The sequence below is a fragment of the Spirillospora sp. NPDC000708 genome (genome assembly GCF_040299565.1).
In the GTDB taxonomy this organism is placed as follows: domain Bacteria; phylum Actinomycetota; class Actinomycetes; order Streptosporangiales; family Streptosporangiaceae; genus Spirillospora.
On the sequence record NZ_JBEPCJ010000070.1, the window covers coordinates 1 to 56958 of the forward strand.

Here is a 56958-nt window from a genome sequence, read left to right on the forward strand (position 1 = left end):
AGGACCCACCCACCCCCCGGCCCGCGGGGCCCCGCCCCCGCGCCGATCCTGGCGGCGGGCCGGGGCGGCCGCCCTGTACTCCTCAGTCAGCCCTTCTTCGGCTGGCGGACGAACTTGGCGGTGCGGGTGCCGCCGGAGCGCTCGCCGAGCACGAACACCTGCGCGCCGCCGGTGAGCGCGGACAGCGTCGACTTGCCGCCGTCCTTGCGGACGCGGGTGTCGCCGTTGGTGGTCCAGGTCCAGGTGGCGCCGTCGGCGCTGCGGACGGTGAGGGTCGTCCCGGAGACGCCGGTGATCGTGCCGCGCTGCCAGTCGGCGAGGCGGAAGCCGTCCTTGGTGCGGACGGTGGCCTCGCCGTGCACGCCGCGGACGCGGCGGAGGGCGGCCATGCGCTTGCCGTGGCCGGGGTGCTCCTTCGGCGCGGCGGTCGTCGCGGAGGGGGAGGGGGACGGGGCGGAGTTCGCGGCGGCGGGGACGGCGAGGTACAGGCCGAGCCCGAGCAGTCCGGCGGCGCCGGCCCCGGCGGCGATGGTCTTCCTGTTGGTTCGCATGGTGGCCATTGAAGCGGGGCCGGCTGGTAGGAGTCCGTGGCGGATCCTGGGAGAACCCTGGGAATCGGCCGTACGCCTCCTGTGCGCGTCCTCCCGACGCCGTTCAGTGGAGGGCTCAGTGGAAGGTGCGCAGGCCCTTCAGCATCGCGGCGACGAGCTGGACGGCCTGGTCGCGGGCCTGTGCGGGGTCGGCGGCGTCGGCGATGGTGAGGGCGAGTTCGGTGAGCGCGCCGTAGAGGGCGGCGGCCGAGAGCGGGAGGGGGTGGGCGGGGGCGGCGCCGAGGATCGCGGTGAGGCCGTCCTCCAGGAGGGCGCCGAGGTAGCGCTGGTCCAGCTCGCGCCAGCGCTGCCAGCCGAGCGCGATGGGGCCCTGGAGCAGGACGATCTGGCGGTAGCCGGGCTCGGCGCAGATGTCGAGGAAGGCCCGGATCCCGGCGATGCCGCGGTGCCACGCGTCGCCGCCCGCGCCCTCCACCGCGGCGGCGATGCGCTGGGCGGCCTCGTCCTCGAACTCCTCGAAGACGGCCTCGAACAGGCCCTGCTTGCCGTTGAAGTGGTGGTAGAGGGCGCCGCGGGTGAGGCCGGCGGCGCGGACCAGCTCCTCGGCGGAGACGTCGGCGAAGCCGCGCTCGGTGAAGTGGCGGCGTCCGGTGTCGAGGAGGGCCGTGCGGGTGCTCTCGACGTACTGCTCGCGCCGGCTCTTGACATGCTCCACGCGGCATGTATAACACATACAAGACGTATGTGAGATTCGGTACGTATGGGAGGCGCCATGGAGGCCGAGGTCGCGATCGTCGGAGCGGGCGCCGCGGGGCTGGTCGCGGCCCGCGACCTGGTCCGGGACGGGCACGACGCCGTCGTCCTGGAGGCCCGCGACCGCGTCGGCGGGCGCCTGCTGAACGGCGAGCTCCCCGGCGGGGGGCCGATCGAGGTCGGTGGCCAGTGGGTCGGCCCCGGGCAGGACGAGGTGCTCGCGCTGATCCGCGACCTCGGCCTCACCACCTACCCGACGTACGACGAGGGACGGCACATCGCCGAGTTCGGCGGGCGCCGCAGCGAGTACGCGGGGCGCGTCCCGCGCCTCTCCCCGGCCGCGATCCTCGACATCGGCCAGGGCTCGGCGCGCCTCGACCGGCTCGCCCGCCGCATCCCGGTGGACGAGCCGTGGGCAGCCGCGCACGCCGCGCGGCTCGACGGCCGGACGTTCGGCACCTGGATCCGGCGGAACCTGCACACGCGCGCGGGCCGCTCGTTCATGCGGCTGATCACGCAGGCGGTGTTCGCGGCGGAGCCGGACGACATGTCCGCGCTGTGGGCGGGCTTCTACGTCGCGTCCGCCGGCGGCCTCGACCCGCTGATCGAGACGACCGGCGGCGCGCAGCAGGACCGCGTCTCCGGCGGCTCCCAGCGGATCGCGCTCGCCCTGGCCGACGAGCTCGGCGACCGGGTCGTGCCGAACGCGCCCGTCACCGAGATCGAGTGGACGGACGGTTCCGTCCGGCTCCGCACGCCCCGCGCGGAGGTGCGGGCGCGGCGCGCGGTCATCGCCGTCCCGCCGCCGCTCGCCGCCCGCGTCCGGTACGCGCCCGGCCTGCCCGGCGACCGCGACCAGCTCGTCCAGCGCCTGCCGATGGGCCGCGTGATCAAGGTGAACGTCGTGTACGACGAGCCGTTCTGGCGCGCGGACGGCTTCAGCGGCCAGGCCAACAGCGACCGCCGCGGGTTCGCCGTCGTCTTCGACAACACCCCGGAGGGCGGGGCGCCCGGGGTGCTCGTCGGGTTCCTGGAGGGCCGGCACGCCGACGCCGCCGCGCGGCTCGACCCGGCGTCCCGCCGCGAGCGGGTCCTCGCCGACCTCGCCGGGTACTTCGGCCCGCGCGCCCGCGACCCGATCGCGTTCATCGAGCGGGACTGGGCGGAGGAGGAGTACTCGCGGGGCTGCTATGGCGCGTTCGCCACGCCCGGCACGCTGACGCGGTTCGGCCCCGCCCTGCGCAGGCCCGTCGGGCCGCTGCACTGGGCCGGCACCGAGACCGCCACGCGCTGGGCCGGGTACATGGACGGCGCCGTCGAGTCCGGCCACCGGGCCGCCCGCGAGGTCGCCGCCGCCCTCACCTGATGAGGATTCTCGGCGGGACCCCTGGTCAGGCCGTTTCGGCGAGGGTCTCCAGGACCTGCTCGCCGTACTTGGCGAGCTTGTTCTCGCCGACGCCGCTCACCTTGCCCAGCTCGGCGAGCGACGACGGCCGCGCCGTCGCGATCTCGCGGAGCGTCGCGTCGTGGAAGATCACGTAGGCGGGGACGCCCTGCTCCTTGGCGGTGGCGGCGCGCCAGGCGCGGAGCCGCTCGAACAGCGGCGCCGCCTCGGCGGGCAGCTCGACGGGCGCCTTGCGCTCCTTCGCGGCCTTCGCCGCCTTCGCCGGGGCCCGTTCGGGCTCGCGGCGCATCGGCACCGTGCGCTCCCCGCGCAGCACGTCCGCGCTCGCCTCGGTCAGCACCAGCGTGCCGTGGTTGCTCTCGACCGCGACGAGGCCCTGCGCCAGCAGCTGCCGGACGACGCCGCGCCACTCCGCCTCGCGCAGCTCCGCGCCGATGCCGAACGACTTCAGCGCGTCGTGGTCGAACTGGATGACCTTGGCGTTCTTCTTGCCGAGCAGGATGTCGATGATGTGGCCGGCGCCGAACTTCTGCCGCCGCTCCCGCTCCAGCCGGACGATCACCGAGAGCACCTTCTGCGCCGCGACGGTCGCGTCCCACGTCTCGGGCGGGGACAGGCACGTGTCGCAGTTGCCGCACGGCTCGCCGGACTGCCCGAAGTAGTTCAGCAGCTGGACGCGGCGGCACTCGACGGTCTCGCAGAGCGCCAGCATCGCGTCCAGGTGCAGGGACTGGCGGCGGCGGAACGCGGCGTCGCCCTCCCCGGAGTCGATCATCTTGCGGAGGTTGACGACGTCCTGCAGCCCGTAGGCGAGCCAGGCCGTGGACGGCAGGCCGTCGCGCCCGGCGCGGCCCGTCTCCTGGTAGTAGCCCTCGACGGACTTGGGCAGGTCGAGGTGCGCGACGAAGCGGACGTCCGGCTTGTCGATGCCCATGCCGAACGCGATCGTCGCGACGATGACGAGGCCGTCCTCGCGCAGGAACCGCGCCTGGTTCGCGGCGCGCGTCTCCGCGTCGAGGCCCGCGTGGTACGGGAGGGCCTCGATGCCGTTCTCGGTGAGGAACGCGGCGTGCTTCTCGACCGAGTTGCGGGACAGGCAGTACACGATGCCCGCGTCGCCCTGGTGCTCGGTCTGCAGCAGCCGGAGGAGCTGCCGCTTCGCGTCGGTCTTCGGCTCGATCCGGTACTGGATGTTCGGGCGGTCGAAGCTCGCGACGAAGTGCCGGGCGTCCTCCAGCCGGAGCCGGGACGCGATCTCGGCGCGGGTCGCCTCCGTCGCGGTCGCGGTCAGCGCGATGCGCGGCACGTCCGGCCAGCGCTCGTGCAGGCCGGACAGCATCAGGTAGTCGGGCCGGAAGTCGTGCCCCCACTGCGACACGCAGTGCGCCTCGTCGATCGCGAACAGCGCGACGTCGCCCCGGTCGAGCAGCTCGACCGCCGCCGGGACGCGCAGCCGCTCCGGCGCGAGGTAGAGCAGGTCGAGCTCGCCCGCGAGGAACTGGGCCTCCACGACGCGGCGCTCGTCGAGGTCCTGCGTGGAGTTGAGGAAGCCGGCGTTGACGCCGAGCGCGCGCAGCGCGTCCACCTGGTCCTGCATGAGCGCGATCAGCGGCGAGATCACGACGCCGGTGCCCTTCCGGACCAGCGACGGGATCTGGTAGCACAGCGACTTGCCGCCGCCGGTCGGCATCAGGACCAGCGCGTCCCCGCCCCCGACGACATGCTCGATGATCTCCCGCTGCCCGTCCCGGAACGCGTCGTACCCGAACACGCGCCGCAGCGTGTCCAGTGTCTCCGGGGTCTCGAGGAAGTCGGGGGAGGCCATCGGCCCATACTATGAGCGCCCGCCGACAGCCGTCCCCGGGATGGGGTCAGAGGGCGGTGAGCAGGGCGGGGGTCAGCTCGTCGAGGTCCTTCGCGACGTGCGCGGCGAGCGCGAGCGCGTCGTCCGAGGGCGGGTGCGCCTCGCGCGGGATCGCGATCACCGTCATCCCGGCCGCGTGCGCGGAGCGCAGGCCGTTGCTGGAGTCCTCGACCGCGACGCACTCCTCGGGCGGGACCTCCAGCTGACCGGCCACGGCGAGGTAGCCGTCCGGTGCGGGCTTTCCGGCGTCGACCTCCTCGGTGGAGAGGGTCGCGCGGAACAGCGACTCGATGCCGAGCTGCCCGAGCACCAGGTCGATCAGCGCGCGTGGCGACGAGCTGGCCAGGCCGAGCGGGCGGAACGCGGCGAGCCGGTGGACGGCGTCCTCGGCGCCCGGAAGCAGCGGCGGCCCCGCCGCGTACCGCTGGGACATCTCGTCGATCACCGCGTAGGCGACCTCCTCCGCGGTGACGCCGTCGACGAGGTCGGCCGCGATGTAGCGGGCCCACTCCACGGTGCTCATGCCCATGAGGCGCCGCTGCGTGTCGGGCAGCCACCGCCCGCCGTGGGACGCGACGTAGCCGCGCCGCACCTCCTCCCACACCGGTTCGGAGTCGATCAGCACGCCGTCCAGGTCGAAAACGATGGCCTCCAAGGGCATGGCCCCTCCCGGGAATCGGCGCCGCCTACGGCAACGATCATTACCCACCGCGCTCGGCGGGCAACCTCGGGTCATCAATCGGACTAATAGCCCCTGACCTGGATTTATCCGACGAATTCGACATGATCGGCTTCGCGTCTGGCATGGTGGTGGGCCTCCGTACCCCCTCCGGAGTCACCGCAGAGGAGATCTGCACATGGCGTTCATCGGACTGCTCCTGCTCGCCGCGGCCGTCGCGGTCGCCGCCGGGATCATCATGGACAACACCGACCCCTCCCACCTCACCGCCTTCGGCCAGGCCGTCCCCGGCATCCACAACGAGTGGCAGGTCTTCCTCGCCGGCGCGGCCGTCGCCGTCGTCCTCGTCGTCGGCGTGATGCTCACCTTCGCCGGCGCCGGCCGCATCCTGCGCGCCCGCCGCGACCTGCGCTACCTGCGCGAGGAGCACGAGGAGTCGCTGACCACGCTCGAGATGGAGAAGCGCCGGCTCCAGCGCGAGCTCGCCCGCGTCCGGCAGACCGGCGGCCCCGCGCCGTCCGCGCCGCCGGCGCGTTCCGGCGCGGGTGCGCCGCCGCTGTCGCGCCAGGGCGCCGCCGCGCCGTCCGGCCCCGCCCCCGCCCCTGCCCCGGCGCCCGCCGCGTCCGGCCCGCAGGCCCCCCGTGGCGGACCCCGCTCCCAGGTCTCCGCCCGCTCCCCGTTCTTCGACCGCGCCGACTGACGCCCGCCCGCCGGGCCGTCCCCAGTCGTTCCGGATGATGAGCCGCACCCATGGCGAATCGCCACGCAGAGGGATGAATTTCGCGTCCTGCCCTACGATCCTCGTGGTGTGCGCATCCTCATCAAGGTCGTCATCACCGCGATCGCCCTCTGGGCCGCCACCGCGCTGATCGACGGCATCACCCTCACCGGCCGGGACACCGCCCACCGCGCGCTGACACTGCTCTGCGTCGCGGTCATCTTCGGCCTGGTCAACGCCGTCATCAAGCCGATCGTGAAGACGCTCGGCTGTGCCTTCTACATCCTCACCCTCGGCCTCATCGGCCTCGTCGTGAACGGCCTGCTGCTCTGGCTGACCAGCGCCCTCGCCGGCCGCCTCGACCTGCCGTTCCACGTCAGCGGGTTCTGGCCGGCCTTCTGGGGCGCGATCGTCGTCGGCGTCGTCGGCTGGCTCCTGCACGTCCTCGTCCCCGGCGACGACGACGATGACGACGACCGGGACTGACTAGCTCCCGTCCCCCACCAGCCGGGGTGCGGCGACCGCGCAACGCGCGAACACGCCGTGCCCCGGCTGTTCGTCATCGGGCGAGCCCACGAGGACCCAGCGGGCCGCCCTGACGGCGCCGACCAGGAAGTCCGCGTCGTCGAGAGCGCCCACCGCGACCAGGGTGCCGAACCGCTCGCCCGGCACCGCCGCCCCCACGCCCACCGGCGTCCCGACCACCAGGTCCGCGGCGGGCAGCAGCGCGGCGCCGTCCGCCTCGCCGCCTCCCAGGAGCCCGCCCAGCTCCTCGATCCGGGCCATCGCCGCCCGCCGGCGCTCCCCGAACACCTCGGGATCGTCCGCCGGGTCCGCTCCGAACACCTCCCGGACCTTCTCCCGCGACCGCGCCTCCGTCTCCGCCGCCGCCCGCAGGTCCGCCTCGGCGGCGGCCGTCTCCGCCTCGCCCTCCGCGCCGCGCCGGTCGAGCTCCGTCCGTCCCTCGGCGGCGCGTGCCACCGCCGCCTCCGCGTCCGCCCGCGCTCGCTCGACCGCCGCGAGAGCCTCCTCGCGGCCCGTCCGCGCGGCCTCCACCCGCTCCTCGATCACCCGGGCGGCCTGCTGCGCCGCCCGCGCCTCCAGGCCCGCCTGCGTCGCCCGGTCCACCGACTCCGCCGCGCGCCGCGCCTGCTCCTGGTGCTCCGCGCCCGCCGTCTCCCGCTCCGTCGCCAGCCACGCCAGCTCCGTCGTCAACCGCTCCTGCGCCTCCCGCGCCGTCGCCAGCCGCGGCCCGCTCTCCGCCACGAACGTCGCGAGGCCCTGCCGGTGCGCCTCCGCGCGCTCCGCCGCGTCCTTCGCCTCCTGCGCGCGCTTCGCCGCCTCGTCCGCCTCCCGCGCCCGCGCCCGTACCTCCGCCCGGACGCTCCGCAGGTTCGACGGCGGCGCCGCCACATGCAGCCGCTGCGTCAGCGTCATCTTCCGCCGCACCGCCGCCAGCGCCGACTCCGCCGACACCAGCCGGTAGTAGGCGGCGTGCCCCTCCGCCGACGCGTCGGCGTCCACGGCGGCCAGCCTGTCCGCCTCCTCCATCGCCGCCGGCAACGCCGCCTGCGCGCGCGCCAGCTCGTCCTTCAGCGACGCCTCCACCTGCTGCGCGTCCCGCAACTCGTTCTGCGCCTCATGGGCCCGCTGTTCCAGCTGCGTGCACCGCGCGAACGCCTCGTCCGCCACCCGCGTCAGCTCGCTCGCCTCGGCGCCCGCCGCGTCCGCGATCGCCTGCAACCGCTCCGCCTCCGCGCGCGGACCGGCCAGCTCCTCCTCCGCCTCCCGCTGCACCGCGACCAGGCGCTCGGCCTCGGCCTCCGCCTCGGCGGCCCGCTCCTCCGCGCTCTGCGCCGCGTCCCGCGCCTCCTCGATCCCGCTCGCGATGCGCGCCAGCTCCGCTTCCAGCGCCTCCTTCCGCGCGGCCGTCTCCGCCCGCACCGCCGCCAGCGCCTCCGCGTCCCGAGGCCACTGCTCCAGCAGCATCAACCCGCGCCGCAGCGCCCCCGCCTCGGCCCGCCATGTCCGAGGCCATCCCTCGCCGACGGCCCGCAACGCGGCTCCCAGCGCGCGCGCCTCCGCGGCCTCGGACACGCCCTCCATGCGCTCGTAGACCTCATCGGCCGGCCCGGGCAGCGTCGAGCCGGGATCGGCGCCGTCTCCCGCAGGACGCTCGGCCGCGCCGGGCAGGGCCGCGCCGATGCCGCCATGGGCGTCTGAGCCGCCCGCCGCCGGTGCCGCATCCTCCGCGTGCGCGCCGGTCTCCCTTGCCGGATCTCCGGACGCATCGCTCAGCGTCGCCTCTGCGGCGCTCTCCTCGGGCGGGACGTCAGGACGCGCCCCGGCCTCGCCTTGCTCGTGTTCCGCCGACGCGGTGCCAGGGCTCTGCTCGTCGGGCACCGGGACGGGGAGCGCCATGGTCTCCGTGGAGTCCGGAGCGCTCGGGCCGGACGGGGCTCCGGCGCCGTCGCCTGGCCGTCCGGGCAGCGCATGGGCCGCCGTCGCCTCCGCCGAGGCGGGGACGTCCGGGCTTGCCCCGGGTTGGGGATGTTCCGGCGCGGCGGGCTGCTCGTCGTCCGCCATGGGGCCGGGCAGGGCCTCCGCGCGCGTCGCGTCCGCGCCGGGAAGGAGGTCGTCTCCCACGGGGGCGGGCAGCGGTTCGGCTCGCGTCGCGTCCGCGGCGTCCGCCTCGGGCGTGCCTTCAGCGCGCGCGCCGGGGAGGGGCTCGGCTCGCGTCGCTCCAGCGCCGGGCTCGGGGAGGCCGGTCACCGGCTTGAACTCGACGGTCCCGTGGGATCCGAAGTCGTTCCGGGCCGGCGCCGCGGCGGCGTCGTCCTCCTGCGGCTGGACGGCCTCGGGGGCGGCGGGCTCCGCCGGGGCGGCGTCAGCGGGCGGCTCGTCGGGGAGCGTCGGAAGCTTGAGGGTCTCGTCTGACTGGGCGGGCTGCACGGGCGGAGCGGGCTGCACGGACGGGGTGGGCTGGACGGGCGGGGCGGGCTGGACGGGCGGAGCGGGCGGCACGGACGGAGTCGGCGGCGCGGGCGGCGGCGCGGCGGGCCGGGGCGGCCCGGTCTCGATGAGGAGGGTGCGGATCTCCGGGTCGTCCTGGACGGCTTCGAGGAGCTCGGCGGCCTTCTCGGGGGTGGGCGCGAGGAGCAGGGTGCGCTCGCCGGCGGCCTTGAGATCCCCGAGGAGGGACCGGACGGTCTCCGCCTCGTCCGCCGTCCGCACGAGGCGGACCGCGCCCGTCTCCTCAAGGGTGCCGGTCTCTTCGAGGGTGCCCGGGGCGACGAGGAGGCGGGCAAGGGTCTCCCAGTCGCCGGCGACACGTGCGCTCCGGAGCGCCCGGAGCGCGTCGATCTGGGCCGTCCAGCCGAGCGCGTCGTCCTCAAGGCCCGACTGGAGATGCTCGTACTGTTCCGTCAGCGGCGCGTAGACGTTCTCGACGAGTTCGGGACCGCCCCAGGAGACCTCCTCCACGCCCAGGGCCGGCGTCTCCTCCACCGGAGCCTCGGCCAGCGGGATCGTCTCCAGGTCGGGACGGGCGTCGAGCTCGGGCTCCGGCACGCCGTCCGGCTCGTTGGGTTCCGTTGAGTGGTTCACCTACGCCATCCCGTCCCAGATCGACCCGGGGCCGTATGTGTCCCCTTTTGCCCGCGTCTAACGTCTCACATGGAAACGATCACTCGTGGCCCCCGCGGTCGCGCGTGATGATCTTCACCGGTCAGTGCGGATTCGTGGCCAGGAGCTCGGCCAGGAGGTCGTCCAGCGTGACGATCCCGGCGAACGCGCCGCGGTCGCCGTTGACGACGGCGAGCTGCGCGCGGGCGCGGCGCATCCGGCTGACGGCGTCCAGGACGGTGGTCTCCGCGGTGAGGGCCGGCGCCGGGTAGGCGAGCTCGCCCGCGGGCCGGTCGCCGTCCGGCTCGGTGATGGCGGCGCGGACGTGCACGATGCCGGTGGCGGTGCCGTCCGGGCCGCGGACGAGGAGCCGGCTGTGGCCGCTCGCGGTCGCGGTGCGGCGGATGTCGGCGGCGGACGCGCCCGCGTCGATCGTGGTCACCGACGAGGCGGGGATGACCAGGTGCCGGACGGTCGCCTCGCGCGCGGAGATCGCGCGGCGGAGCAGCTCGTGGTCGTGGCGCCCGATGAGGCCGAGGCGGCGGGACTCGCCGACCAGGTGGCTGAGCCGGGCCGGGTCGGTGTGGCTGTCCAGCTCGTCGCGGGGGGTGACCCGGACGAGCCGCAGCAGCCCGTTGGTCGTGGCGTTCAGCGCGGCGAGGATCGGGCGCGACACCTTCGCGAACCCGCGGAACGGCAGCGCGAGCAGGACCGCGGAGCGCTCCGGGTTCACGATCGCCCAGGACTTCGGCGCCATCTCGCCGACGACCATGTGCAGGAACGTGATGACGCCGAGGGCGCAGGCGAGGGCGGCGGCCTTGGCGCCGGCATCGGGGACGCCGACGGCGTGCAGGGGCGGTTCGAGGAGGTGCTCGAACGCGGGCTCGGTGACGATCGCGAGGCCCAGCGAGCACATCGTGATGCCGAACTGCGCGCCGGCGAGCATCAGCGACAGCTCGCGGACGCCCGCGAGGGCCGCCGCGGCGGGGCGGCTGCCCTTGCCGGCGGCGCGTTCCAGCTGGGACCGGTTGGCGGCGACGAGCGCGAACTCCGACGCGACGAAGAAGCCGTTCCCGATCAGCAGCAGGACGGTGACGAGCAGGGAGGTCAGCGGGTCCATGACACCTCCTCGGCGTCCGGGGACGGCGCGGCGGCGCACGGCGGGTCGGAGACCTCCGGCCGGCCGGACGGCGCCGGGGCGGCGGCGGTGCGGATCCGGATCTTCTCGGCGACGCGGCGGGCGACGCTGACGACCTCCAGCTCGGCGTGCCCGGCCGCGCCGTCCAGGGCGACGGTGAGGCGGTCGCCGGGGCAGGGGAGGCGGCGCAGCTCGGCCATGACGAGGCCGCCGAGGGTGTCGTAGGCGTCGCCCTCGGGCAGGTCGAGGCCGGTGAGGCGGCCGACCTCGTCGATGCGCATGCCGGCGTCGACGAGCCAGGACCCGTCGGGGCCGCTGGTCGGGGCGTCCTCGCGGGCGTCGGTCTCGTCGGCGATCTCGCCGACGAGCTCCTCGGCGACGTCCTCGAAGGTGAGGATGCCGGCGAGGCCGCCGTACTCGTCGACGACGCAGGCGAACTCCTCGCCGGACTCGCGCATCCGCTCGATGACGCCGTACAGCGGCTGGCTGCCGGGGACGAGCAGCGCGGGGCGGGCGATCCGCCCGACCGGGGTGGCCGGGTCGAGCGCGTCGTCGGCGACCTCGCGGACCCCGGCGACGCCGATGACGTCGTCGACCTCGCCGTCGTACACGGGGTAGGCGCTGTGCCCGGTCTCGCGGATCAGCGCGACGAGGTCGGCGGCGGGCGCGGTGGACGGCAGCGTGCTGACCTGCGGGCGCGGGACCATGACCTCGTCGGCGGTGAGGTCGCCGAACGACAGGGCGCGGTCGAGGAGGCCGGACAGGTCGGCGGGCAGGTGGCCGGAGCTCTGCGACTTGCCGATGATGTCGCCGAGCTCCTCCAGGGTGGCGCCGCTGTGCAGCTCCTCGACGGGCTCGACGCCGACGAGGCGCAGCAGCCGTTCGGCGGCGCGGTCGAACAGCCGGATCAGCGGGCCCGCCACGGCCAGGTAGACGAGCGTGGACGCGGCCAGCGCGCGCGCCAGCGACTCAGCGCGGGCCAGGGCGAGGTTCTTGGGGAACAGCTCGCCCAGCAGCATCTGGATCAGCGTGGCCAGCACGAACCCGGCGGCCAGCGCGATCGCGCCGGTGGCGCCCGCGGGCACGCCCGCGGCGTCCAGCAGCGGCCTGATCAGCTCGGCCAGGGCGGGCTTGGCGATGAACCCGACGACCAGCGTGGTCATCGTGATGCCGAGCTGCGCGCCGGACAGCATGAACGACAGCCGGCCGATGACCTTCACGGCCCGGCGGGCGGACGCGTCGCCGCGCGCGGCGGCCTGCTCGAGGGACGCGCGGTCGGCGGCGACGTAGGCGAATTCCTGGGCGACGAAATATCCGGTCGCGGCGGTGAGAACGATCACCGCGAGCACTCCCAGCGCCGCCGTCAGCATGGGGCACCGGGTCTATGACTGGGGTCCGACACCGCGGACTCACCACTCCTCTCATCTGGGCCTACCTGCGTAACGCCGCCTCGGGCGGCGAGGTTCCCGGCGCACCAGGGTAAAGCCCCTCGCCGATCGTCCCACCGGCGCGGCGGCCTGTCCCGCGAGGACAGGCGCTTGTGTCGCCAAGTGTCACGGATCACACTTGTTGGGGAGAGCGTGCCCGATACTTGGACGGTCCTTTGCTCCCAGGCCGCCGGAACGAGGGTGCGCACGGGGACCGAGAGAACCGAACGCGGGGCTGAGGTGGACGAGAGCGGGGCCGGGGCCGCCGCGCCCATGAGCCGGGAGGGGGTCGACCATGCCCTCAGGACGCTCGGCGCGGAGCGGGAGCGGATCGCGGCGTCCCTGCTGGAGCTCGACGGCCACACCGGCGTCCGGCTGCTGAAGGGCGCCCGGCTCACCGGCGAGACGTGGCGGCGCTGGGAGCGGGTGCGGGACCGGCTGACGCTGCTGTGGCGGGTCTTCGACGCCTACCAGCGGGTGCTGGACGCGGCGTGCGCGCTGCGCGGCCGGTCGCCGCGCCCGGACGTGCCGACGCTGGTGGAGCTGACCGGGATGCTGTCGGGGCGGTCGGTGGAGCTGCCGGACGGCGAGATCCCCCTCGAGGACCGGACGCTGCTCGGCCCGCAGGAGAAGCGCGCGACGCTGGACGAGGCGGTCGGGATGATGTCCGACGCGTTCGCGTTCGTGGCGAAGGAGGTCGCGGCGGCGGACGCGGCGTGGTCGGCGCTGCTGAAGCCGCTGGAGGAGGCGGAGGAGAGCTGGCAGCGGACGGCGCGGCTGGCGCACTCCCTCGACGGCACCCGGCACCCGGAGCTGGACCGGCTGGGCCGCGAGCTGACGTCGCTCGGCCGGCTGGTCCGCACCGATCCGCTGTCGCTGTGCCCGGACGGCCGTCCCGACACCGCGCGGCTGGACCGGGTCCGCGCGTCGCTGCGGTCGATCGGCGACGAACTGGCCGGGGTGGCGCGGCTCCGCGACGAGTACGCCGAGCTGGTCGCGGGCCTCGGCGAGGCGATCGGGCGGGTCGAGGAGACCGAGCGGCGGGCCTGGGAGGCGCACGCGACGGTGCTGCTGAAGATCCACGCGCCGAACGTGCCGGCGCCGTCGCGGGGGCTCGGGGAAGGGCTGCGGGACCGGCTCGCCGCGCTGGAGCGGCTGCGCGAGGCGGGCCGCTGGGTGGAGATGGCGGGCCGGGTCGCGGCGCTGGAGAGCGCGGCGGCGGAGGCGCTGGAACGGGCGCGCGACGATCTGCGTCTCAGCGAGGGGCTCCTCGACCGGCGGGGCGAGCTGCGCGGCCGCCTGGAGGCGTACCGGGCGAAGGCGGCGCGGCTCGGTCTCGCCGAGGACGAGGCGCTCACGGCGCTGCACGGGCTGGCCCGGGACGTGCTGTGGTCGGCGCCGTGCGACCTGCGCCGTGCGACCGCGCTGCTCGCCGAGTACCAGCGCGCGATCAGGGCGCGCGAGAACGACGGGACGGGGACCACATGACCCGATGCACCCAGCCCGGCTGCACCGGAGAGGTCGGCGAGGACGGCTTCTGCGACGTGTGCGGGATGGCACCGCTGGCGGAGCCCCCGCCCGCGGACCCGGGAGGCTCCGGCCCGGTGGCCGGGCCGCCGCCCGGGCCGCCGCCCGGGCCGCCCGCCGCGCTCTCGTCCGGGCCGCCGCCCGGGCCGCCGTCCGGCGGGTCCGGGCCGGTGGCGCCCGTCTCGCCGGCTCCGGTGACGGTGGTGAACGCGCCGGCGACGTCGGTCGAGCGGCCCGCGCCCCGGCCGGGCGGCGGTCCCGCGCCCGGGACGGGCCCGTCCGTCCCCTCGGGGACCGCCGGGCCGGGCGGTTCGAGCGGGCCGGGCGGTTCGAGCGGGCCGGGCGGTTCGAGCGGATCGGGCGGGTCGCGCAGCGAGCCCACGAGCGGGTCCGGGAGCTCGGGCCGCACCGCGTCCCGCGGCGGGACGCGCGGGACGGGCTCCAGCGGGTCCGCGCGGCGCGGGATGCTCGGCGCCGGGCTGGTCGAGGTGCCGCCGGTCCCGTTCCGCGACCCCGCGTCCGCGATCATGGAGAACCCGGAGGTCCCGGAGAACCGGCGGTACTGCAGCCGGTGCGGCGAGAAGGTCGGCCGCGGCCGGGACGGGCGGCCGGGCCGCACCGAGGGGTTCTGCGCGACCTGCGGGCACCGGTTCTCCTTCACCCCGAAGCTGAAGCCCGGCGAGCTGCTCGGCGGGCAGTACGAGGTGCTGGGCTGCCTCGCGCACGGCGGGCTCGGCTGGGTGTACCTGGCGCGCGACCACAACGTCAGCGAGCGGTGGGTGGTGCTGAAGGGCCTGCTGGACACCGGCGACGCCGACTCCCTCGCCGCCGCCGCGGCCGAGCGGGCGTTCCTCGCCGAGGTCGAGCACCCCAACATCGTCAAGATCTACAACTTCGTGCGGCACGGCGACTCCGGCTACATCGTGATGGAGTACGTCGGCGGGCGCTCGCTCAAGGAGATCCTGCTCGCGCGCCGCGAGGAGGAGGGCGACCAGGCGGCGCTGCCGCTCGGGCAGGTGCTGGCCTACGGCCTGGAGGTGCTGAGCGCGCTCGGCTACCTGCACGGCGTCGGGCTGCTGTACTGCGACTTCAAGCCGGACAACGCGATCCAGTCCGAGGAGCAGCTGAAGCTGATCGACCTCGGCGGGGTCCGGCGCGCGTTCGACGTGGACAGCCCGATCTTCGGCACCCCCGGCTACCAGGCGCCGGAGATCGGCTCGTCGGGCCCGTCGGTCGTGTCGGACCTGTACACGGTCGGCCGGACCCTCGCCGTGCTGAGCTTCCCGTTCCGCGGCTACACGCGGCGGCACCTGCGCAGCCTGCCGCCGCGCGAGGAGGTGCCGCTGTTCCAGCGGCACGAGTCGTACCACCGGCTGCTGCGCCGGGCGACGCATCCCGATCCGGCGCGCCGGTTCCAGAGCGCGGCGGAGATGGCCGAGCAGCTGACCGGGGTGCTGCGCGAGGTGCTGTCGGCGGAGGACGGGAAGGCCCGTCCGGCGCCGTCGCCGCTGTTCGGCCCGGAGCAGCACACCGCCGGGACCGACATCATCGACCCCGATCCGGCGCGCGACGGCGCGACACCGGTGCTGGCGCCGCTGGAGCCGGGCGCGGCGGCGATCGCGCTGCCCGTCCCGCTCGTGCACGGCTCGGACCCGGCCGCCGCGTTCCTCGCCGGGCTGACCGCCCGCGACCCGGGGGACCTCGCGGCGGCGCTGGCCGCCGCGCCGGTGGCGTCGCGGGAGGTGCGGTTCGCGCTGGTCCGGGTCCGGATCGAGCTGGGCGACCTGGACGTCGCCGCGCGGCTGCTGGGGGAGCTGGAGGCCGAGCAGCCCGACGACTGGCGGGTCGACTGGTACCGGGGCGCCCGCGCGCTGGCGGACGGCCGCGCCGCCGACGCCGCCGCCGTGTTCTCCGACCTGTACGACCTGATGCCGGGCGAGCAGGCGCCGAAGCTGGCGCTCGGCTTCTGCAAGGAGCTGCTGGGCGAGCACGTGGCCGCCGGGCGCTTCTACGCGACGGTCTGGCGCACCGACCCGACGCACGTCAGCGCCGCGTTCGGGCTGGCCCGCGCGTACCTGGCGGGCGGCGACCGGGGCAGCGCGGGACGCGTGCTGGACTCGGTGCCGCGCATCTCCAGCCACTACCTGGCCGCGCAGCTCGGCGCGGTCGGGGCGGCGGTGCGGGGCCGTCCGGCCGGGGAGCTGAACGCGGCGGCGCTGGTGGAGGCGGGGCGGCGGCTGCGGTCGCTGCGGCTGGACACCGAGCGGTACTCGGCGTTCGTCGCGGAGGTGCTGGAGGCCGCGCTCGGCTGGCTGCGCGCCGACCGGACCCCGGCGCAGCTGCGACCGGAAAAGGACATCCTCGGCATCCCGCTGGAAGAGCCTCGACTGCGGGCGAAGCTGGAGGAGACTTACCGGGTGCTCGCCAAGCTCGCGGACGGACCGGGACACCGCCACGCGATGGTGAAGCGCGCCAACGCCGTCCGCCCGAGGACGCTGTTCTGACGATGAGGGGCCACCGGAACGCGGCGCGCGGGGACGCCGCCTGCCTCGACTGCGGGAGCTGGGCCGTCACGGCGGACGGCTTCTGCGAGCGGTGCGGGCTGCGGCAGCCGGGCGCCGACGAGCACGCCGAGGCCCACCTGGTGGTGGACGGGCGGCCCGCGCTGGGCGCCGGCATCAGCGACCCGGGGCTGCGCCGCGTCCGCAACGAGGACGCGTTCGCGCTGGCGGCGCTGCCGCACGGGGCGTGCGGGGTCGTCTGCGACGGGGTCGCGACGGCGCCGGGGTCGCGGGAGGCGGCGCGCGCCGCGGCGCAGACGGCGTCGGCGGTGCTGCTCGACCGGATCGCGGCGGGCGCGGCCCCCGACGAGGCGACCCGGGAGGCCGCCGGGCGGGCGGGCGAGGCCGTCGCGGCCCTCGCCGACGCCGGCGGCCCCGGCCCGGCCTGCACGTTCGTCTCGGCGGTCGTGGCGGCGGACCGGGTCACGATCGCCTGGCTCGGCGACAGCCGCGCCTACTGGCTGTCGGCGGCGGAGTCGTTCCCGCTGACCACGGACGACTCGTGGGCGGTGCGGGCGGTCGCGCGGGGCGAGCTGACCGCCGACGCGGCCTGGACGGACCGCCGCGCGCACATGCTGACGGCGTGGATGGGGGCGGACGCGGGCGCGTTCGAGGCGCACGTGGCCGCGTTCGAGCCGGACGGCCCGGGACTCGTGCTGATGTGCAGCGACGGGCTGTGGAACGATCTCCCGGACGCGGCGGCGCTGGCGTCGGTCGCGCTCGGCGGGGCGGGCGGGGAGGCGGGGCCGCTGGGGGCGGCGCGGCGGCTGGTGCGGGCGGCGCTGGACGCGGGGGGACACGACAACGTGACGGTGGTGGTCATCGAGTTCCCGCCGCCCGACCCGACGAGGGAGCCCGGCAGATGAGCGAACGTCCCGAGTTCACGATCCGCGTGGACCAGAACCCCTACCTCCCGGCGGGCGGCCGCGAGATGCACGCCATCGTGACCGTTGAGTCCCGCGCGGACGGCGACACCGGACCGCCCGCCGAGGGCGGCGCCGCGGAGGTCATCATCATCGACACGTCCGGGTCGATGTCGTACGGCGGCAAGATGGCCGCGGCGCGGCGCGCGGCGAAGGCGGCCGTCGAGGTGCTGCGGGACGGGGTGCGGTTCGCGGTCGTCGCGGGCGCGAACCGGCCGCGGATGATCTACCCGCAGGGGGAGCGGCTGGTCGAGGCGAGCGCGTCGACGCGGCGCAGCGCGGCGAACGCGGTCGCGCGGCTGGACGCGGCGGGCGGCACCGCGATCGGGTCGTGGCTGCGGCTGGCGGACCGGCTGTTCGAGGGGCAGGACGGCCTCGTCAAGCACGCGATCCTGCTGACCGACGGCAAGAACCAGCACGAGAGCGCCGAGGAGCTGGACGCGGCGCTGCGGCAGTGCACCGGGCACTTCCTGTGCGACGCGCGCGGCGTCGGCACGGACTGGGAGGTCGCCGAGCTGCGCAAGATCACCTCGGCGCTGCTGGGCGGGTTCCTGGACGTCCCCGACCCGAAGGACCTGGAGGCCGACTTCCTCGCGATGACGCGGGCGGCGATGGGCAAGCAGCTCGCGGACGTGGCGCTGCGCGTGTGGACGCCGCAGCACGCGGAGCTGCGGTTCCTCAAGCAGATGGTGCCGACCGTGGACGACCTGACGGCCCGGCGGGCGGAGTCGGGGACGCAGACCGTCGACTACCCGCTCGGCGCGTGGGGCAGCGAGAACCGCGAGTACCACCTGTGCGTGGAGGTCCCGCCGGGCGACATCGGGCGGCAGATGCGCGCGGCGTGGGTGAAGCTGATCGCGCCGGGGGCGGGCGGCGAGGCCGAGCGGGTGCTCGCGTCCGGGAACGTCCTCGCCGAGTGGACCGACGACGAGGCCCGGTCGACGCGGATCAACGGGCGGGTCGCGCACCACACCGGGCAGTCGGAGCTGGCCGACGCGATCCAGGAGGGGCTGGAGGCCCGGCGCGAGGGCGACGAGGACACCGCGACGGCCCGGCTCGGCCGCGCCGTGGTGCTCGCCCGCGAGGTCGGCAACGAGCAGATCGCGGGGCTGCTGGACAAGGTGGTGGACGTCATCGACCCGGCGACGGGGACCGTCCGGCTGAAGTCGGACGTGGCGAAGGCGGACGAGATGTCGCTCGACACCCGCTCGGTGCGGACCGTCCGGACGGCCCGGACGCGCAAGGACGACGTGCCGCCCAGGGCCTCCGGCGAGCCCCCGAGCGCGCCGCCGAGCGCGTCCCCGGGCGAGCCGCCGAGCGCACCCCCGAGCACGCCGCCGGGCACGCCGCCGGACGAGGCCGGGAGCTGAGGCCATGCCGGTCTGCGCGAACGGGCACGTGTCCGCCGCCGACGACTACTGCGACGTGTGCGGCGACCTCATGGAGGGGGCGCAGCGCGCGGAGTTCACCATGGTCGAGCACGGCGCCGTCTCGATCGCCGACCCCGCCGGGGCGGGAGCGGCCTCCCGCCCGGCGCCGGAGGAGGCACCGGAGTCCGAGGCGTGCCCCGACTGCGGCACCCCCCGCAGCGGCCGGTTCTGCGAGAACTGCGGCTACGACTTCGCGACCGGCACCGCCCAGGCCGGTGAGGCCCCTGGCCCGGCGCCGCAGGCCCCGGCACGCTGGCACGCGGTGATCACGGCCGACCGCGACTACTACGCCTCGGTGATCGCGCAGGAGGGCCCCGACTCGGCGTCGCTGGAGTTCCCGCCGTACTGCCCGGAGCGCCGCGTCCCGCTGCTCGGCGAGCAGATCCGGATCGGCCGGCGCAGCGCGTCCCGCGCGACCGTCCCGGAGATCGACCTCGGCGGCCCGCCCGAGGACCCCGGCGTCTCGCACCTGCACGCCGTGCTGCTCGCCCGGCCCGAGGGCGGCTGGCTGCTCGTCGACCCCGGCTCCACCAACGGGACGACGGTGAACGGCGGCGCCGACCCGATCGCGGTGAACACGCCGGTCCCCCTCGGCGACGGCGACCGCGTCCACGTCGGCGCCTGGACGACCATCACCCTGTCCCTTCAGGAGGGCCCGCCATGACGATGACGCCCGCACAGCCGGCGGCGCCGCCCGGCGCCCGCCCTCCCGCGACGCCGGCGCCCGCGCCCGGCACGGACGCCGTGCCCGCCGCTCCCCCGGCGCGGCGGGGGCGGCTCGCCACGTTCGCGCGCGGCCGCTGGCTGCGCACGATCCCCGGCCGGATCCGCGCGCACGTCGCGCTCGTCCTCGCCGCGCTCGTCGCGCTGCTGGCCGTGCTGACGGTCGCGGTGGGGAACGCGCGCGACTCCGTCCAGACGATCGGGCACGACGCGGGCCCGCAGGTCGTCGCGACCAGCACGCTGTACTTCGCGCTCAGCGACATGGACGCGCAGGTCTCCAACATCCTGCTGATCGGCCGCCAGCACGACCTCGGCAGCGGCTACGACCAGATGATCGGCGCCTACGAGCGGCGCCGCGCGGACGCCGACGCGGCGGCGGTGCAGGCCGCGCAGCTCGCCGGGCGCGACCCGGCGCTGCGGCAGACCGTCCAGGACGTCCTCGACGGCCTCGGCCGGTACGAGCGGCTCGTCGGGTCGGCGATGCAGCTCAACCAGCAGGCCGACCATCCGGCGGGGGAGCCGCCGAAGGAGGTCGTCGACGCCTACCGGCAGGCGACCGACCTGATGAAGCTGGAGCTGCTGCCGAAGGCGTACAACATCACGCTCGACACCGGCGCGCACGTCCGGCAGGCGTACGAGTCGAAGCGGACGTCGGTACTGGCGGGCCGTGACTGGGTGGTCGTCGCGGGCGTGGTCGCGCTGCTGCTGCTGGTCGCGACGCAGCTGTACCTGGCGCGGACGTTCCGGCGGCTGCTGAACCCGGCGCTCGTCCTGGCGACGCTCGGGACCGTGGCGCTCACCGCCGTCGGCGCGGGCCTGCTGTCGGCGCAGGCGGGGCACATCCGGAAGGCGAAGGAGGACGGCTTCGACTCCGTGCTGTCGCTGTCCCGGGCGCGGTCGATCAGCCACAGCGCGTTCGCGGACGAGAGCCGCTACCTCCTCGACCCCGGCCGCGCCGACACCTATGAGCAGACCTACCTCGACAAGTCCCTCTCGGTGGTCTATCCGGACATCGGCGACAAGCCGCTGAACCTGGAGAACTACTACGCGGGGCTGGAGCAGAAGGTGGGGCCGTACCGCCCGCGCGAGGGCGCGGCGCCGTTCCTCGGCTTCCTCGCGGACGAGGCCGCCTCGGCGCGGAACGCCCGCGAGGCCGACGCGGTGCGGCGGACGCTGCGCGCGTACATCGTCGTCCAGCGCGACGACCAGCGGATGCGGTCGCTCGCGGCGTCCGGGAACCGCACCGGCGCCATCGCGCTGCGGATGGGCCGCCAGTCCGGCGCGATCCCCGACTTCGACGCCTACGACGCCGCGCTCGGCTCGCTGATCGCCGTGCACCAGGACGCGTTCACCAGGCAGATCAAGGACGCGGACGGCGGGCTGCGCGGCTGGAAGGCCGTCCCGCCCGCCGCCGCCGTCATCGCGCTGCTGATCGTCGCGGGGGTCCGTCCCCGGCTGGCCGAGTTCCGCTGACCGGAGGAGACCCCCCATGCGCGCCACCCGTGCCCGTTCCGTCCGCCTCCCTTCCCGGCGCACCACTTTTCTGCGCACCGCCGCCCTGGCCTGCGCCGTCCTGTCCGCCGCCGGGCCGCTGTCGGCGTGCGGGCTCGGCGGCGCGGACCGGCCGACGATCGCCCACAAGCACTCGCTGACCATCGGCGTGAAGGCGGACCAGCCGAGCCTCGGCGTGAAGGGCAAGGACGGGACGTACCAGGGCTTCGACATCGACGTGGCCACCTACATCGCCGGACGGCTGGGCGTGCCGAAGGACCGGATCAGGTGGCGCACGACGAACTCCTCGGTCCGGGAGAAGGCCCTCGCGGACGGCACCGTCGACATGATCGTCGCGACGTACTCGATCACCGCCACCCGCAAGCGGGTCGTCACGTTCGCGGGCCCGTACTACGTCGCGCACCAGGACACGCTGGTCGCGCCGGGCAACACGGCGATCCACGCGATCCGGGACCTGAAGGGCCGCAAGATCTGCGCGGTGACCGGGTCGAACTCGTGGCGGCGGGTGATCGAGGAGCGCAAGATCGCCGCGGTGCCGGTGCAGGCGCCGACCTACGGCGCCTGCATGGGCGACCTCGCGGCCGGGAGGCTGGACGCGGTGTCGACCGACGACCTGATCCTCGCCGGCTTCGCCGCCGGCCGCCCCGGCAAGATCATCAATGCGCCGTTCACGGACGAGAAGTACGGCGTCGGGCTGAAGAAGGGCGACCTGGAGGGCTGCGAGCGGATCAACCGGGCCATCACCGACATGTACCAGGACGGGACGGCGGCGCGGCTGCTGACCAAGTGGTTCGGCAAGTCGGGGCTCAAGCTCACCACGAGCGTGCCGCAGTTCGAGGGCTGCAGCTGACGCCCGCCGCCTCCGGCGCGCCCGGCCGCGGTCAGGCAGCGGGTGGCCGCGGTCAGGCCGTGGTGGACGGCAGCGCGCCGATCGCCTCCCGCAGCGTGTCGTAGATCGGGACGAACTTGTCGATCCCGGTGATGCGGAAGACGCGCTGAACGCGCGGCGGCAGCGCGACGAGCGCCACCGTGCCGCCGCGCTCCCCGGCGCGCCGGTTCGCCGCGACGATCGCGTTGAGGCCGGTCGAGTCGCAGAACGTGACCTGCCGCATGTCGACGACCATGGGCTCGCCCGCGTCCACCACCTCGAACAGGGCCTCCTCGAAGCGGGCCCGGGAGACCACGTCGATGTCGCCCTGCACCCGGACGAGGGTGCAGCGTTCGTCCTTCATCAGGCTGATGTCGAAGTCCATGGCCACCTCTCGCCCCGGCTCCGGGGGCGCCTCGGTCCCGCGCACCTGGTACCCCACCTCAGGTGACTCCTCAGGATTGCGCACCCGTGCCCGCAATCCAAGCACTTCCAGGGATAAGGACCGGGTCGCCCTCCCCCGTCCCGGACCGTAACACCCCTGGCCGCCGGGGCCGCGCGGCGCCCCGTCCGTGCGCGGTCCCGTGCGTCCCGGCGTGCCGCGACCGTCGCCCGAATAACTTACTCCAGAGGAACTTACTGGATGGTAGGAAATGGTTTCACGATTGCCGCACCTCCCCAATGTGACCGAAGTCCCACCCCGGGATCAAGGCCCCCAATAGTTCACCGGCGCCCCCCGTGACCAGCGGTTGAACCATTTCTTACGTCCGGTGCGGCGGGAAAAGCAGGTGCTGACCCGGGGACGGATCGGCGCAGAGGTTACAGTGGCGGTGCGAATGACAGGAGGCTGGGTGTTCTACACGTTCATGACGCGAGTGGTGCGTCCGATCCTCTGGCTGCTTTTCCGCCCGAGGGTGATCGGCGGGGAGAACGTGCCCGCCTACGGGCCCCTCATCGTGGCCAGCAACCACCTGTCGTTCATCGACAGCTTCATCATCCCCCTGGCCGTCCCGCGGCCGGTGACCTACATCGCCAAGGCCGACTACTTCGTGGGCGGCGGCCTCAAGCGCGGCTTCGTCCGCTGGTTCCTCACGAACCTCGGCCACGTCCCGGTCAAGCGCGGCGCGCGGCGCGCAGCCATGGGCGCCCTGGAGCAGGCCGGCGACGTCCTCGCCAACAGCGGCGCCTTCGCGATCTACCCCGAGGGCACCCGCTCCCCCGACGGCCGCCTCTACCGCGGCCGCACCGGCGTCGGCTGGCTCGTCCTCGCCTCCGGCGCCCGCGTCCTGCCCGTCGCGCTGGAGGGCACGGAGAAGATCCAGCCGATCGGGGCGTCCAAGCCGCGGATCTTCGGGCCCCGCCCCACCGTCCGCATCGGCCCGCCGATGGACTTCTCCCACTACCGCGACCTCCCGCCCGCCAAGGCCCGCCGCGCCATCACGGACGAGATCGTCGAGACCATCCAGAAGATGTCCGGCCAGGAGTACGCGCCCGTCTACAACGAGCGTGCCGACGAGGGGCAGCAGTAGGGGCGCCCCGCCCGGCCCGCCCTGGTCAGCCGCCGAGGTTGGGGGCCTTCTCCTGGATGTTCGCGCCCGCCCGGCTCTGGGCGTCGGACTTCAGGCCGTCGACCGCCGAGTTCACCGACCCGATCTGCGACTGGTCGAGTTGCCCGGACTTGAACCTGCCGGCCAGCGCCGAGAACATCGCCGCCACCTTCTCCGCCGGGACCTTCAGAGCGTTGCAGAGCTTCGGGTCCGCGCCGATCAGCTTGCGCGCGGCGTTGAGCCGGTTGGCCGCGAACAGCCCCGCCGCCCCGGCCTTCGCGAACGCCTTCGTCCGGCCGTCGGCGCCCTGCTTGAAGCTCCCCGCCTGGTACGGCTTCCAGATGTAGCGGTGGAAGGCGCCGATCGCCAGGCCGGCGTCCGCGGCGAACCGCGTCTTCGCGAAGTGCTTGGTCGCCTCGGTCGGGCAGGACGACGGCGACGCGGCCGGCGAGCCCGCCGCGGCGCCCCGTCCCGCGGCGGCATGGGCGCCGTCCTCGTGCGCCTTCCCGCCGCCTCCGCCGCACCCGGACGCGGCGACCAGCGCCAGCAGCAGGACGGGCAGCACCAGAACTCTGCGGAACATTCTCTTCCCCCGATGTGAGCACGCGCCCGGTCCCGGGCGCCCTCCGTGGCCTACCCAGCGATCAACAGCCGTCACGGAGGGTCCGCATGACGCGGCGATCCGGTGGCGCGGACGTGCCGCGCCACCGGATCACCGGGCCGTCCGCGCCGGTCAGCGGCGGCGGGCGGTGCGCAGGAGCAGCAGGCCCGACGCGAGGACCGCCGCGGCGGTCGCGCCGTGGACGCCGAACGCGGTCGCCTTGGAGCCGTGGTGGGCGAGCACCGTCAGCATGTCGCCGGCCGCGATCGTCGAGAACGCGCACATCACCAGGCCGAGCGCCTCCCGCTTCCCGCGGGCCAGCAGCGCGAGGACGGCCAGGCCGGTGCCGAGGTCCCGGACGCCCTTGATGTTCAGCCACGCGGTGGCGTCGCCGGACGGCACGGCCGGCAGCCCGAAACCCGCCGCGGTGCCCACCGGGTCGAGGATGTACGAGAGCCCGACGTAGCCGATGCCGACCCCGGTGAGCAGGGCGATGGCGCTGCCGGTGCGGGACGTGCAGACGTCCTCGCGGAGCCGCCGCATCCGGGCGGCGTGGTGGCGTTCGCCGTAGAGCCGCCAGAAGCCGCGGGCCGGAGCGGGCAGCCCGGAGAGGAACTCGGCGCGCTCGTCCGGCGTCGCGTCCTCCAGCACCACGCCGAGCAGCGTGAGGATCTTCGACTTGGGGGTGTGCTCCGCGAAGTGGTCGCCCTGCGCGTTCCACTCGTCCTCGGTGAGGTGGCGCTCGGCGAGCGGCAGCAGGTGCGCCTCCTCGTCGTCCAGGTGCTCGACCAGCAGGGCGCGGTGCTCGACCAGCGCGGCGACCAGGGCGTCACGGCCCGCGGCGTCCGCCGACCGCGCCCAGGGCCCGGCGAGGTCGTGCAGGCGGGCGATGGTCGCGGCGACCTTCTCGTGCTGGGCCTCCATGCGCAGCACGATGTCGGCGTCCAGGTCCACCCGCGACAGCAGCAGCGGCCAGATCAGCTCGTCCTCGCCGTGGTGGTGGTTGTGCAGGCCGAGCAGGTAGTCGGCGAGGTGCGCGGTGAGGGCGCGGGCGCGGCGGCGGTCGCCGGGGCGGGTCGCGCCGATCAGCTCGGCGAGCAGGCGCGACTCGCGGCGCATGCCGCGGTGGATGACGACCATGGAGCGGGTGAAGGTGAGGGCGGTGTGAACGGTGTCGGTGCTCATGCCGCCAACGTTGCCCGGGGCGTCTTGGAACCGACTTGGAGCACGAGTTGGAAGGCGACTTGGAGACCGGCTGGAGGGCTGCTCGGAAGGCTGCTCGGAGGGCGGCCTGGATGGCGGGCCGGGCGCCGGTGGCTACGATCTGTCCGAGATGGTGCGGATTCGGGTGCTCGGCGCCTTCGAGGCCGAGGTGGCGGGCGTGCGGGCGGCGCTGGGCGGGCCGCGGCAGCGCGCGGTGCTGGCGTTGCTGGTCGCCGCGCGCGGCGCGGTCGTGCCCGTCGACCGCATGATCGAGGACCTGTGGCGCGGCGAGCCGCCGGCCCAGGCCGTCACGTCCCTCCAGGCGTACGTCTCCAACCTGCGCAAGCTGCTGGAGCCCGGCCGCCCGCCGCGGGCCCCGGCCCGGGTGCTGGTCTCCGCCGCGCCCGGCTACGCGCTGCGCCTGCCCGACGAGGCCGTGGACGCCTGGCACTTCGCCGAGCTCGCCCGCGACCCCGATCGCGCGGCGGAGGCCCTGGCCCTGTGGCGCGGCCCGGCGTTCGCCGAGTTCGCCGACGAGGAATGGGCGCGGGCCGAGATCGGCCGCCTGGACGAGCTGCGCCTGGCCGCCCGCGAACGGCACGTCGCCGCCCTGCTGCGCGCGGGCGACGCCGCGGCCGCCGTGCCCGAGGCGGAGATCCTCACCCGCGACGAGCCGCTCCGCGAGGAGGGCTGGCGGCTGCTGGCGCTGGCGCTGTGGGGGGCGGGCCGCCAGGCCGACGCGCTCGCCGCGCTCCGCGAGGTCCGCGCGACGCTCGCCGACGAGCTCGGCCTCGACCCGAGCCCCGCGCTCGCCGATCTGGAGACGGCGATCCTCCAGCAGCGCACCGAGGCGTTCGACCTCCCCGCGCCCGCCCCCGTGCCGGTCCCCGCGCCTGCGCCCGCTCCCGCGCCCGGCGGTCCGGCCTTCCTGGGCCGCGACGGCGAGCTGGCCGCGCTGACCGGGCTCGCCCGCGAGGGCGGCGTGCGCGTCGCGCTCGTCACCGGCGAGGCCGGGCTCGGCAAGACCGCCCTGCTGACCCGGCTCGCCGGCGTCCTGGAGCAGGAGGGCCGGCTCGTCGTGACGGGCCGCTGCCCGGAGAGCGAGAGCGCGCCCCCCGCGTGGGCGTGGACGGAGGCCCTCACCGCGCTCGACCGGCACGTCCCGGCCCCCGCCGAGGCGGCGCCGCTGCTGCGGGACGCGTCCGGCGGCGAGCCCCGCGACACCACCGCCGGCCGCTTCCGCCTCCACCGGGCCGTCTGGGGCTGGCTGAACGACGCGGCCCGGCGGCGCCCGCTCGCGGTCATGCTCGACGACCTGCACTGGGCCGACGCCGAGACCCTCGCCCTGCTGGCCGCCCTGTCCGGCGACGCGCCGCTGCTCGTGGTCGCCGCGTTCCGCGCCGACGAGGCGGGCACCCGCCTCACCGAGACCCTCGCGGTGCTCGCCCGGCGGTCGCCGCTGCGGCTGCCGCTGCCGGGGCTGCCGGAGCCGGCGGTCGCCCGGCTCATCGCCGCCGAATGCGGCGCCGACGTGGACGAGGCGACGGTCTCCGCCCTCGCCGAGCGCACCGGCGGCAACCCCTTCTACGTGCGGGAGAGCGCCCGGCTGCTCAGCAGCGAGGGCGCGCTCGTGGCGACCTCGGAGGTCCCCGAGGGGGTGCGGGACGTGCTGCGCCGCCGCCTCGCCCGCCTGCCCGAGCCCGCCGTCGCGGTCCTGCGGCTGGCCGCGCTCGCCGGCCGCGAGGCCGATGTGGACGCGCTCGTCCTCGCGGCCGACGCCGGCGAGGACGCGGTGCTGGACGCCCTCGACGCCGGGCTCGTGGCGGGCCTGCTGACCGAGCGCGCCCCGGGCCGGGTCCGGTTCGCGCACGCGCTCGTCCGGGACACGATGATCGCCGACCTCAGCGCGCTGCGCCGCACCCGCATGCACGCCCGGCTCGGCGCCGCCCTGGAGCGCCTGACCCCCGACGACGCGCCGGCGCTGGCGTACCACTTCCACCGCGCCGCGTCCGCCGCGACCGCCGCCAAGGCCGTCGAGTACGCCGTGCGGGCCGCCGACCTCGCCGAACACCGGTACGCGCACGAGACCGCCGTCGAGCTGCTCACCCAGGCGCTGGAGTCGTTCGAGCGCATGCCGGGCCGGGACGCCGCGGACCGCGTCGACCTGCTCGGCCGGCTGCTGCGCGCCCAAGCGCGCGCGGGCGCCGTCCAGGACGCCCGCGCCACCCGCCGCCGCGCCGTCGACCTCGCCGAGGAGGCCGGGCGCGACGACCTGCTGCTGGCGGCGTTCACCGCGTGGACCGAACCGGCCCCCTGGCAGCTCCGCCCGTACGGGGCCGTCGACGAGCACCTGGTCGGCCTGCTCTCCCGGCTGCTGGACCTCGACGGCCTCGCGCCGGACGTGCGGTGCCGCCTCCTCGACGCCTACGCCGCCGAGCTGACGGGCACCGGGGACGCGCGGGGACGGGCCGCCGCCGAGGAGGCCGTCGAGATCGCGCGGAGCCTGGGCGACCCGAAGCTGCGCGCCCTGACCCTGTTCACGCTCAGCCGCGAGCGCGACTACCGCGGGCACGACCCCGGCGAGACCCGCCGCCAGGCGGCGCAGGCCCGCGAGCTCCGCGCCCTCGGCGCCGAACACGACATGCCCACCGCGCTGTGGTCGGGCACGTTCAACCTCGCCGCCGCCGCCGTGTGGGAGGAGCGCCCCGCCGAGGTGCGCGCCCGGGTCGCCGAGGCGGCGGAGCTGGCCCGCCGCTACCGGATGCCCGAGGCGGGCGTCGTCTGCGAGGTCGCCGAGGCCGCGCTCGCCCAGGCCGAGGGCCGGCTGGACGAGGCGGAGCGCCGCTACGCCGCCGCGACCCGGGCGATGGCCGACCAGGGGTCGCTGCACACCGCCGGGTTCGCCCTGCTCACGCGCGCGACGCTGGCGGTGTCGCGCGGCACGCTGGCCGGGTTCGCCGCCGAGGCCGGGGACGTCCCGCCCGAGCTGGCGCCGCTGGTCACCGACGTCCTCGCCGCCGCGCAGGCCGCCGCCGACCGGCTGGACGAGGCGCGCCGCCTCCACGCGTCGGCCCCGCCGATCCAGCCGGACTACTTCTTCACGATGTTCAGCACGTTCCGCGCCATGACCGTGGTCGCGCTGGGCGACGAGGAGGGCGCGGCCGAGCTGTACAAGGCGCTGCTGCCGCATCGGGACGGCCCGCCCGCGGGGCTGGAGAGCCTGGCCGTCGCCCTGCCGCCGCCCGCCCGCACGCTGGCCGAGCTCGCCCGGCTCGTCGGCGAGGACCCGGCCCCGCACCTGCGGCGCGCCGCGGAGATCACCGCCCTGTGGAATGCCCCGCAATAGGCGCCTACGGGCCGATTCCGGCCTGGATGGGGGGCTCCTGCCGCACGCACAGCGTGTCGGCCGGGCGCCGCGGGGGCCGGGCGCCTAGGGTCGCGGGCATGGCGCACAGGCTCCTCCCGATCGCGGTGCTGGCGACGGTCGCGGCGGCGTCCGCCTGCGGCGGCTCCGGCGGCGGGCGCGCCGGAGAGGCCGTCGGCCCCGCCCGCGCCGCCCCCGCCGGCACCGGCTACACCTCCGACCAGCTCGGGCAGGCGCTGCTCCAGCAGGTCACCGGCTACCGGCGCGGCGAGCCCGACTCCGGCGAGTACGGCTCGCTGAAGGCGCTCCGGAACGCCGCGCAGGTCCGCGAGGAGGCGGCCCTCGACAAGCCGAAGTGCGCGGACGCCCAGGCCGGCGGCGGGAAGGTCGCCGCGGACGTGCCCACCGCGCTCGTCACGTTCGTCAAGAGCGACGGCCAGACCGTGACGGAGACGCTGATGGGCGTCGCGGACGCCGACGCCGAGAAGCAGGTGGAGGCGCGCGTCCCCACCGGCTGCCTGACGTTCCGCACCCGCCTCGCCGGGAAGTGGGCCGAGCACCAGGTCACCGAGACCCGGCGCGGCGACGTCGGCAACGGTTCCCGGACGGTCGGCGTCGCCACCACCAGCGGCGACCAGCGCACGAACACCTGGTACGTGGTGTTCGAGGGCCGCCACTACCTCGGCACCGTCACCGTCTTCGGACCGAACGCGACCCGCTCCGAAGCCGAGGCCCTCGCCCGAGCCTCCGTGACCCAGGCCCACAAGATCCTCAAGTAGCCCAGGGGGCTGTGTTTTTCCAGGGGGCGACCCCCTGGAACCCCCCCGTCAACGGTCGGTGGGCTGTTTCCCGCTCCGCTGGAGCTCCGCGCGAAACAGCCCGCCGACCGGCGCGCGTGCCCGCTGCGCTCGCTGGCGCTCGCTCCGCGTGCCCGCGCGTGATCGGGGGCGGGGCCGATCTGACGGTGCGGGAAGGGGACCGGGCGGATACCGTTCGCCTTACGTCGGAACGAGTTGAGCGGGGAGTTGCCCTTGATCGGCAAGGAGGGCCGGGTGACCGGCCGGATCGGCCCCGGGCTGGTCGGCGAGGTCATGATCGCGATCCGCGGCGGCGCGGAGGCCTTCTACGCGCATCCGGTCGATCCGCGCGAGGAGATCCCGGTCGGCTCGATCGTCGTCGTGGTCGAGTACCACCCGCCGCGGACGGTGTACGTGGCCCACGCGCTGGGTTCCTAAGACCGCCCCAAAAGGGGCGAACCAACGGCGGGTCCGCTGCGTCTACTGGAAAACGCGGACGGGACCCGCCTCCACCGGGCCGGCCGCCCGCCGAGAGTGAGGAGGCCGCATGCCCATCTTCGCGGTGGCGATCGCCGTGGTCGTCGCCATCATCGTGTTGATCGTGCTGTTCAAGATGGTCTGGCGGGTCGCGGAGCCGAACGAGGCCCTGATCATCTCCGGCCTGGGCGCCCGGTCCAAGCCGATCGACGGGGTGGAGAGCCTCGGGTTCAAGATCGTCACGGGGAAGGGCACCTCGGTGCTGCCGGGCTTCCAGACGGCCCGCCGGCTCCGGCTCGACAGCCGCGCCGCGAACCTCGAGGTGCACTGCGTGACCCAGCAGGGCATCCCGGTGAAGGTCCGCGGCGTCGTGATCTACAAGGTCGGCGACGACTTCGTGTCGATCGCCAACGCGGCGCGCCGCTTCCTGGAGCAGCAGAAGTCGATGGACGGCGCGATCCACGAGCTGTTCACCGGCCACCTCCGCTCGATCATCGGCAACCTGACCGTCGAGGACCTCATCCTCAACCGCGAGCGGCTCACCTCCGAGACCCGCGGCTCGGCCGCCGACGAGATGAGCAAGCTCGGCCTGGTGGTGGACTCGCTGCAGATCCAGGAGATCGACGACGAGACCGGCTACATCACCAACCTGGGCCGCCCGCACGCCGCGCGGGTCGCCGCGGAGGCCCGCATCGCCGAGGCCGAGCGCGACCAGGAGGCCACCCGCAAGGAGCAGGAGGCCATGCGGGAGAACGCCGCGGTGATCCGGGACACCGAGATCAAGAAGGCGGAGTACGAGGGCCAGGTGCAGCAGGCCGCGCAGCAGGCCCGCCAGGAGGTCATCCTCAAGGAGACCCGCAACGCCGAGCTGGAGGCGGAGCGCACCGAGAAGCGGCTGGAGAGCGAGGTCCGCAAGCCGGCCGACGCGCGCGCGTACGAGCAGGTGAAGCTGGCCGAGGCCGAGCGGGAGGAGCGCATCTCCTACGCGCAGGCCGCCGCCACCGAGGTGCAGCTGAAGGCGCAGCGGGAGGCCGAGGCGACCCGCCTCCTCGGTGAGGCGCAGGCCGAGGCGACCCGGCAGAAGGGCCTCGCGGAGGCCGAGGCGATCAAGGCCCGCGCGGACGCGCTGGCGCAGAACACCGACGCGGTCATCGCCCAGCAGCTCGCCGAGAAGTGGCCGGAGATCGTCCAGGCCGGCGCGGGCGTGTTCGGCAACGTCGACAACATGGTGGTCCTGAACGGCGCGGAGGGCATCGAGGACATGCTCGCCAAGGCGCTGACGCTCGGCGGCACCGGGCTCGGCGTGGCCCGCCCGCTGCTGGCGGGCATGAACGGCCAGAACGGACAGAACGGCAACCCGGCCAACGGCGCCGCCCCGGCCGTCCCGGCCGGCCCCGTGGAGGGCCCCGACAAGGACTGACCCCTGAAGACCGTCCCGGCGACGCGGCCGGTGTCCCGCCCGAGCGGCGGGGCACCGGCCGTTTCCGCGGGGGCCCGCCGCCCCCGCCGGGCCCCAATAGACTCGCTCCATGTCCGTGCCGCGGCTCGCTGTCTCCGTCGATCTGGTCGTGCTCACCGTGCGGGAGCAGCGGCTGTCCGCGCTGATGTGGCGGCGGGACCGGGCGCCCTACGACGGGGCGTGGTCGCTGCCCGGCGGGTTCATCCAGCTCGACGAGGACCTGCCCGCCGCCGCGTCCCGGCTGATGGCGGAGCGGGCCGGGCTCGCGGACGTCCGGATCCACCTGGAGCAGCTCGCCACCTACGGGTATCCGGACCGGGACCCGCGGCAGCGCGTGGTGAGCGTCGCCTACCTCGGCCTCGCCCCGGACCTGCCCGCCTCCAGCCGGGCGCAGGTGCTGTGGACGGCGGTGGACGACCTGATCGACAACGACCGGGCCGCGTTCGACCACCGGCGGATCCTGTGCGACGGGATGGAGCGCGCGCGGGCGAAGCTGGAGTACACCTCGCTCGCGGCGGCGTTCTGCCCGCCCGAGTTCACGGTCGCGGAGCTGCGCCGGGTGTACGAGATCGTCTGGGGCACCGTCCTGGACCCGCGGAACTTCCACCGGAAGGTGACGGGCGCGGACCGGTTCCTGATCCCGACCGACCGGACGACGACCCGCGACGGCGGCCGCCCGGCGCGGCTGTACCGGCGGGGCGACGCCGAGCAGCTGCGCCCCCCGATGCTGCGCCCCCGCGGCTGACCGTCCCCCCGGGCAGGGCGGTGAGGGTAAAAGATCGCCTCGTTGACCTGGGGTGATGTCGCGGGCATCCGGGCGGGATTGCTAGCTTGCGACCTATGAACGGTGACTCGTCCGAAGTGCTCGGCCTGCTCGTCAGGGACATCGGGGAGGCCGGCGTCGCGGAGATGGCCGGGTCCCCCGGGCTGGCGGCGGCGGTCGACCAGCACGTGGCGAGCCTGCGCGACGAGCTGGGCGAGCCGGGCGAGGACGAGCTGATGGGCTACCTGCGGTCGTTCGCGGAGGAGGCGTTCAACCGCGGCTGGTGGCCGGACAGCACCCGCGACTGGGAGTTCGTCCGGATCGTCGCGGTGTGCTGGATGATGCGGGACGCCGCGGCCCCCTGAGCCGGGGCGTGTCCCGCTTTGGCCTGGGACGTGGCGCATTCCGTAGGCTTGACCCCAACACCCCTGTGCAGACCTGGAGGACAACGGTGTCCGAGGCAACCACTCCGCGCTTCCGCTCCGTCCTCGACCGGTTCGTGGCTTACAAGCCCGGGAAGGTCGTGGTGTCGCCCGAGGGCCGCTCGTTCAAGCTCTCGTCCAACGAGTCGCCGGAGGGGCCGCTCCCCTCGGTCCTGGACGCGATCGCCGAGGCGGCGCGGAACGTCAACCGCTACCCCGACAACAACGCGACGGCGCTGACGGAGGCGATCGCGGCGTTCTGCGGCGTGACGCCCGACCACGTCGCGGTGGGCTGCGGGTCGGTCGGCATGACCCAGATGCTGCTGGAGGCGGTCGCCGAGCCGGGCACCGAGGTGGTGTACGCGTGGCGGTCGTTCGAAGCGTACCCGCTGCTGGTGTCGCTGTCGGGCGCGACGGGCGTCCAGGTGCCGCTGAAGGACGAGACGCACGACCTGCCGGCGATGGCCGACGCGATCACCGAGAAGACCCGGCTGGTGTTCCTCTGCAACCCGAACAACCCGACCGGGACCGTGGTGCCGCGCGCGGAGATCGAGGCGTTCCTCGACCGGGTGCCGGAGGACTGCCTGGTCGTGCTGGACGAGGCGTACCGCGAGTACGTCCGCGACGACGCGGTCCCGGACGGGCTCACGATGTACGGCGACCGGCCGAACCTGGCGGTCCTGCGGACGTTCTCGAAGGCGTACGGGCTGGCGGGGCTGCGGATCGGCTACCTGGTGGCGCACCCGATCGTGGCGGGCGCGATCCGCAAGACGTTCCTGCCGTTCAGCGTGAACTCCGTGGCGCAGGCGGCGGGCATCGCGTCGCTGGAGGCGAGGGATGAGCTGCTGGAGCGGGTCGAGCGGACGGTCAAGGAGCGCGACCGGGTCCGCGGGACGCTGCTGGCGGACGGCTGGACGGTCCCGCCCACGGAGGCCAACTTCGTGTGGCTGCGGCTCGGGGAGCGGACGATGGACTTCTCGGCGGCGTGCGACGCGCAGGGGGTGAGCGTCCGCCCGTTCGAGGGGGAGGGCGCGCGCGTCTCGATCGGCTCGCCGGAGGAGAACGACGCGTTCCTGGCCGTCGCGAAGGCGTTCCCGCACCGCAACTGACGCCCGGCCACCGGTCGCGGCGCCCCGGAACCGGGGCGTCCCGCCCCCCGGAGGGACGGAACGGCCCGGCCGTGGGTCAGCTCGCGGCCCAGAGCTGCTGGCCGCCGCTGCCGACCAGCTTGAAGGCGGCGGTCACCGTGGCCGTGGCCGGGCAGAGCGCGGATCCGCTCAGCTTGGACACGGTGCCGTTGGTGATCTTGGCCTGGGCCTGGGCGACGGAGGTGTCGGGCCGGTGGGAGTTGTTCGGGTTGAAGCCGTCGCCGGTGAGGGTCCCGGAGTAGACGCAGCTGAGTCCGAAGACGGTGGCGCCGACGGTGTAGTGGGCGACGGTGATGGTGCCGTCCCTGCCGCCGGAGACGGGGGCGTAGACGACGGAGCCGCCGGTCCAGGGCAGGTTCTGGGCGGTCACGGTCACGGTGCCGAGGCTGCTGGTGCAGCCGGTGAACGACGCCGACGTGACGTTCAGGGCGGTGCCGTCGGAGTTGATCGTGCCGTTCTGGATCGCGGACGTGCAGGTGGCGTTGCTGAGCGACGTGACGACCGAGACGTTGCCGAGGTTGGTCGCGACGACGCCGCCGGAGTAGAGGGGGCCGGTCTGGCTGCCGCTGTGGATCGTGGTGGTCGCGGCGGACGCCGGCGCGACCGCCAGGGCGAGCACCGAGGCCGATGCGGCCCCTGCGACTGCGAGCTTTCGAACACGTGACACCTGTGGCTCCCTTCGCGAGGTGTCAAGGGGGTGGTACCGGGATTAAGCACATCTCCGCCGGGCGAATTCAAGAGGGTGGCCGGATTGAGACACTTCCTGGTTTCTATTGGACCGGAAGGCCAATTGGCGCATTTGTGCATGCGAAAGTGCGCGCCCGGTGAATGGCGCGTGCGCAAGGAGGAATTGGCGGGGTTCGAAAGGGGCGGGGTGGCGTTCAGGGAGGGGTGGCGAGGGCCGGTCGCCGCCCGGGCGGCTCGCGGCCGCCCGGGGCACCGCGGCCGGGGCGTTCGGAAGGGGAGGCGGTCTGCCCTGCTGAGGCCCGCGGGAGAGCCGGACCGGCGCGGACCGCCGGCAGGCGTGACGCGCCGGCCATGGCGATCGGGCTTGTCGGGTGCACGGCGCGCTCCACGGATCCGGATAGGGGTGAACCGGTACGGGGGCACGCGCCCAGCGCCGAGGAATCCGGCCGGGCATGCGGCCGGGATCAGCGATGATGCCTCACGTGACCGCCATCATGAAGGGCGAAAGGTGATCGGTCAAGGCCATTCGCGGCGCATTTGATCCGGCCGCCCGGAAACTCGTTTCCGGGCGGCGCCGTCCGATCTCGCCGCAATGCGCGGCCCCGGAAATCGGACGACCGAAAATGATCTTGAGGTCGGACGGGTGCGAACCGCCCGCGCGACGGGGCGCCTCCGGCGAAGCGGGGCGGGTGCGCGGAGCGCCGGTGAGCGGCCGCCCCGGCGCGGGCGCCCCGGCCTGGCGCGGGGCGCCGACGAAGCAGTTCGCTGCGCGAATTATAGAGGGTGCCCGGTGTTAACCTGGCCCCGTGGTCAAAGAAGATGACGGCCGGATCGGGGTCGTGGCCGCGCTCGTGCGGTCCTCGTTCCTCGTGGACGCGGTGTACGCGGCGTCGGCCCGGGAGTACGGGCTGACCCAGCAGCAGGGGCAGCTCCTCTGCGTGCTGATGGGACGGTCGTACGGCATGGGCGATTTGGGCGCGACGCTGGGGCTGGCGAAGTCGAGCCTCACCGGGCTGGTGGACCGCACCGAGCGCAACGGACTGGTGCGGCGCGAGCCGGATCCCCGGGACACGCGGGCGGTGCGGGTCGCGCTGACCGCCCGGGGCGCCGAGCTCGTCGACGCGTTCTACACCGAGACCTGCAAGCGGATCGACGATCTGGCGGGCGGTCTGAGCGCCGGGGAGCGGGACGCGCTCGCCGGGCTGCTCGGCCGCGTCGTGCTGGACAACGAGGTCCCGATGGTCTTCCAGGAGCCGGACGAGGAGGCCGCCGCCGACCGCCCGCGCTGACGCCGGGGAATCGCCTCCCGCACCGGTGAGGTTGTTGTTCGTAGTACGAACTGCTACCGTTCGTACTACGAACTGAACCTTTCTTGCGGGAGTGGTGTCACCATGGGTCGTACGGTCGCGGTCATCGGCGGAGGGTACGGCGGCGCGTCGGTCGCCAAGGCGTTGCAGACGGAGGCCGACGTCGTCCTCATCGATCCGCGCGACGCGTTCGTCAACGCGGCCGCGTCGCTGCGCGCGCTCACCAGGCCCGAGTGGGCCGCCAACATGTTCTTCCCCTATGCGACGCTGCTCACCGAGGGCGGCCGGCCGGTCCGCGACCGCGCGGCCTCCGTCGACCCCCGCGGCGTCACCCTCGCGTCCGGCGGCCGTGTCGACGCCGACTACCTGGTCCTGGCCACCGGCTCCAGCTACGCCTATCCCGCCAAGCCCGGCTCCGACACCGTCGACGAGGCGCTCGACGATCTCCGCCGGACCCACAAGGAGCTGCGGGGCGCCGGCCGGGTGCTGATCCTCGGCGCCGGGCCGGTCGGGCTGGAGCTGGCCGGGGAGATCAAGGAGGTCTGGCCGGACAAGCGGATCACCGTCGTCGACCCGGCCGCCGGCCTGCTGCCCGGCTTCGAGTCCGCGGTGGTCGCCGACCTGCGGCGCCAGCTCGACGAGCGGGGCATCGAGGTGCGGCTCGGCACCGCCCTCGCCGCGCCGCCGGCCACCGAACCCGGCCGGGCCGGCACCTTCACCGCCGCCACCACCGGGGGCGAGGAGATCACCGCCGACATCTGGTTCCGCGCCTACGGCGTGCGGACCAACAGCGACTACCTCGCCGACGGGCGGCTCACGACCCCGGACGCGCTGGGCCGGGTCGGCGTCACCGAGTCCCTCAACGTCGCCGGGCACGACCACGTCTACGCGGTCGGCGACATCACCGACGTCGCGGAGGCCAAGATGGCCGGGTGGGCGACGCGGCACGCCGAGGTCGTCGTCGAGAACATCAAGGCTCAGCTGAACGGCGAGCGGCCCACGGCCGTCTACCGGCCGCAGCCGTACCCGATGATGCTGCTCCCGCTCGGCACGCGCGGCGGTGTCGGGCAGCTGCCGACCCCGGACGGCCCGACCGCCGCGTCGCCCGCGATGGTCGCCGAGTACAAGGGAACGGACCTGTTCACCGGCCGGTTCGTCGCCCAGTTCGGGCCCACCGCCTGAAAGCGAACGCCCCAGCGGCGTCCCGGATCCCATCGAAACGAAAGGCGGAGCCATGTCCGCACAGGAAGTCGTCTTCGGTTTCGGCGCGCACAGCACCATCGACGAAGGGCCGGCGCTCATGCGCAAGGTCCAGCGCGCCGACCGCGACGGGCTGGACATCTTCTCGCTCTCCGACCACCCCTACATCGGCGCGCGCCTGGACGCCTACGCCACCATCGGGTTCCTCCTCGGCCGGACGGACCGCATCGCCGGGTTCGCCAACGTCACGAACCTGCCGACCCGCCCGGCACCGATGCTCGCGCGGGCGGTGACGACGCTGTCCGCGCTGTCCGGCGGGCGCGTCGTGCTCGGCATGGGCGCGGGCGGGCTGTGGGACCGGATCGCCGACATGGGCGTCCCGCGGCTCGCGCCCGCCGACGCCGTCGACGCCTTCGAGGAGGCGATCGTGCTGGTCAGGAAGCTCTCCGGTGGCGGCGAGCCGGTCACCCACGAGGGGCGGCACTACCGGGTGAGCGAGATCGAGCCGGCACCGGTGGACGCGCCGCCGGTCTGGACGGGCTCGGTGGGCCGCCGGTCGCTGGCCGCCACCGGGCGGGTCGCCGACGGCTGGATCCCGGGCCACGCGGCGGACTGGCTCAGCGAGCGGTACCGGACGTCTCGCCCGGTCATCGACGAGGCGGCCGCCGCCGCGGGACGCGACCCGGCCGCGGTCCGCACGGTCTTCAACCTGCCCGGACGCATCACCGACCGGCCGCTCGCCGCCACCCGCGACGGCGACGGGCGCTGGATCGGCGGGTCGGCCGGCCAGTGGGTCGAGGAACTGACCGGTGCGGTCCTGGAGCACGGCGCGTCCGGTTTCATCCTGTTCTCTCCCAAGGGCGGCACCCAGGACGAGGTCTCCCTCGGCCGCTGGGCGGAGGAGGTCGTCCCGGCGGTCCGCGAGGCGGTCGCCAAGGAGCGCGGTTGAGGGCCGCCGGGCGCCGCCCGCGGGACGGCGCCCGGCACAGCACCCCGCCTCAGGACAGCATGTACACCCGGTACTGCATGAACCGGTAGTTCGTCGGGTCGTACCACTGGCTGACGATGATGTGGAAGTCGCCGAACGTCGAGCCGGGGACGACGAACCCGCCGTACGGGGCGGTGACGACGTTGCCCGCCTGCGCCTGCGCCGGGCCGTTGACGATCATCGTCTGCTCCAGCGTCCGGGTCAGGTCCGAGGTCGGGAGCGGGAAGACCATCGCCCGGATCGTCGCCGTCGCGGCGTCCAGCCAGGTGAGGACGTACTTGCCGTCCATCGCGCGGAAGCAGATCTCGCCGTACCGGCGGCCGGCCATGACCGTCGTCGGGGGCGCGCCCCAGCGCCAGCCGCCGTCGGCGTAGCCCCACGGCTCGTAGGCGTCCGGATCGCCGAGGGCGTCCTGGCGCACCCGGTGCAGCAGCAGCCCGGAGTCCCTGTCGCGGTTGAAGAGCGAGGACAGGACGTAGCAGTACCCGTCGTCGGCGACGGCGTAGGTCTTCTGCTGGAACTGGCCGCCGTGCATGTCACCGGGCCACTGGCACAGGTACTCCCAGGTCTCGCCGTTGTCGAAGGAGCGCCAGAAGTCGGTGTGGTGGGTGTCGAAGATGACGCCGCGCATGAGGTGCATGTACATGACGCCGTTGACGACGAACGCGTCGGACGGGATCGCGGTCGTGAACTTGCCGTCGCCGACGGGGTTGTGCGGCTCGTCGACGAGGCTGCGGGCGTTGCCGCCGCCGACGCTCCCGTCGATGCGCAGGTTGCCGACGTCCCCGTTGCCGGAGCGCAGCCCCGCCGGCGCGCGCCAGTACGAGGGCTCGCCGGGACCGGGGACGTGGGGGCCGTCGAAGGTGTCGCCGCAGACGAACAGCATGGTGCCGTCGGGGCACCGGACGGGGATGCCGAGGTCGGTCCACGGCGCGTTGAACGGGCCCGTCTCGGCCGGGCCGCTGAGGTCCCTCACCTTGACCGCGACCGTCGGGCTGGTGGGATCGCCCGGGTTGCCGGCGGGTGCCGCGGCGGGTGCCGCAGCGGCGGCTCGCCGGTTCCGGCCGAGATCGCTCCAGCCCGCGGCGGCGATCCCCGCTCCCACGGCGGCGCCGGCGCCGATCCTGAGGAGCCTGCGGCGGGAGTACCCGCCGGTCGCCGCGCTGTCGCCGTCCGATGAACCTGCCATCGCCGCCGCCTTCCAGATCGGGGTGCCGGGAGCCGTCCCCGGCGCCGCCGCCCGGGGGCGGGGTGGGAGCGTTGCGGGCGCCGGATCAAAAGAACACCAATGTCTGTTTTACAGCACGCAGGCGCCGGACGCCAGGGCGTGACGTCCGGTGGATGGGCTCCCGCGACCCCTGGCCCGGGTCCGGGTCCGGAAAGGGCGGGCGGGAGCGCGCGGCTGGCCGGGCGGGTCAGCCGGTCTTCGCCGGGCCGAGCTTCTCGACGATCAGGCGGTAGAGCTGGCGGGGACGGCCGGGCTGCGGGGTGCGGTTCGGGGGGAGCGGCCAGGCGAGGCCCTCCTCGACGAGGGTGCGCAGCAGCCGGCGGGCGGTGCGCGGCGTGACCCCGAGCATCTTCCCGGCGTTCTCGGCGTCCACGATCAGCGGCTGCTCCTGGTCGCCGAGCTTGTCGGCGAGCCGCGCGAGGATCTCCAGGCCCTTCGGCTTGGCCTGCGGCTGGCTGCGCGGCGGGGTGCGCGGCGCCGGGACGAGCGCGCGGCCGTCCCGGTCGAGCGCGAAGCCCTGCGCGCGCTGGGAGCTCTGCGACCGGGCGAGCGCGGCGCGGGCGTGGTTCTCCGCCTCGTGCGCGGTGCGCCCCATCCCGATGCCGACCTCGATCGCGAGGCCGAGCTCCTCGCGGACCCGCTCGACGAACGGCGGCGTCCGGAAGCCCTCGGTGGACGCGGTGACGGACCCGCGCGTCGCGATGACGAGGTAGCTGTGGTCGTCCAGCGGCCACACCGACGCGTTCATCCGGTGCGCCTCCTGGAGCAGCACGCGGTGCAGCGCGAGCTTCAGCTCGTCCCGCCAGTAGCGGGGGGTGACGCGGCGCGGGGTCTCGCGCAGGGTCGGGACGTCCACCAGCACGACGACGAGCTGCGACTCCTCCAGCCGGTGGTGGGCGCCGAGGAGCGCGGCGGTCTGCAGGGAGCTGCGGATGGACGCGCCGGTCGGGCGGACCCGGATGGTCGGCACCCCCGCCATCTCCATCCGCTCGGCGGTGGCGTGCACGCAGGTCATCGCGACGGTCGTCGCGCCGCGCCGCCACAGCCGCTCGTGGAAGGCGGCGAGCGTGCCGGGGCCGGCGGCCTCCTCGCGCAGGTGGACCTGCTCGGTGCCGAGGTTGATCTCGGCGTAGGCCTCCTCGACCTCGGCGCGGCCGAGCACGTCGATGCTCACCCGGGACGGGTCGAAGCGCTCGTCGAGGGAGGCGCGCAGCAGCGCCCCCTGTAACGCCGCGCCGTTCAGCGGGACGTAGGTGGCGGGCATCGTGAGCACGCCGGCCTTGCGCGCGAAGTCGTAGGGGACCGGGCTGGCGAACAGGCAGACGTCCACCCCCGACCCCAGCCGGACGACCTTGTCGGCCGCCTCCTGCTCGTCGCGGTAGGCGGCGGCCACCAGCCGGCTCGGCACCGGCGTGGGGCCGTGGCCCATCAGCATGACCCGTTCGACGAGGTCATGGGGGCCCACCACGCCGATGGTGAGATCGGGCGTGACCGAGCCCGTTCGTGCCGCCGTCATCGATGATCGCTCGCTTCCGGTCCATCCTCTCGGGGGCACGGCCCCGGCCACGCGTTCGCGCACGCTCCGCCCAACGGTCGTCTCATGGCTTGTCGCCCCTGCCTTCTGACCCTGCACCGCAGTTCCCGTGCGATTCGTTCCTCAGTGGGCAGATCGGGTCAGGGCGGCGATGTGTGACGCCCAGACGCGAAATCGAATCAAGAGTGCGGCGAAAAAGTAACCTACGCGACCCCCTGGTCAGTAATTTGTCACCAATCGGTCAGTCTTGATCCTGCATCTTCGGACGTCCGAAGTTGAAAAACAAGACCCGAAAACGCCAGGAGGCCCACCTCCGGGCGCTGACGCGCACTGAGAAGACCCCTGCGGTGGCCGTTTGGTTTACGCGCGGGCCGAAACTCGATCAACCCGTTGCCGGCGGCCCGGGAAAGACGAGTGATCCGTCCGGGCGGCCCGGAGGGGCCGTCCCGGTGATTTTTCACCGTCCTCGGAAGGGGCCCTTTTGGATCGTTCCATACGGATTTCCCCGCTGGTCAGGAACCCGCCTGTCCGCGCTGGTGCGGCGCCGTGCGCCGACTTTGCGTGACCATCCGGTGACGACTGGTCCCCATCGTTTCCCGGCGCGCTGTGACAACGCCGGTAAGGAACCACTCGCGATTGGGTCAGAGCGAAGGCCACATGCGGCCGATTGGACCGGACGAAAATGACCAGTCAGTCAGCAGCAGACCGGCCCGGCGGGATCATCCCGCCGGGCCGGTTCTGGGGTCGTTAAGGGGGCCGGTCAGTCCGCTTCGCGGACGATGTCGGCGCCCAGCTGCGAGAGGCGCTCGGCGGTGTGCGCGTGACCGCGGTCCAGGTAGTAGGCGGAGGTGATCGTCGTCTCGCCCTCGGCGGCCAGGCCCGCGAGCACCAGCGCGCTGCCGCAGCGCAGGTCGTGCGCCTCCACCTCGGCGCCGCGCAGCCCGCGCGGTCCGTTGACCTTGGCGCGGTTGCCGTCCACCTCGATGTCGGCGCCCATCTTGCGCAGCTCGTCGGCCAGCTTGAACCGGCCGTCGAAGATCCGCTCGTAGATGTAGGAGGGGCCCTCGGCCAGGCAGGACAGCGCCATGATCGGCGACTGCAGGTCGGTGGCGAAGCCCGGGTACTCGTCGGTGATCACGTTGATCGGGCGGAGCGTGCGCTGGCGGCGGACCTGGAGCACCGCGCCCTGCTGGTGGAACTCCACGCCCATCTGCTCGAGCTTGTCGGCGGCGACGCCGAGGTGCTCCAGCGTGGCGCCGACGAGGTTCAGGTCGCCGCCGGTGATCGCGGCGGCCATCACGAAGACGCCGGCGTCGATCCGGTCCGGCATGACGGTGTGCTCGACGGCGGTCAGCTCGTCGACGCCCTCGACGGTGATGAAGCCGGTGCCGCCGCCGCTGATCTTGGCGCCCATCGCCTGCAGGATCGCGATGTTGTCGAGGACCTCCGGCTCCAGCGCCGCGTTCTTGATCAGCGTGGTGCCGTGCGCCAGCGCGGCCGCCATGATCAGGTTCTCGGTGCCGGTGTGCGACGGGGTGTCGCAGTACAGCGTGCCGCCGCGCAGGTCGCCGGCCTTGATGTGGATGATGCCGTCGCCGTTGTCGGCCACGTGCTCGGTGACCGTGGCGCCCATCCGCTTGAAGCCGTTGTAGTGGAAGTCCAGGTTGCGGCTGCCGAGATTGCAGCCGCCGACGCCCTCGATGACCGCCTCGCCGAGCCGGTGCAGCAGCGCCGGCACGAACAGGAACGAGCCGCGGAAGCGGGAGGCGATCTCGGCGGGCAGCACCGGGCTGCTGAGCGAGGAGGCGTCGATCACGAGAGTGCGTTCGGTCTCGTGCAGCTCGGCCTTGGCGCCGACGGCCCGGGCGAGCTCCACCGCCCGGCGTACATCCTCGATGATCGGAACGTTCCGCAGCACCGTGCGTCCGCGGGAGGCCATCAGCGAAGCACCGATCATCGGCAGGACGGCGTTCTTGGCGCCCTGGACGAAGACGGTGCCGTGCAGCTGCCGGCCGCCGCGCACGCGATACCGAACCTCGTGGCCCATGCTCATTCCGCCATATCTCCTTTGAAACGCGGTTAAGGTGCCTGCCCGATGAAGGTGGGACCACGGGGGCCGGGCGCGCCGATCGGTCCCGCTGCGCCAACGCGCCCCCAGTAAACCACCGGCCCGGGGGTGGGGTGTCCGCATGCGCCACCCTTGCGCCAGTCTGCTTGGTGAGACCCCCAGAGCGGCCCAAAGGTTCGCATTCCCGAGGAAAATCCGAGCTGAGGCGTCCGGCGGACGGGTGCGGGCCGGCGGGTCTAGGGTGATCATCCATGGACGAGTCGCCGGGTTGGGACGCCATCGACGCCGCGCTGCGGCCCCTCTACGGGGACGCCGAGCCGTACCACTTGGGCACCCTGGTCAAGTGGGCGCTGGGCGGCCCGGATCCGCTCGACGGGATCAGCGTCTACGCCCGGACGGAGCCCGTCCCGCACTGGCATTTCATTTCGTACGGAATGTCCGAGTTGTACAGCAAGGAGTCGGCCGACCCGGACGAGTCCGGCTGGGGATTCGAGTTCACGTTCCGGCTCGCCCGCGACCCGGCGGAGGCAGAGCCGCCGGTCTGGGCGGCCAACCTGCTGCAGAACCTCGGCCGGTACGTGTTCAGCTCGGGCAACTGGTTCGAGCCCGGGCACCACATGAACGTCAACGGGCCGATCGCCGCCGACCGCGAGGACTCGGAGATCCGCGCCGTCGCGTTCGTCACCGACCCGGAGCTGGGCGAGATCGGCACGCCGCACGGCCGGGTGCGGTTCCTGCAGGTGGTCGGGCTCGCGTCGGAGGAGTACGAGGCGGTCCGGCAGTGGGACGCCACGTCGTTCCTGCGGGCGGTCGAGCCGCACCTGCCGCTGTTCGTCACCGACATCGACCGGCGCTCGCTCCTCGCCGTCCCGGAGCTGGCCCGCGCCGTCCGCGAGGGCATCGCGCGCGACGGGTCGAGCAGCGGCGCCCTGTACGTGACCACGGCGCACTGGGACCTGGACGGCGCGTCCGCGACCCTGCGGATCGGCGCGCTGCAGGCGGAGGCGATCGCGCAGTCGCTCCAAGGGCGGCTCCCCTTCGGCCGCACGCTGCTCCTGCAGACCGAGGACACCCGGATGGTGTTCCAGCCCGCCGGCGCGTACGCGGTCGTGGAACCCGAGGACGGGCGCCTCGACGTGAGCATCCCGCCCGAGGGCCTGGACGAGTTCGTCGCCGCGCTCCGCCCGGTCGCCGGCACCACCCCGATCGCGTCGCTGCCGGGGCTGACGGTCGAGATCGTCCCGACCCGCATGCGCGACCGCTTCGGCAACGAGACCGGCGAAGTCGTCGGCTGACCCGCGCCGGCTGACCCCTCAGCGGCCGACCCCTCAGCGGGCGGCTTCGAGGACCTCCACCTCGTCGCCGACCGTCAGGGTGCCCAGCTCGCGGGGGACGGCGTTCTGGCCGAACCGGATGCCGCGGTCGATGGTCCGGTAGGACGCCAGCGTCCGCAGCGGCTCGCGCCCCCGCTCGCCGGTCTCCTGGTCGGTGGTGGTGATGACGCACCGCGCGCACGCCTTGACCATCTCGATGACGGTCCCGCCGACGCGCAGCAGCCGCACGGCGTCCTCCGCGTACGCGCCGAGCCCCTCGACGACCAGGCTCGGACGGAACCGGTTCATCGGCAGCGGCTCGTCCAGCCGCGCGTTCAGGTCGGCGAGGGACTCGGCGGAGATGACCAGCAGCGGGTAGCCGTCGGCGAACATCACCTCGCCGCCGCCCCGCGACGTCGCCCGGTGCCCGGTGAAGCGGACCAGCCGGCAGTCGGCGTCCAGCAGCGCCGAGAACCAGGCGGCGGCCTCGTCGCCCTGGTCGACGCCCCTGGCCTCGTGCCGGTGGACGGTCACCTCGCGCACCTCGCCCTCGTCCACCGCCTTGTGGACGAACCGGGCGCCGCCGGGCGCCTCGACGGTGAGGACCTCGCCGTCGAAGGACGGGCGCAGCAGCGCCATCCCGGCGAGGTCCCGCTGCGACAGGAACCGGCCCGACGGCGCGACCAGCATGAACTCCCGGTCGTACGGGAGGCCCCGCGCGGTCAGCTCGGCGGTGCGCAGCGCGGTGCCGCCGCCGCTCTTGAGCGGGTAGGCGTTCAGCTCGGTCAGGATCGCCGTCACGGTCGCTCCGAGGGATCGGGTCAGGCCAGCGCGGCCAGGCGGTCGAAGACGGGGCCGAGGGGCTGCACGAACCGCTCGGGCCGGCACACCTCGTCCAGCCGCGCCTCGTCCAGCGCGAGGCCCGCCTCGGCGGCGTGCTTGCGGAGCGTCTCGCGGAACGGGACGCCCGTCTCCCACGTCTCCATCGCGGCCTTCTGGACCAGCGGGTACGCCTCGTCGTCGCGCGACATCCCGGCCTCGACCAGCTCCAGCAGCACCGTCGAGGTGTAGATCAGGCCGCCCGTCGACTCCAGGTTCTCCGTCATCCGCGCCTCGTCCACGACGAGCCCGGACATCAGCCGGTTCGTCAGGTTCAGCATGTAGTCGAGGGCGATCGACGCGTCCGGCAGCGCGATCCGCTCCGTCGAGGAGTGCGAGATGTCGCGCTCGTGCCAGAGCGGGATGCCCTCCAGCACCGGGACGACCTGCGCCCGCACGATCCGCGCCATCCCGGCGAGCCGCTCGGAGATGATCGGGTTCTTCTTGTGCGGCATCGCCGACGAGCCCTTCTGGCCCTTGCCGAACGGCTCCCACAGCTCGCGGACCTCGGTGCGCTGCCCGTGCCGGACCTCCAGCGCGATCGCCTCGCACACCGTCGCCATGATCGCCAGCGTGGACGTCCACTCGGAGATGCCGTCGCGCATCACGACCTGCGTCGACACGTCCGCGCTCTTCAGCCCGAGCTTGCGGGCCACGTGCAGCTCGACGGCCGGGTCGATGTTGGAGTACGTCCCGACCGCGCCGGAGATCGCCATCACGCCGACGGCCTCGCGGGCGCGGCGCAGCCGGTCCCGGGACCGGGCCATCGCGAACGCGAAGTCGGCGACGCGGTGCCCCCACACGTCCGGCTCGCCGTGGATGCCGTGCGTCCGGCCGACCCGCAGCGTCGCCCGGTGCGCGAGCGCGTGGTCCCGCAGCGTCGCGACCAGCGCGTCCGCCTTCGCCAGCAGGATGTCCGTCGCCTCGACGAGCTGCAGCGCCAGCGCCGTGTCCAGCAGGTCGGACGACGTCATGCCGAAGTGGACGTACCGGGCCGCCTCGCGGGGCTCGGTGTTGTCCGCCCACGCCGACAGGAAGGCGATCACGTCGTGCTGGGTGACCGCCTCGATCTCGTGCACCGCCTCCGGCGTCGGCGGCGGCGCCTTGCGCACCGGCTCCACCACCTCCGGCGGGATCGTGCCGGCCTCGGCGTGGGCCTCGACCACCAGGGTCTCGACCTGGCACCACAGCTCGTATTTGTGCGCGTCGCTCCAGACGCGCCCCATCTCCGGAAGGGTGTACCGCTCGATCACGCTCGAATTCTCCCAGGTCGTGTAGGTGCGGTGGCCGGGCGGGTCAGCCTTGGGCGGCCTTGAGGGCGATGTCGGTGCGGTGGTGGGAGCCGGGCAGGCCGATCCGCGCGACGGCCTCGTAGGCGGTGGCGCGGGCCGCGGCGAGGTCAGGGCCGGTGCCGACGACGTTGAGGACGCGCCCGCCGCCAGCGACGAGCCGCCAGTCCGCGCCGTACTTCGTCCCGGCGTGCAGCACGTACGCGCCGTCGACCGCCGCGGCCTCGTCCAGCCCGGTGATCTCCCCGCCCTTCACCGGCGCCGCCGGGTACCCCTCGGCCGCCACGACGACCGTGACGGCGGAGCCCGGACGCCACTCCAGCTCCGCCCGCGGGTCGAGGCCGCCGATCGCGCAGGACTGGAGCAGCACCCCGAGCGGCGTCGCCAGCCGGTCCAGCACGACCTGCGTCTCCGGGTCGCCGAACCGCGCGTTGAACTCGATCACCCGGACGCCCTGGGACGTGATCGCGAGACCCGCGTACAGCACCCCCACGTACGGCGTCTCGCGGCGCCTCAGCTCGTCCAGGACGGGCTGGACGACCCGGTACATGACCTCGTCCACCAGGTCGTCCGGAGCCCACGGCAGCGGCGTGTAGGCGCCCATCCCGCCGGTGTTGGGGCCCTCGTCGCCGTCGTGGGCGCGCTTGAAGTCCTGGGCGGGCAGCAGCGGGACGGCGTGCTGGCCGTCGCACAGCGCGAACAGCGACACCTCGGGGCCGTCGAGGTACTCCTCGATGACCACGCGGCCGCACGCGGCGGCGTGCGCGGCGGCGACGTCCCGGTCGAGGGTGACGACGACGCCCTTGCCGGCGGCGAGCCCGTCGTCCTTCACCACGTACGGCGGCCCGAACGCGTCGAGCGCCTCCTCCACCTGCACGGTGGTCTCGCAGACGCGGGAGTCGGCGGTCGGCACCCCCGCCGCCGCCATGATCTCCTTGGCGAACGCCTTGGACCCCTCGATCCGCGCGGCCTCCTTGTCGGGGCCGAAGCACGGGATGCCGGCCCGGCGCACCGCGTCGCCGACGCCCGCCACCAGCACCGCCTCGGGGCCGACGACGACCAGCTCGATGCCGAGCCGCCCGGCCAGCTCCACCACCGCCGTCGGGTCGCAGGGGTCGAGCTGATGGTTGTCCGCGATCTCGGCCGTGCCCGGGTTGCCCGGGGCGCAGTGGAGGGCGGTCACGGCAGGGTCGCGGTGCAGGGCGCGGACGAGCGCATGCTCGCGGCCACCCGATCCAAGGACGAGTACTCGCACGTCACGCGAGCTTACTGGTACGGGCGGTTCGGTGTGGTCGGCGGGAAGGCGGGCATAAGGCCCGAGCGGCAAGGCGTTATGGACAGTGCCGGCAGGCGTCCCCGACGCCGCCGGGCCCGGATGAGGCGGCCGTCACACGCGCCCCTTGTGAACCTCACCGAACGGCCCGGCGTCCTATATATCGGCTGGTAAGCTGCGACGGGCTTGACGCCCCGTGGTCGAGGTGGGTGAAAGGAGGTGGTCGGGATGAGTCCTGGTGATACTTGCAGTTCGCCAGAGAACCCTCACAGTCCGGACTGGACTGTCCATCCGTCCGCCTCCATCTGGCGTCCGGCCATCGCCCTCGCGCGCTCCCCTCGCTGACGCGGTCCCGCTGAGCGGGCCCCGCCGATGCGGAACGGGTAGAGCGCGCCCCTGCGTGCGTGGCCGGCGGGTTAGGAGCACCTCATGGCCATGACACGAGTCCGTCCTGCGCGCGCCACCAAGTCGCTGTTCAAGGCCCGCGGGCGCGCGCACGGTGCACGGGTACAGGGGCGTGCCCGCGATTCCGCCGTCATCGACTGGGCCGCCTACATCGACGGCCACCGCGCGTCCACCGCCACCGTCGAGGACGCCGTCCGCCTGATCCGCGACGGCCGCCTCACCCCCGACGGCGACAGCGCCGGCTTCGTCTGGGTGGGGCTGCACGAGCCGTCGGCCACGGAGCTGACGGAGCTCGCCGAGGTCTTCGGCCTGCACCCGCTCGCCGTCGAGGACGCCATCCACGCCCACCAGCGGCCCAAGCTGGAGCGCTACGACGACGTCCACTTCGTGGTGATGAAGACGGTCGGGTACGTCTCCAGCGGCCCGGACGAGGCCGAGGTCGTCGAGACCGGCGAGATCATGATCTTCTGCGGCCCGGACTTCGTGGTGACGGTCCGGCACGGCACCCACGGCGAGCTCGGCCCCGTCCGCCGCCTGCTCGAGAAGGACCCGGCCCGCCTCGCCATGGGGCCCGCCGCCGTCCTGCACGCCGTCGCCGACCGCGTCGTGGACGGCTACGTCTGCGTCGCCGACGCCGTCCAGGAGGACATCGACGAGGTCGAGGAGGCCGTGTTCTCGCCGGAGCGCACCGACGAGGCCCGCCGCATCTACCGCCTCAAGCGCGAGGTCATCCAGCTCAAGCGCGCCGTCGGCCCGCTCGCCGGCCCGCTGCGCAACCTGTCCGGCCGGCGCTTCGTGCCCGCCGAGATCAAGGAGTACCTCCGCGACGTCGAGGACCACCTCACCCGCGTCCGCGAGCAGGTCGAGGCCTACGACGAGCTGCTGAACCCGATCCTCCAGGCGCACATGACCCAGGTGACGGTCACCGACAACAAGGACATGCGCAAGATCTCGGCATGGGGCGCGATCTTCATGGTGCCCACGGCGATCACCGGCGTCTACGGGATGAACTTCGACTTCATGCCCGAGACGAAGTGGCACTACGGCTACCCGATGATCGTCGGCGTCATCGCCTTCATCTGCCTCACCCTCTACCGAGGCTTCCGCCGCAACGGCTGGCTGTGATCTATCGGGGGGCGACCCCCGATAGACCGCCACGACGGACAGGGCGTCAATCGAACAGGTCCTCGACCTTCTCGATCACTGCGGCGCGCCGGATCCACTTCTCGAGCACGTGGGTGTCGGTGCAGCGGATGATGCGCTCGCGGACGGAATCGGGAACGTGCAGGCCACGTGCGTCCAGCATGAGCAGCAGGGCCTCGGCCTCGCCCTCGGCGCGGCCCTCCGCCTTGCCCTTCGAGAGTCCCTCGGCGAGCCCTTCGTTCTTCCCGCGGCCGAAGTGCTCGCGGGCGAAGGGGCTGTGGACCGGCCACGCGGTCGAGGCCATGAGTTCCTCCAAGGTGCGACGTACTGGTGGCGGGGCCATGCTGTATGCGTGTTCATAGTACTGCGGTGCGTGATCACCCGGCATGAGATGCAGGCCGTCGACGAACGCTTCGGCCACCTTCCGCTCCCGGTGCACCAGCACCGACAGCACGGCCACTTCGGGATGGGCCGCGGCCTCGGCGGCGTCGCTGATCGCGGGAACGTCGTCAGGGCCCAGCACCACTACCTGGAGCGCGTAGCCCGGCAGGTCGGTGGGAATCGGCTTGGCGAAGAACCTCGCCGTCGCGGCGTCTGGGCAGATGCAGAGCAATGTCACCGCACAGTTCAGCATCAGCCACAGTGATGCCGCGTATCTCGGGAGCTGTTTGCGTTTGGCCTCGCTGGGCTCCTGCTGGACTTCCACGATGAGGCCGTGGAACGGCTGCCGGGGAGGGCCGGCCGAGATGACGGTGTCAGGAGTGAAGTCCTTGGACGGCCGGTCGTTGAAGGCGTTGCTCTCCACGCGCACCAGCGGTGTGTGCGGTATGTCGACGCCCTTGAGGTCACGGAGTATCTCGAGCGCCGACTCGGGACGGTCGCGGATCATCTGGTTGATCGCGTCGTGTAGGGGGGACGGCATAGGCGTAAAGTTACCGCCTGATTGCATGGAGTGACGAATTATCCGTCGGATCTGTCAGCGCGGGCGGCTGCGGAGGGGCGGGGCGCTGCGCGGGCGAAGCGGTCGGGGTAGTCGGTGACGATCGCGTCGGCGCCGTACGTGATGAAGCGGGCCATGTCCGCGGGGGCGTTGACCGTCCAGACGGCGACGGGGAGGGCGAGGGCGTGGGCGTCCTCGACCAGGCCGGGCGTGGTGATGGCGTGCTCGGGGGACAGGGCGGTCGCGCCGATCGCGGCGGCGGCCGCGACCGGGTCGTCCGGCGGCAGGCCGGCGAGCCAGCGGGTGCCCGGCACGAGCGTCTTGCGTTCGATCAGCGCGGTGCGGCGGAGCCTCGGGTGGTTGCGGTGGGCCTCCACCAGGACGCGCCAGTCGAAGGCGAGAAGCCTGCTGCGGTCCGTCATCCCGGCGGCGGCAAGGACTCCGGCGACGGCGGCGGTGAAGAGCCCGATCTCCTCGTCCGTCCAGCCGGGGTCGGTCTTCAACTCGACGGCGAGGCCGACGTGCGTGGGCGCGAGGAGCGCGCACGCCTCCGCCAGCGTGGGGATCGGGGTGCCGGGCAGCGGGCGCTGGGTCCGCGCGAACGCGTCGTCGCGCTGCCGGACGCCCGCGTCCACCGTCTTGAGCTGCGCGAGCGTCAGCTCCCTGACCGGCTTGCCGACGTAGGGGAACGCGGGGTCGTCCGGCTGGGCGGGCGCCGTGTCGGCGAGGTTCGCCGGGGACAGCACCTGGTCGTGGCCGAGGACGACGACGCCGTCCGCGGACAGGCCGACGTCCAGCTCGATGACGTCCACGCCCAGCTCGGCGGCGTGCGCGAAGCCCGGCAGCGTGTTCTCCGGGCGCAGCCCGCGCGCCCCCCGATGACCGTGCAGTTCGACGGTCTCCCCGATCCCGACCACCGGGGGAACGGTACCGGTCGTCGCCGAACCCCAGGTGGAGGTCCGGTGAGAACGGGGGGAACGGCGCGTCAGCTGTTACACCAGGGAGCGGAGGGAGAGCGTCTGGTCGCGGCCGGGGCCGACGCCGATCGCGGAGATCCGCGCGCCCGACATCTCCTCCAGCGCCCGGACGTACGCCTGCGCGTTCTTCGGCAGGTCGTCGAAGGACTTCGCGCCGGTGATGTCCTCCTGCCAGCCGTCCAGGTACTCCAGGATCGGCTTGGCGTGGTGGAAGTCGGTCTGGGTGGCGGGCAGCTCGTCGACGCGCTCGCCGTCCACGTCGTAGGCGACGCACACCGGGACGCGCTCCAGCCCGGACAGGACGTCCAGCTTGGTGAGGAAGAAGTCGGTGATGCCGTTCACCCGGGACGCGTAGCGGGCGATCACCGCGTCGAACCAGCCGCAGCGCCGGTCGCGTCCGGTGGTGACGCCGTACTCGCCGCCGGTCTTGCGGAGGAACTCGCCCCACTCGTCCAGCAGCTCGGTGGGGAACGGTCCGGAGCCGACGCGGGTGGTGTAGGCCTTGAGGATGCCGATCACGCGGGTGATCTTCGTGGGGCCGACGCCGGAGCCGGCGCACGCGCCGCCCGCCGTGGGGCTGGACGACGTCACGAACGGGTAGGTGCCGTGGTCGATGTCCAGCAGCGTGCCCTGCGCGCCCTCCAGCAGCACGACCTTGCCGTCGTCGAGGGCCTTGTTCAGCACGAGGGTGGTGTCGGCGACGAACGGCCTGATGCGCTCGCCGTAGGCCAGGTACTCCTGGACGATCGGGCCGGTCTCGATCCGGCGCCGGTTGTAGACCTTGGTGAGGACCTGGTTCTTCTCGCGCAGCGACAGGTCGAGCTTCTGGGTGAGGATGTTCGGGTCGAACAGGTCCTGCACCCGGATGCCCATCCGGTTGATCTTGTCGGCGTAGGCCGGGCCGATGCCGCGGCCGGTGGTGCCGATCCGCGCCTTGCCGAGGTACCGCTCGGTGACCTTGTCGAGGGCCCGGTGGTGCGGCATGATCAGGTGCGCGTCCGCCGAGATCAGCAGCCGTTCGCAGCCGATCCCGCGCTCCCGCAGCCCGTCGATCTCCTGCAGCAGGACGGCCGGGTCGATGACCACGCCGTTGCCGATCACCGGGACGACGTCCGGCGACAGGACCCCGGACGGCAGCAGGTGCAGCGCGTAGCTCTTGTCCCCGATGACGACCGTGTGGCCGGCGTTGTTGCCGCCCTGGTAGCGGACGACGTAGTCGACGTCGCCCCCGAGCAGGTCTGTTGCCTTGCCCTTGCCCTCATCTCCCCACTGGGCACCGACAAGAACGATGGCAGGCATGCCACTTTTCCTTCCCACGACGAAGGCCCCGGTCGCCGCAAGCGCGAAGGGGCCTCTTGCGATCAAAGCGTACCCGTACCCGGCCGTTAAAGAAACCGCACCTCATCGGCCGGGTACGCGTGCGACGCGTGGGTCGGTGCACCGTACGGGGGACGGACCCCCGGCGGCGCGTCCGGAAAGCGGTCAGCCGGCGAGGGCGTCGGCGGCGGTGGCGCTGCTGTCGCGCAGGAACGCGCGGCAGCGTTCGGCCTCGTCCTCCTCGCCGATGGCGGCGGCCGCGCGGGACAGCGCGTGCAGGGCGCGCAGGAAGCCGCGGTTGGCCTCGTGCTCCCAGGGGATCGGGCCGTGGCCCTTCCACCCGGCCCGGCGCAGCTGGTCCAGCCCGCGGTGGTAGCCGGTGCGGGCGAACGCGTAGGAGTCGATCACGCTGCCCTTGGCGAAGGCGCGGTCGGCCAGTTCGGCCCAGGCGCCCGGGTAGTCGGGGTGGCGCGCGGCGACCTCGAACGGGTCGACGCCGTTGTCCAGCGCCTCACGGGCCTCGGTGTTGTCCGGCAGTTCCGTTGGTGGCGGGCCGCCGAGCAGGTTCTGGGTCATGCGGGTCATCGTAAGTCGACGCGCCCGGTCCGCTTCAACCCGGGTCACGGCCGTGTTCCGGCGCGGGTGCGGGCTAGGCGGCGGAGGGTTCGCGCTTCTGGACGGTGTAGTAGATCGCGACGCCGGTCATGACGGCGGCGACGGGGAGCCACACGGCCGCGACCCCCATGAGGTCCTCTCCGCCGATCACCGGGGAGAAGAGCGCGGCGAAGAAGAGGCCGATGCCCAGCCCGAGCGTGGAGACCATGCCGGTCGTGGGACCGCCGCGCCGCACGAGCCGCCAGGCGCCGGCGGTGGCGATGACCAGCCCGCTGGGAACGACGATGAGCGCCAGGATGAGGACGCGCGTGCGCATGTCGACGGGCGCGTCCTGGGTGCGCTGCGCGGCGCCTTTCGCCGCGATCTCCGTCAGTAGCCCGCGCCACACGGTGCCGGTGACCCGGTCGCCCTTCTTCAGCTCGCTGAGCAGGGGTTTCCGGTCGCCGTACGCGGTCTCCCACCGGGTCCCGTCCGCGCTCGTGAGGACCGCGCGGTCGACGTCCCGCTTCCCGCCGTTCAGGTGGACGCCGGTGACGGTGAACGGCTGCGTCCACCGGCAGTCGGCGGCCCCGGACGGGGCGGACGCGCACCGCGGCGCCGCCTCGTAGGCATGCAGGTCGCGCACGCCGTCGGGCGCGAACCGCACGCTCATCAGGACACCGACCAGGACCAGCGCCGTTCCGCTCAGCAGCACGACGGCGGCGCCTACCCGGCTGCGCAGGACCCCTCGGACGGACAGGTTGGCCATTTCCCCATTATCGGACTCCCCGTTACGGTGTCGCCGCCTGTGCGAGGTCGTAGACGGCCTTGCTCTGCACGCCGAACCCCTGCCCGGCCGACCAGGGGCCGACCTGCCACGAGGGCGCGACCCACGGGTACCAGGGGGCGTCGCCGGTGGGGTTGGTGAACCGGGAGGTGACGGCGATCTGGGTGCCGGTGCCGGTGGCGGGGTCGAAGCCGGTGAGCCACGGGCCGCCGCTGGAGCCGGGCGACATGGCCGAGGCCATGTCGTGGCCCATGTTCCCGAGCTGCGCGTCGTCGATCGTGGTGCTGTTGTGGGCGTACATCATGGTGCGCCCGTCATAGCCCCGCCGCTGGGAGGCGGGCACGCCGTAGCTCGCGTTGGTGCCGTCGTTGTTCTTGCCCCAGTACCAGTTGCGGACGTTATCGGTCGGGTAGCCGAACTGGTACAGCTCCTTGGGGTTGCCGCTGACGCCGAAGGCGATGTTCTGCGCGCCGACCACCTGGCCGATCGGCCGGGACTCGCCGGGCTTGGCGACCACGGCCATGCCGACGTCGCTGCCCAGGGTCCAGTTGGAGTGCACGTGCCAGTCGTAGGTGACCCATGCCCGGGACACGCCCCATACCCCGTAGGGGGCGACGGCCGGGCCGGGCGCTGCGGTCCCCGGCGTGCTGCCGGGGACGTAGCGCGCCAGGGACGCGCCGTTGAAGCCGGGGATGAAGACCGCGTTGTCGGCCTCGTACGTCCCGGTCAGGCCGACGTTGGAGTCGACGCGGAAGCAGTGGCCCGCGGCGGTGATGACGCTCTGGTTGGCGCTGGTGACCACGTTGGCGGAGCACGAGGTGCTCAGCGTGTCGGAGGCGTTGCCCGTGTTGTGGAAGTGCACGAGCAGCTTGCCGGCGGTCCGGGAGATCAGCCCTCCGGAACTCCAGGGGGCGCTGAGGGCGTCCCAGCCGCCGGCCGGCGCGTACGCGTCGGCGCCCTGCCCGTTCTCGTTGCCGGAGTCGTCGTTGAAGCCGACGCGCGCGATCCGGTCGGTCGTCCAGTAGGCCACCTCGGCGGCGAGGTCCTGGTCGTGCGCGGCGCCCGCCGCGACCAGCGGCGGCAGCGCGTACGGGGTCGCGTCGTCGGCGTGCGCCGGCGCCGCGGCCAGGGCCAGCGCGGCGACGGTCCCGGCGAGCGCGCCGCCCGCCGTGCGGCCTCGTCGAGTGATCATGCTGGGCATGGGACGGCCTCGTTTCCCCTCGGACGGCGGCGGGAGGCGTCCCCGATCATACAGACACGATTGTTCGTATGGAACGTCCGATTCCTGCAAGCGCAGCGGACCGGGCGTGCCTACGCTGACCTGCAAGGAGAGCGCGAAGACGGCAGGGGGACGGCGTGACCGACTCAGACCTCACCGGACTGGTCAACGTGGGACGGGCGGTGGCCCGCTACTTCGAGCGCATCGGCATCACCCGCGTCGAGCAGCTGGCCGGCCGGGACCCGGTCGAGCTCTATGAGCGGATGTCGGCCGCGTACGGGGAGCGCCTCGACCCGTGCCTGCTGGACACCGTCATGTCCGCCGTGGAGCAGGCCGAGGGCGGCCCCGGCCGCCCCTGGTGGCACTACACGCCCGAGCGCCGGCGCATCCTGGCCGGGGGCGACGAGTCGTGACGTGCCCCGTCCGGCTCTCAGAGCCGCGCTGCGGCCACGGACGGGGGTAAGGGGAGGCGGAGCCGGGCGGTGCCCCCTTCGGCGCGCGAGCGGTCCATCCGCACGGCCGGCGATCGGTCCTGTGCGTAACGCGCACGGCCGGGCGGCGGATGAACGGGTGAGGGTGTGTGCGGTCCGGAGTCGACGTCGAGCGGCTGGTGCGATGAACACACACGACCCAGGTAACCGATCACCAACGATCATCGCGGCGATCGTCACCGCGACGGGGGCCGTCATCGCCGCCGTGTGCGGCGCCGTGGTGACGGGCGGGTTCGGGCTGCTGCGGCCGCCGCAGCCCACGCCGTCGCCGACCGTGCCCGCCGGAGGACAGCAGGTGGCGGGGGCGACGCCGCCGAGCGGGCCGGACGGTGCGGCGAAGGACGTCCCGTCGGCGTTCCTCGGATCATGGCAGGGGACCGCGGTGAGCAACGGCGCCACCGTCGACGTGGGCCTCTACGTCCAGCAGGGGGCGACCGGCGGGTACATCGGGTCGTTCCAGATCCCGATCGCCGGGTGCCGGTCGGACGTGACGCTCACCGAGCCGCAGGCGATGTCCATCAAGGTCCACATCGAGGTGAAGAGCGGTGCCTGCGTCAGCGGTGACGGGCTCTTCGTCCTCCAGTCGGACGTGCTGCGCTACCGGGCGCTGGGGGCCGACGGCCAGTTGATCGACGGCAGCCTGCACCGGTCGTGACCGTCCCGGACGCCGGGGATCACGAGCGGAGGGGCAGGCGGAACCGGGCGGCGCCCTCTTCCATGCGCGAGCGGGCGGCGGGCCACCCGTGCCGGATGAACAGCAGGGCGTCCCGGTTGGTGAGGATGACGTCGGCGCCGAACTCGGTGATGCCGCGCCGCGCGGCGAGGTGCGTCAGGTAGCCGATGAGGCGGCTGCCGAGGCCGCGGCGCTGCCACGGATCGGCGACCAGCACCGCGATCTCCGCCCGGAACGGCTCCCGTGCGTCCCGGACGTACTCCGCGATCCCCACCATCTCCCCGCCGACCAGTGCCACCAAGGCGTCGCGGTCCCAGTGGTCCAGGCGGTCCATGGCGGCGACGTAGTAGTCCGGGATGCGCGGCGTGCCGGAGAAGAACCGCGTGTAGAGGCTGCTGCCGGAGAGCCGGTCGGACATCCGGACGAGCCGGTCGTGGTCGGTGACCCCGTAGGGCCGGATCCGCACGTCCTCCAGCGCGGGCGCGGCGGTGCGCCCAATGGGTTGCTTCATGAAACCCATTGGAGCGCAGAGGGTTTCGTCAAGCAACCCACATTCCGATGAACGGCCGGCCGATTCTTCGTCGGGATCCGCTAGGCGCCGGGGCCGGGCCGCGGGTCGACGTCCCCGGGGCCCAGGGCGGCGCCGCAGGAGTCGCAGGTGAAGCGGGCGGTGAGGGTGCCGTCGCAGCCGCGGTGCCCGACGATCACCGGTGGCCCGTCGGGGGCGTAGTGGCGGTCGCCCCACATCAGCAGGGTCATCATCGCCGGCCACAGCTCGACGCCCTTGCGGGTGAGCCGGTACTCGTGGCGCTCGGGCCGCTCCTGGTACGGGACGCGGCGCATGATCCCCTCGTCGCACAGCCGGGTCAGCCGGTCGGTGAGGACGTTGCGGGCCACGCCGAGCGCGTCCTGGAAGTCGTCGAAGCGGCGGACGCCCTCGAACGCGCTGCGGATCACCAGCAGCGTCCAGCGGTCGCCGACGACCTCCAGCGCGCGGGCGATCGAGCAGTTCTGGCTCTCGTAGGTGCGGGGCAGCGCCACACCACCGAGACTACCGAAGTTTCATCACAAAACGCGCGAACCCGTGGCCCACGGAGGAGCCGGTTGCGGCCCCCTCCCGGAAGACCGGACCCCAGCCCGCGCCACGGGCGGGCACGCGGAG

General features: G+C 73.9%; 50 protein-coding genes. 25 read left to right on the plus strand and 25 right to left on the minus strand.

Annotation, left to right across the window (positions count from 1 at the left end; genetic code table 11):
• Positions 1-86 precede the first annotated feature (86 nt).
• Both ABT299_RS36805 and ABT299_RS36810 read right to left on the minus strand, forming a co-directional pair.
• Positions 87-551: a DUF5666 domain-containing protein gene (locus tag ABT299_RS36805; RefSeq protein WP_387024640.1), complete on the minus strand. Its 465-nt coding sequence runs from the start codon at positions 549-551 to the stop codon at positions 87-89.
• Between the two features lie 115 nt (positions 552-666).
• Positions 667-1266, minus strand: a complete 600-nt coding sequence (locus ABT299_RS36810) for a TetR family C-terminal domain-containing protein (protein WP_206699737.1) — start codon at positions 1264-1266, stop codon at positions 667-669.
• A gap of 57 nt (positions 1267-1323) precedes the next feature.
• Between ABT299_RS36810 and ABT299_RS36815 the strand changes: the two genes are divergently transcribed.
• Positions 1324-2670, plus strand: a complete 1347-nt coding sequence (locus ABT299_RS36815) for a flavin monoamine oxidase family protein (protein ID WP_190850928.1) — start codon at positions 1324-1326, stop codon at positions 2668-2670.
• Positions 2671-2695: 25 nt separating this feature from the next.
• On the opposite strand, the gene recQ is transcribed toward ABT299_RS36815, so the two are convergent.
• Positions 2696-4534 carry a DNA helicase RecQ gene (gene recQ, locus ABT299_RS36820; RefSeq protein ID WP_190850926.1) on the minus strand — a complete coding sequence of 613 codons (1839 nt, stop codon included), beginning with the start codon at positions 4532-4534 and terminating at the stop codon, positions 2696-2698.
• Positions 4535-4580: 46 nt separating this feature from the next.
• The gene (locus tag ABT299_RS36825) at positions 4581-5234 is read right to left on the minus strand and encodes an HAD family hydrolase (RefSeq protein ID WP_190850924.1); all 654 of its coding nucleotides are present in this window, start codon (positions 5232-5234) and stop codon (positions 4581-4583) included.
• A 196-nt stretch (positions 5235-5430) separates the two neighbouring features.
• Here ABT299_RS36825 and ABT299_RS36830 point away from each other — a divergent pair, with 196 nt between their 5' ends.
• The gene (locus ABT299_RS36830; protein ID WP_500253560.1) at positions 5431-5952 is read left to right on the plus strand and encodes a hypothetical protein; all 522 of its coding nucleotides are present in this window, start codon (positions 5431-5433) and stop codon (positions 5950-5952) included.
• A 108-nt stretch (positions 5953-6060) separates the two neighbouring features.
• Positions 6061-6456: a phage holin family protein gene (locus tag ABT299_RS36835; RefSeq protein WP_190850920.1), complete on the plus strand. Its 396-nt coding sequence runs from the start codon at positions 6061-6063 to the stop codon at positions 6454-6456.
• Here the strand turns inward: ABT299_RS36835 and ABT299_RS36840 are convergent, their stop codons facing one another.
• The 3 genes from ABT299_RS36840 to ABT299_RS36850 form a co-directional block, all read right to left on the minus strand.
• A complete protein-coding gene (locus tag ABT299_RS36840; protein ID WP_500253561.1) occupies positions 6457-9576 on the minus strand; it encodes a coiled-coil domain-containing protein in 3120 nt (1039 codons plus the stop codon). It lies immediately after the preceding gene.
• Positions 9577-9697: 121 nt separating this feature from the next.
• A complete protein-coding gene (locus ABT299_RS36845; RefSeq protein WP_190850916.1) occupies positions 9698-10714 on the minus strand; it encodes a hemolysin family protein in 1017 nt (338 codons plus the stop codon).
• Entirely contained in the window at positions 10702-12102 is a 1401-nt protein-coding gene (locus tag ABT299_RS36850; protein WP_190850914.1) for a hemolysin family protein, read from the minus strand. Before ABT299_RS36850 ends, ABT299_RS36845 begins: the two co-directional genes overlap by 13 nt.
• Positions 12103-12399: 297 nt before the next feature.
• Here ABT299_RS36850 and ABT299_RS36855 point away from each other — a divergent pair, with 297 nt between their 5' ends.
• The 7 genes from ABT299_RS36855 to ABT299_RS36885 are packed head-to-tail and all read left to right on the plus strand — an operon-like array spanning position 12400 to position 21685.
• On the plus strand, positions 12400-13647 hold the full coding sequence (locus tag ABT299_RS36855) for a hypothetical protein (protein WP_433145437.1): 1248 nt from the start codon (positions 12400-12402) through the stop codon (positions 13645-13647).
• Complete coding sequence (locus ABT299_RS36860; RefSeq protein WP_500253562.1) at positions 13644-16190, plus strand: serine/threonine-protein kinase; 2547 nt, start codon at positions 13644-13646, stop codon at positions 16188-16190. Before ABT299_RS36855 ends, ABT299_RS36860 begins: the two co-directional genes overlap by 4 nt.
• Before the next feature lie 2 nt (positions 16191-16192).
• Positions 16193-17113: a PP2C family protein-serine/threonine phosphatase gene (locus ABT299_RS36865; RefSeq protein ID WP_500253563.1), complete on the plus strand. Its 921-nt coding sequence runs from the start codon at positions 16193-16195 to the stop codon at positions 17111-17113.
• Entirely contained in the window at positions 17110-18540 is a 1431-nt protein-coding gene (locus ABT299_RS36870; RefSeq protein ID WP_500253564.1) for a vWA domain-containing protein, read from the plus strand. Before ABT299_RS36865 ends, ABT299_RS36870 begins: the two co-directional genes overlap by 4 nt.
• A 4-nt stretch (positions 18541-18544) precedes the next feature.
• Positions 18545-19264 (plus strand): FHA domain-containing protein, encoded by a 720-nt coding sequence (locus tag ABT299_RS36875; RefSeq protein ID WP_500253565.1) that lies wholly within the window; start codon positions 18545-18547, stop codon positions 19262-19264.
• Positions 19261-20796 (plus strand): GlnX family signal transduction membrane protein, encoded by a 1536-nt coding sequence (locus ABT299_RS36880; protein ID WP_500253566.1) that lies wholly within the window; start codon positions 19261-19263, stop codon positions 20794-20796. The genes ABT299_RS36875 and ABT299_RS36880 overlap by 4 nt, the downstream gene beginning before the upstream one ends.
• Positions 20797-20812: 16 nt before the next feature.
• Positions 20813-21685, plus strand: coding sequence for a glutamate ABC transporter substrate-binding protein (locus tag ABT299_RS36885; RefSeq protein WP_387024623.1), 873 nt, complete (start codon positions 20813-20815; stop codon positions 21683-21685).
• Positions 21686-21737: 52 nt separating this feature from the next.
• Here ABT299_RS36885 and ABT299_RS36890 read toward each other — a convergent pair whose 3' ends face one another.
• Positions 21738-22145: an STAS domain-containing protein gene (locus ABT299_RS36890; protein ID WP_347256481.1), complete on the minus strand. Its 408-nt coding sequence runs from the start codon at positions 22143-22145 to the stop codon at positions 21738-21740.
• A gap of 409 nt (positions 22146-22554) precedes the next feature.
• On the opposite strand from ABT299_RS36890, the gene ABT299_RS36895 reads away from it, so the two are divergent.
• Positions 22555-23232: a 1-acyl-sn-glycerol-3-phosphate acyltransferase gene (locus tag ABT299_RS36895; RefSeq protein ID WP_190851351.1), complete on the plus strand. Its 678-nt coding sequence runs from the start codon at positions 22555-22557 to the stop codon at positions 23230-23232.
• A gap of 25 nt (positions 23233-23257) precedes the next feature.
• Here ABT299_RS36895 and ABT299_RS36900 read toward each other — a convergent pair whose 3' ends face one another.
• Together ABT299_RS36900 and ABT299_RS36905 are read right to left on the minus strand one after the other, a co-directional pair.
• Entirely contained in the window at positions 23258-23833 is a 576-nt protein-coding gene (locus ABT299_RS36900; RefSeq protein ID WP_500253567.1) for a hypothetical protein, read from the minus strand.
• 150 nt (positions 23834-23983) lie between these two features.
• Positions 23984-25036, minus strand: coding sequence for a DUF4267 domain-containing protein (locus ABT299_RS36905; protein ID WP_500253568.1), 1053 nt, complete (start codon positions 25034-25036; stop codon positions 23984-23986).
• 148 nt (positions 25037-25184) lie between these two features.
• Here ABT299_RS36905 and ABT299_RS36910 point away from each other — a divergent pair, with 148 nt between their 5' ends.
• From ABT299_RS36910 to hisC, 7 genes are all read left to right on the plus strand, one after another.
• Positions 25185-28400, plus strand: coding sequence for an ATP-binding protein (locus ABT299_RS36910; RefSeq protein WP_500253569.1), 3216 nt, complete (start codon positions 25185-25187; stop codon positions 28398-28400).
• Between the two features lie 98 nt (positions 28401-28498).
• Complete coding sequence (locus tag ABT299_RS36915) at positions 28499-29197, plus strand: hypothetical protein (RefSeq protein ID WP_190850888.1); 699 nt, start codon at positions 28499-28501, stop codon at positions 29195-29197.
• Between the two features lie 252 nt (positions 29198-29449).
• Complete coding sequence (locus ABT299_RS36920; protein WP_190851346.1) at positions 29450-29653, plus strand: NfeD C-terminal domain-containing protein; 204 nt, start codon at positions 29450-29452, stop codon at positions 29651-29653.
• Positions 29654-29762: 109 nt separating this feature from the next.
• Complete coding sequence (locus ABT299_RS36925) at positions 29763-31112, plus strand: flotillin family protein (protein WP_500253570.1); 1350 nt, start codon at positions 29763-29765, stop codon at positions 31110-31112.
• 109 nt (positions 31113-31221) lie between these two features.
• On the plus strand, positions 31222-31896 hold the full coding sequence (locus ABT299_RS36930; RefSeq protein ID WP_151543091.1) for an NUDIX hydrolase: 675 nt from the start codon (positions 31222-31224) through the stop codon (positions 31894-31896).
• Positions 31897-31991: 95 nt separating this feature from the next.
• Positions 31992-32279, plus strand: a complete 288-nt coding sequence (locus tag ABT299_RS36935) for a DUF6401 family natural product biosynthesis protein (protein WP_190850881.1) — start codon at positions 31992-31994, stop codon at positions 32277-32279.
• A gap of 86 nt (positions 32280-32365) precedes the next feature.
• Positions 32366-33445, plus strand: a complete 1080-nt coding sequence (hisC, locus tag ABT299_RS36940; RefSeq protein WP_190850876.1) for a histidinol-phosphate transaminase — start codon at positions 32366-32368, stop codon at positions 33443-33445.
• Positions 33446-33521: 76 nt separating this feature from the next.
• On the opposite strand, the gene ABT299_RS36945 is transcribed toward hisC, so the two are convergent.
• Positions 33522-34151: a hypothetical protein gene (locus ABT299_RS36945; RefSeq protein ID WP_387024612.1), complete on the minus strand. Its 630-nt coding sequence runs from the start codon at positions 34149-34151 to the stop codon at positions 33522-33524.
• Between the two features lie 826 nt (positions 34152-34977).
• Between ABT299_RS36945 and ABT299_RS36950 the strand changes: the two genes are divergently transcribed.
• The 3 genes from ABT299_RS36950 (at position 34978) to ABT299_RS36960 (ending at position 37627) form a co-directional block, all read left to right on the plus strand.
• On the plus strand, positions 34978-35460 hold the full coding sequence (locus ABT299_RS36950; protein ID WP_500253571.1) for a MarR family winged helix-turn-helix transcriptional regulator: 483 nt from the start codon (positions 34978-34980) through the stop codon (positions 35458-35460).
• A gap of 102 nt (positions 35461-35562) precedes the next feature.
• Positions 35563-36660, plus strand: coding sequence for an NAD(P)/FAD-dependent oxidoreductase (locus ABT299_RS36955; RefSeq protein ID WP_500253572.1), 1098 nt, complete (start codon positions 35563-35565; stop codon positions 36658-36660).
• 52 nt (positions 36661-36712) lie between these two features.
• Positions 36713-37627: an LLM class flavin-dependent oxidoreductase gene (locus tag ABT299_RS36960; protein ID WP_500253573.1), complete on the plus strand. Its 915-nt coding sequence runs from the start codon at positions 36713-36715 to the stop codon at positions 37625-37627.
• A gap of 49 nt (positions 37628-37676) precedes the next feature.
• Here the strand turns inward: ABT299_RS36960 and ABT299_RS36965 are convergent, their stop codons facing one another.
• From ABT299_RS36965 to murA, 3 genes are all read right to left on the minus strand, one after another.
• Positions 37677-38855: a DUF4185 domain-containing protein gene (locus tag ABT299_RS36965; RefSeq protein ID WP_500253574.1), complete on the minus strand. Its 1179-nt coding sequence runs from the start codon at positions 38853-38855 to the stop codon at positions 37677-37679.
• 226 nt (positions 38856-39081) lie between these two features.
• Positions 39082-40410 (minus strand): transcriptional regulator, encoded by a 1329-nt coding sequence (locus tag ABT299_RS36970; RefSeq protein WP_190850855.1) that lies wholly within the window; start codon positions 40408-40410, stop codon positions 39082-39084.
• A gap of 778 nt (positions 40411-41188) precedes the next feature.
• Positions 41189-42475: a UDP-N-acetylglucosamine 1-carboxyvinyltransferase gene (gene murA / locus ABT299_RS36975; protein ID WP_190851343.1), complete on the minus strand. Its 1287-nt coding sequence runs from the start codon at positions 42473-42475 to the stop codon at positions 41189-41191.
• Positions 42476-42747: 272 nt separating this feature from the next.
• Here murA and ABT299_RS36980 point away from each other — a divergent pair, with 272 nt between their 5' ends.
• Positions 42748-43791 carry a suppressor of fused domain protein gene (locus ABT299_RS36980; protein WP_190850853.1) on the plus strand — a complete coding sequence of 348 codons (1044 nt, stop codon included), beginning with the start codon at positions 42748-42750 and terminating at the stop codon, positions 43789-43791.
• A 33-nt stretch (positions 43792-43824) separates the two neighbouring features.
• Here ABT299_RS36980 and ABT299_RS36985 read toward each other — a convergent pair whose 3' ends face one another.
• The 3 genes from ABT299_RS36985 to purD are packed head-to-tail and all read right to left on the minus strand — an operon-like array spanning position 43825 to position 47232.
• Positions 43825-44610: an MOSC N-terminal beta barrel domain-containing protein gene (locus ABT299_RS36985; RefSeq protein WP_190850851.1), complete on the minus strand. Its 786-nt coding sequence runs from the start codon at positions 44608-44610 to the stop codon at positions 43825-43827.
• Between the two features lie 20 nt (positions 44611-44630).
• Positions 44631-45941: an adenylosuccinate lyase gene (gene purB / locus ABT299_RS36990; RefSeq protein WP_500253575.1), complete on the minus strand. Its 1311-nt coding sequence runs from the start codon at positions 45939-45941 to the stop codon at positions 44631-44633.
• A gap of 43 nt (positions 45942-45984) precedes the next feature.
• Positions 45985-47232 (minus strand): phosphoribosylamine--glycine ligase, encoded by a 1248-nt coding sequence (purD, locus tag ABT299_RS36995; protein ID WP_190850847.1) that lies wholly within the window; start codon positions 47230-47232, stop codon positions 45985-45987.
• Positions 47233-47679: 447 nt separating this feature from the next.
• On the opposite strand from purD, the gene ABT299_RS37000 reads away from it, so the two are divergent.
• The gene (locus ABT299_RS37000) at positions 47680-48780 is read left to right on the plus strand and encodes a magnesium and cobalt transport protein CorA (protein WP_190850844.1); all 1101 of its coding nucleotides are present in this window, start codon (positions 47680-47682) and stop codon (positions 48778-48780) included.
• Between the two features lie 46 nt (positions 48781-48826).
• Here ABT299_RS37000 and ABT299_RS37005 read toward each other — a convergent pair whose 3' ends face one another.
• From ABT299_RS37005 to ABT299_RS37030, 6 genes are all read right to left on the minus strand, one after another.
• The gene (locus tag ABT299_RS37005) at positions 48827-49720 is read right to left on the minus strand and encodes a hypothetical protein (RefSeq protein ID WP_500253576.1); all 894 of its coding nucleotides are present in this window, start codon (positions 49718-49720) and stop codon (positions 48827-48829) included.
• Between the two features lie 38 nt (positions 49721-49758).
• On the minus strand, positions 49759-50655 hold the full coding sequence (locus ABT299_RS37010) for a glycerophosphodiester phosphodiesterase family protein (protein ID WP_500253577.1): 897 nt from the start codon (positions 50653-50655) through the stop codon (positions 49759-49761).
• 75 nt (positions 50656-50730) lie between these two features.
• A complete protein-coding gene (locus ABT299_RS37015) occupies positions 50731-52014 on the minus strand; it encodes an adenylosuccinate synthase (protein ID WP_500253578.1) in 1284 nt (427 codons plus the stop codon).
• Between the two features lie 183 nt (positions 52015-52197).
• On the minus strand, positions 52198-52617 hold the full coding sequence (locus ABT299_RS37020; protein ID WP_190850836.1) for a DUF3151 domain-containing protein: 420 nt from the start codon (positions 52615-52617) through the stop codon (positions 52198-52200).
• Positions 52618-52681: 64 nt separating this feature from the next.
• Positions 52682-53395 (minus strand): hypothetical protein, encoded by a 714-nt coding sequence (locus ABT299_RS37025; RefSeq protein ID WP_500253579.1) that lies wholly within the window; start codon positions 53393-53395, stop codon positions 52682-52684.
• A gap of 22 nt (positions 53396-53417) precedes the next feature.
• The gene (locus tag ABT299_RS37030) at positions 53418-54605 is read right to left on the minus strand and encodes a trypsin-like serine peptidase (protein WP_500253580.1); all 1188 of its coding nucleotides are present in this window, start codon (positions 54603-54605) and stop codon (positions 53418-53420) included.
• Between the two features lie 164 nt (positions 54606-54769).
• On the opposite strand from ABT299_RS37030, the gene ABT299_RS37035 reads away from it, so the two are divergent.
• Positions 54770-55045: a helix-hairpin-helix domain-containing protein gene (locus ABT299_RS37035; protein WP_190850832.1), complete on the plus strand. Its 276-nt coding sequence runs from the start codon at positions 54770-54772 to the stop codon at positions 55043-55045.
• A 202-nt stretch (positions 55046-55247) separates the two neighbouring features.
• The gene (locus ABT299_RS37040; protein WP_500253581.1) at positions 55248-55778 is read left to right on the plus strand and encodes a hypothetical protein; all 531 of its coding nucleotides are present in this window, start codon (positions 55248-55250) and stop codon (positions 55776-55778) included.
• A gap of 19 nt (positions 55779-55797) precedes the next feature.
• Here the strand turns inward: ABT299_RS37040 and ABT299_RS37045 are convergent, their stop codons facing one another.
• Together ABT299_RS37045 and ABT299_RS37050 are read right to left on the minus strand one after the other, a co-directional pair.
• Positions 55798-56307, minus strand: coding sequence for a GNAT family N-acetyltransferase (locus tag ABT299_RS37045; protein WP_387024592.1), 510 nt, complete (start codon positions 56305-56307; stop codon positions 55798-55800).
• 80 nt (positions 56308-56387) lie between these two features.
• Positions 56388-56837 (minus strand): winged helix-turn-helix transcriptional regulator, encoded by a 450-nt coding sequence (locus ABT299_RS37050; protein ID WP_190850824.1) that lies wholly within the window; start codon positions 56835-56837, stop codon positions 56388-56390.
• Between the last annotated feature and the right edge of the window lie 121 nt (positions 56838-56958).

Excerpts from the sequence above, each read along its gene's own strand:
- ABT299_RS36805 (WP_387024640.1), bottom strand. The coding sequence starts at position 551 with ATGCGAACCAACAGGAAGACCATCGCCGCCGGGGCCGGCGCCGCCGGA.
- ABT299_RS36815 (WP_190850928.1), top strand. The coding sequence starts at position 1,324 with ATGGAGGCCGAGGTCGCGATCGTCGGAGCGGGCGCCGCGGGGCTGGTC.
- recQ (WP_190850926.1), bottom strand. The coding sequence starts at position 4,534 with ATGGCCTCCCCCGACTTCCTCGAGACCCCGGAGACACTGGACACGCTG.
- ABT299_RS36825 (WP_190850924.1), bottom strand. The coding sequence starts at position 5,234 with ATGCCCTTGGAGGCCATCGTTTTCGACCTGGACGGCGTGCTGATCGAC.
- ABT299_RS36830 (WP_500253560.1), top strand. The coding sequence starts at position 5,431 with ATGGCGTTCATCGGACTGCTCCTGCTCGCCGCGGCCGTCGCGGTCGCC.
- ABT299_RS36845 (WP_190850916.1), bottom strand. The coding sequence starts at position 10,714 with ATGGACCCGCTGACCTCCCTGCTCGTCACCGTCCTGCTGCTGATCGGG.
- ABT299_RS36850 (WP_190850914.1), bottom strand. The coding sequence starts at position 12,102 with ATGCTGACGGCGGCGCTGGGAGTGCTCGCGGTGATCGTTCTCACCGCC.
- ABT299_RS36860 (WP_500253562.1), top strand. The coding sequence starts at position 13,644 with ATGACCCGATGCACCCAGCCCGGCTGCACCGGAGAGGTCGGCGAGGAC.
- ABT299_RS36865 (WP_500253563.1), top strand. The coding sequence starts at position 16,193 with ATGAGGGGCCACCGGAACGCGGCGCGCGGGGACGCCGCCTGCCTCGAC.
- ABT299_RS36870 (WP_500253564.1), top strand. The coding sequence starts at position 17,110 with ATGAGCGAACGTCCCGAGTTCACGATCCGCGTGGACCAGAACCCCTAC.
- ABT299_RS36875 (WP_500253565.1), top strand. The coding sequence starts at position 18,545 with ATGCCGGTCTGCGCGAACGGGCACGTGTCCGCCGCCGACGACTACTGC.
- ABT299_RS36880 (WP_500253566.1), top strand. The coding sequence starts at position 19,261 with ATGACGATGACGCCCGCACAGCCGGCGGCGCCGCCCGGCGCCCGCCCT.
- ABT299_RS36885 (WP_387024623.1), top strand. The coding sequence starts at position 20,813 with ATGCGCGCCACCCGTGCCCGTTCCGTCCGCCTCCCTTCCCGGCGCACC.
- ABT299_RS36900 (WP_500253567.1), bottom strand. The coding sequence starts at position 23,833 with ATGTTCCGCAGAGTTCTGGTGCTGCCCGTCCTGCTGCTGGCGCTGGTC.
- ABT299_RS36905 (WP_500253568.1), bottom strand. The coding sequence starts at position 25,036 with ATGAGCACCGACACCGTTCACACCGCCCTCACCTTCACCCGCTCCATG.
- ABT299_RS36910 (WP_500253569.1), top strand. The coding sequence starts at position 25,185 with ATGGTGCGGATTCGGGTGCTCGGCGCCTTCGAGGCCGAGGTGGCGGGC.
- ABT299_RS36915 (WP_190850888.1), top strand. The coding sequence starts at position 28,499 with ATGGCGCACAGGCTCCTCCCGATCGCGGTGCTGGCGACGGTCGCGGCG.
- ABT299_RS36925 (WP_500253570.1), top strand. The coding sequence starts at position 29,763 with ATGCCCATCTTCGCGGTGGCGATCGCCGTGGTCGTCGCCATCATCGTG.
- ABT299_RS36930 (WP_151543091.1), top strand. The coding sequence starts at position 31,222 with ATGTCCGTGCCGCGGCTCGCTGTCTCCGTCGATCTGGTCGTGCTCACC.
- ABT299_RS36935 (WP_190850881.1), top strand. The coding sequence starts at position 31,992 with ATGAACGGTGACTCGTCCGAAGTGCTCGGCCTGCTCGTCAGGGACATC.
- ABT299_RS36955 (WP_500253572.1), top strand. The coding sequence starts at position 35,563 with ATGGGTCGTACGGTCGCGGTCATCGGCGGAGGGTACGGCGGCGCGTCG.
- ABT299_RS36960 (WP_500253573.1), top strand. The coding sequence starts at position 36,713 with ATGTCCGCACAGGAAGTCGTCTTCGGTTTCGGCGCGCACAGCACCATC.
- ABT299_RS36965 (WP_500253574.1), bottom strand. The coding sequence starts at position 38,855 with ATGGCAGGTTCATCGGACGGCGACAGCGCGGCGACCGGCGGGTACTCC.
- ABT299_RS36970 (WP_190850855.1), bottom strand. The coding sequence starts at position 40,410 with ATGACGGCGGCACGAACGGGCTCGGTCACGCCCGATCTCACCATCGGC.
- murA (WP_190851343.1), bottom strand. The coding sequence starts at position 42,475 with ATGGGCCACGAGGTTCGGTATCGCGTGCGCGGCGGCCGGCAGCTGCAC.
- ABT299_RS36980 (WP_190850853.1), top strand. The coding sequence starts at position 42,748 with ATGGACGAGTCGCCGGGTTGGGACGCCATCGACGCCGCGCTGCGGCCC.
- ABT299_RS37000 (WP_190850844.1), top strand. The coding sequence starts at position 47,680 with ATGGCCATGACACGAGTCCGTCCTGCGCGCGCCACCAAGTCGCTGTTC.
- ABT299_RS37005 (WP_500253576.1), bottom strand. The coding sequence starts at position 49,720 with ATGCCGTCCCCCCTACACGACGCGATCAACCAGATGATCCGCGACCGT.
- ABT299_RS37015 (WP_500253578.1), bottom strand. The coding sequence starts at position 52,014 with ATGCCTGCCATCGTTCTTGTCGGTGCCCAGTGGGGAGATGAGGGCAAG.
- ABT299_RS37020 (WP_190850836.1), bottom strand. The coding sequence starts at position 52,617 with ATGACCCGCATGACCCAGAACCTGCTCGGCGGCCCGCCACCAACGGAA.
- ABT299_RS37025 (WP_500253579.1), bottom strand. The coding sequence starts at position 53,395 with ATGGCCAACCTGTCCGTCCGAGGGGTCCTGCGCAGCCGGGTAGGCGCC.
- ABT299_RS37030 (WP_500253580.1), bottom strand. The coding sequence starts at position 54,605 with ATGATCACTCGACGAGGCCGCACGGCGGGCGGCGCGCTCGCCGGGACC.
- ABT299_RS37040 (WP_500253581.1), top strand. The coding sequence starts at position 55,248 with ATGAACACACACGACCCAGGTAACCGATCACCAACGATCATCGCGGCG.
- ABT299_RS37045 (WP_387024592.1), bottom strand. The coding sequence starts at position 56,307 with ATGAAGCAACCCATTGGGCGCACCGCCGCGCCCGCGCTGGAGGACGTG.